The organism is Nitratidesulfovibrio vulgaris str. Hildenborough, assembly GCF_000195755.1.
Taxonomy (GTDB): domain Bacteria; phylum Desulfobacterota; class Desulfovibrionia; order Desulfovibrionales; family Desulfovibrionaceae; genus Nitratidesulfovibrio; species Nitratidesulfovibrio vulgaris.
Genome location: NC_002937.3, coordinates 2,917,236 through 2,972,775 on the forward strand (window position 1 = coordinate 2,917,236; position 55,540 = coordinate 2,972,775).

61 protein-coding genes (2 of these 61 only partly in view) are annotated in these 55,540 nt (G+C 62.6%); 16 read left to right on the forward strand and 45 right to left on the reverse strand.

Annotated elements, in window-relative coordinates:
- The 4 genes from fdnG to DVU_RS13195 all read right to left on the reverse strand — a co-directional run.
- Positions 1-357 carry the beginning of a formate dehydrogenase-N subunit alpha gene (fdnG, locus tag DVU_RS13180; RefSeq protein ID WP_010940078.1) on the reverse strand. The gene continues 2,682 nt to the left of window position 1, outside the view, so only the first 357 of its 3,039 coding nucleotides appear in the window; it begins with the start codon at positions 355-357; its stop codon lies off the left edge, out of view.
- A gap of 792 nt (positions 358-1,149) precedes the next feature.
- Positions 1,150-2,778 carry an efflux transporter outer membrane subunit gene (locus DVU_RS13185; RefSeq protein WP_014524573.1) on the reverse strand — a complete coding sequence of 543 codons (1,629 nt, stop codon included), beginning with the start codon at positions 2,776-2,778 and terminating at the stop codon, positions 1,150-1,152.
- The gene (locus DVU_RS13190; RefSeq protein WP_010940082.1) at positions 2,775-5,987 is read right to left on the reverse strand and encodes an efflux RND transporter permease subunit; all 3,213 of its coding nucleotides are present in this window, start codon (positions 5,985-5,987) and stop codon (positions 2,775-2,777) included. Before DVU_RS13190 ends, DVU_RS13185 begins: the two co-directional genes overlap by 4 nt.
- A gap of 15 nt (positions 5,988-6,002) precedes the next feature.
- Positions 6,003-7,256: an efflux RND transporter periplasmic adaptor subunit gene (locus DVU_RS13195; protein WP_010940083.1), complete on the reverse strand. Its 1,254-nt coding sequence runs from the start codon at positions 7,254-7,256 to the stop codon at positions 6,003-6,005.
- A 456-nt stretch (positions 7,257-7,712) separates the two neighbouring features.
- Between DVU_RS13195 and DVU_RS13200 the strand changes: the two genes are divergently transcribed.
- Entirely contained in the window at positions 7,713-8,321 is a 609-nt protein-coding gene (locus DVU_RS13200; RefSeq protein WP_010940085.1) for a TetR/AcrR family transcriptional regulator, read from the forward strand.
- Between the two features lie 187 nt (positions 8,322-8,508).
- Here DVU_RS13200 and DVU_RS13205 read toward each other — a convergent pair whose 3' ends face one another.
- Positions 8,509-9,345 carry an amidohydrolase family protein gene (locus DVU_RS13205; protein ID WP_010940086.1) on the reverse strand — a complete coding sequence of 279 codons (837 nt, stop codon included), beginning with the start codon at positions 9,343-9,345 and terminating at the stop codon, positions 8,509-8,511.
- 685 nt (positions 9,346-10,030) lie between these two features.
- On the opposite strand from DVU_RS13205, the gene DVU_RS13210 reads away from it, so the two are divergent.
- The 6 genes from DVU_RS13210 to DVU_RS13235 all read left to right on the forward strand — a co-directional run bounded on the left by DVU_RS13210 (position 10,031) and on the right by DVU_RS13235 (position 20,421).
- On the forward strand, positions 10,031-11,041 hold the full coding sequence (locus DVU_RS13210; protein WP_010940088.1) for a TRAP transporter substrate-binding protein: 1,011 nt from the start codon (positions 10,031-10,033) through the stop codon (positions 11,039-11,041).
- 80 nt (positions 11,042-11,121) lie between these two features.
- Positions 11,122-13,026, forward strand: a complete 1,905-nt coding sequence (locus tag DVU_RS13215; RefSeq protein WP_014524574.1) for a TRAP transporter large permease — start codon at positions 11,122-11,124, stop codon at positions 13,024-13,026.
- 105 nt (positions 13,027-13,131) lie between these two features.
- Positions 13,132-15,618, forward strand: a complete 2,487-nt coding sequence (gene hpsG, locus DVU_RS13220) for a (2S)-3-sulfopropanediol dehydratase (protein ID WP_010940090.1) — start codon at positions 13,132-13,134, stop codon at positions 15,616-15,618.
- A gap of 176 nt (positions 15,619-15,794) precedes the next feature.
- Positions 15,795-16,718, forward strand: coding sequence for a (2S)-3-sulfopropanediol dehydratase activating enzyme (hpsH, locus tag DVU_RS13225; RefSeq protein WP_010940091.1), 924 nt, complete (start codon positions 15,795-15,797; stop codon positions 16,716-16,718).
- Positions 16,719-17,157: 439 nt separating this feature from the next.
- Entirely contained in the window at positions 17,158-18,579 is a 1,422-nt protein-coding gene (locus DVU_RS13230; protein ID WP_010940093.1) for a sigma-54 interaction domain-containing protein, read from the forward strand.
- Positions 18,580-19,125: 546 nt separating this feature from the next.
- Positions 19,126-20,421 (forward strand): tyrosine-type recombinase/integrase, encoded by a 1,296-nt coding sequence (locus DVU_RS13235; RefSeq protein WP_041722798.1) that lies wholly within the window; start codon positions 19,126-19,128, stop codon positions 20,419-20,421.
- A 1-nt stretch (position 20,422) separates the two neighbouring features.
- On the opposite strand, the gene DVU_RS13240 is transcribed toward DVU_RS13235, so the two are convergent.
- The 5 genes from DVU_RS13240 to DVU_RS13260 all read right to left on the reverse strand — a co-directional run bounded on the left by DVU_RS13240 (position 20,423) and on the right by DVU_RS13260 (position 22,120).
- Entirely contained in the window at positions 20,423-20,665 is a 243-nt protein-coding gene (locus tag DVU_RS13240) for a hypothetical protein (protein WP_010940095.1), read from the reverse strand.
- Between the two features lie 64 nt (positions 20,666-20,729).
- The gene (locus DVU_RS13245) at positions 20,730-21,095 is read right to left on the reverse strand and encodes a hypothetical protein (protein WP_010940096.1); all 366 of its coding nucleotides are present in this window, start codon (positions 21,093-21,095) and stop codon (positions 20,730-20,732) included.
- Between the two features lie 84 nt (positions 21,096-21,179).
- Positions 21,180-21,392 carry a hypothetical protein gene (locus tag DVU_RS13250; protein WP_014524576.1) on the reverse strand — a complete coding sequence of 71 codons (213 nt, stop codon included), beginning with the start codon at positions 21,390-21,392 and terminating at the stop codon, positions 21,180-21,182.
- Between the two features lie 85 nt (positions 21,393-21,477).
- The gene (locus DVU_RS13255; RefSeq protein WP_010940097.1) at positions 21,478-21,672 is read right to left on the reverse strand and encodes a hypothetical protein; all 195 of its coding nucleotides are present in this window, start codon (positions 21,670-21,672) and stop codon (positions 21,478-21,480) included.
- A complete protein-coding gene (locus tag DVU_RS13260; protein WP_010940098.1) occupies positions 21,659-22,120 on the reverse strand; it encodes a phage regulatory CII family protein in 462 nt (153 codons plus the stop codon). The genes DVU_RS13255 and DVU_RS13260 overlap by 14 nt, the downstream gene beginning before the upstream one ends.
- Positions 22,121-22,277: 157 nt before the next feature.
- On the opposite strand from DVU_RS13260, the gene DVU_RS13265 reads away from it, so the two are divergent.
- Positions 22,278-22,607 carry a hypothetical protein gene (locus DVU_RS13265; protein ID WP_010940099.1) on the forward strand — a complete coding sequence of 110 codons (330 nt, stop codon included), beginning with the start codon at positions 22,278-22,280 and terminating at the stop codon, positions 22,605-22,607.
- Here DVU_RS13265 and DVU_RS13270 read toward each other — a convergent pair.
- Both DVU_RS13270 and DVU_RS13275 read right to left on the reverse strand, forming a co-directional pair.
- Positions 22,597-22,935 (reverse strand): hypothetical protein, encoded by a 339-nt coding sequence (locus DVU_RS13270; RefSeq protein WP_010940100.1) that lies wholly within the window; start codon positions 22,933-22,935, stop codon positions 22,597-22,599. The two genes, DVU_RS13265 and DVU_RS13270, sit on opposite strands and share 11 nt — an antisense overlap.
- Before the next feature lie 69 nt (positions 22,936-23,004).
- Positions 23,005-23,214 (reverse strand): helix-turn-helix domain-containing protein, encoded by a 210-nt coding sequence (locus DVU_RS13275; RefSeq protein ID WP_226987310.1) that lies wholly within the window; start codon positions 23,212-23,214, stop codon positions 23,005-23,007.
- A 180-nt stretch (positions 23,215-23,394) separates the two neighbouring features.
- Here DVU_RS13275 and DVU_RS13280 point away from each other — a divergent pair, with 180 nt between their 5' ends.
- The 4 genes from DVU_RS13280 to DVU_RS13295 all read left to right on the forward strand — a co-directional run bounded on the left by DVU_RS13280 (position 23,395) and on the right by DVU_RS13295 (position 26,940).
- The gene (locus tag DVU_RS13280; protein WP_014524577.1) at positions 23,395-23,820 is read left to right on the forward strand and encodes a helix-turn-helix domain-containing protein; all 426 of its coding nucleotides are present in this window, start codon (positions 23,395-23,397) and stop codon (positions 23,818-23,820) included.
- Between the two features lie 112 nt (positions 23,821-23,932).
- Complete coding sequence (locus DVU_RS13285; RefSeq protein WP_010940103.1) at positions 23,933-25,006, forward strand: type I restriction endonuclease; 1,074 nt, start codon at positions 23,933-23,935, stop codon at positions 25,004-25,006.
- Positions 25,007-25,077: 71 nt separating this feature from the next.
- On the forward strand, positions 25,078-26,415 hold the full coding sequence (locus DVU_RS13290) for an HD domain-containing protein (protein ID WP_010940104.1): 1,338 nt from the start codon (positions 25,078-25,080) through the stop codon (positions 26,413-26,415).
- Positions 26,416-26,940, forward strand: coding sequence for a YwgA family protein (locus DVU_RS13295; RefSeq protein ID WP_010940105.1), 525 nt, complete (start codon positions 26,416-26,418; stop codon positions 26,938-26,940). It begins immediately after the preceding gene.
- 108 nt (positions 26,941-27,048) lie between these two features.
- Here the strand turns inward: DVU_RS13295 and DVU_RS13300 are convergent, their stop codons facing one another.
- Together DVU_RS13300 and DVU_RS13305 are read right to left on the reverse strand one after the other, a co-directional pair.
- Complete coding sequence (locus DVU_RS13300; RefSeq protein ID WP_010940106.1) at positions 27,049-27,750, reverse strand: RipA family octameric membrane protein; 702 nt, start codon at positions 27,748-27,750, stop codon at positions 27,049-27,051.
- Complete coding sequence (locus DVU_RS13305; RefSeq protein WP_010940107.1) at positions 27,750-28,949, reverse strand: type II restriction endonuclease; 1,200 nt, start codon at positions 28,947-28,949, stop codon at positions 27,750-27,752. The genes DVU_RS13300 and DVU_RS13305 overlap by 1 nt, the downstream gene beginning before the upstream one ends.
- Before the next feature lie 139 nt (positions 28,950-29,088).
- Here DVU_RS13305 and dcm point away from each other — a divergent pair, with 139 nt between their 5' ends.
- Genes dcm through DVU_RS13325 form a run of 4 tightly spaced genes read left to right on the forward strand, consistent with a single transcriptional unit; the run spans position 29,089 to position 31,900 of the window.
- Positions 29,089-30,165 (forward strand): DNA (cytosine-5-)-methyltransferase, encoded by a 1,077-nt coding sequence (dcm, locus tag DVU_RS13310; protein WP_010940108.1) that lies wholly within the window; start codon positions 29,089-29,091, stop codon positions 30,163-30,165.
- Between the two features lie 8 nt (positions 30,166-30,173).
- Positions 30,174-30,584, forward strand: coding sequence for a very short patch repair endonuclease (locus tag DVU_RS13315; RefSeq protein WP_010940109.1), 411 nt, complete (start codon positions 30,174-30,176; stop codon positions 30,582-30,584).
- 16 nt (positions 30,585-30,600) lie between these two features.
- The gene (locus DVU_RS13320) at positions 30,601-31,464 is read left to right on the forward strand and encodes a hypothetical protein (RefSeq protein WP_010940110.1); all 864 of its coding nucleotides are present in this window, start codon (positions 30,601-30,603) and stop codon (positions 31,462-31,464) included.
- Positions 31,465-31,471: 7 nt separating this feature from the next.
- Complete coding sequence (locus tag DVU_RS13325) at positions 31,472-31,900, forward strand: HIT family protein (protein ID WP_010940111.1); 429 nt, start codon at positions 31,472-31,474, stop codon at positions 31,898-31,900.
- 305 nt (positions 31,901-32,205) lie between these two features.
- On the opposite strand, the gene DVU_RS13330 is transcribed toward DVU_RS13325, so the two are convergent.
- The 31 genes from DVU_RS13330 to DVU_RS13490 all read right to left on the reverse strand — a co-directional run.
- Positions 32,206-32,487, reverse strand: a complete 282-nt coding sequence (locus tag DVU_RS13330) for a hypothetical protein (protein ID WP_223295111.1) — start codon at positions 32,485-32,487, stop codon at positions 32,206-32,208.
- 59 nt (positions 32,488-32,546) lie between these two features.
- A complete protein-coding gene (locus DVU_RS13335; protein WP_010940114.1) occupies positions 32,547-33,086 on the reverse strand; it encodes a tail assembly protein in 540 nt (179 codons plus the stop codon).
- Between the two features lie 9 nt (positions 33,087-33,095).
- Complete coding sequence (locus DVU_RS13340; RefSeq protein WP_010940115.1) at positions 33,096-33,911, reverse strand: tail protein; 816 nt, start codon at positions 33,909-33,911, stop codon at positions 33,096-33,098.
- Entirely contained in the window at positions 33,904-34,530 is a 627-nt protein-coding gene (locus tag DVU_RS13345; protein ID WP_010940116.1) for a YmfQ family protein, read from the reverse strand. The genes DVU_RS13340 and DVU_RS13345 overlap by 8 nt, the downstream gene beginning before the upstream one ends.
- Positions 34,531-34,538: 8 nt before the next feature.
- Positions 34,539-35,600: a baseplate J/gp47 family protein gene (locus tag DVU_RS13350; protein WP_010940117.1), complete on the reverse strand. Its 1,062-nt coding sequence runs from the start codon at positions 35,598-35,600 to the stop codon at positions 34,539-34,541.
- An 8-nt stretch (positions 35,601-35,608) separates the two neighbouring features.
- The gene (locus tag DVU_RS13355; RefSeq protein WP_010940118.1) at positions 35,609-36,085 is read right to left on the reverse strand and encodes a phage GP46 family protein; all 477 of its coding nucleotides are present in this window, start codon (positions 36,083-36,085) and stop codon (positions 35,609-35,611) included.
- A gap of 1 nt (position 36,086) precedes the next feature.
- Entirely contained in the window at positions 36,087-36,725 is a 639-nt protein-coding gene (locus DVU_RS13360; protein ID WP_010940119.1) for a phage baseplate assembly protein V, read from the reverse strand.
- A 1-nt stretch (position 36,726) separates the two neighbouring features.
- Complete coding sequence (locus DVU_RS13365; protein ID WP_010940120.1) at positions 36,727-37,860, reverse strand: phage baseplate assembly protein; 1,134 nt, start codon at positions 37,858-37,860, stop codon at positions 36,727-36,729.
- Positions 37,861-37,982: 122 nt separating this feature from the next.
- Complete coding sequence (locus tag DVU_RS13370) at positions 37,983-39,182, reverse strand: DNA circularization protein (protein ID WP_010940121.1); 1,200 nt, start codon at positions 39,180-39,182, stop codon at positions 37,983-37,985.
- A gap of 8 nt (positions 39,183-39,190) precedes the next feature.
- Positions 39,191-40,765, reverse strand: coding sequence for a tape measure protein (locus DVU_RS13375; protein ID WP_014524579.1), 1,575 nt, complete (start codon positions 40,763-40,765; stop codon positions 39,191-39,193).
- Between the two features lie 115 nt (positions 40,766-40,880).
- The gene (locus DVU_RS13385; protein ID WP_010940123.1) at positions 40,881-41,141 is read right to left on the reverse strand and encodes a phage tail assembly protein; all 261 of its coding nucleotides are present in this window, start codon (positions 41,139-41,141) and stop codon (positions 40,881-40,883) included.
- A complete protein-coding gene (locus DVU_RS13390) occupies positions 41,141-41,506 on the reverse strand; it encodes a phage tail tube protein (RefSeq protein WP_010937521.1) in 366 nt (121 codons plus the stop codon). Before DVU_RS13390 ends, DVU_RS13385 begins: the two co-directional genes overlap by 1 nt.
- A 49-nt stretch (positions 41,507-41,555) precedes the next feature.
- The gene (locus DVU_RS13395; RefSeq protein ID WP_010940124.1) at positions 41,556-43,019 is read right to left on the reverse strand and encodes a phage tail sheath subtilisin-like domain-containing protein; all 1,464 of its coding nucleotides are present in this window, start codon (positions 43,017-43,019) and stop codon (positions 41,556-41,558) included.
- 3 nt (positions 43,020-43,022) lie between these two features.
- Positions 43,023-43,214, reverse strand: coding sequence for a DUF2635 domain-containing protein (locus DVU_RS13400; RefSeq protein WP_010937519.1), 192 nt, complete (start codon positions 43,212-43,214; stop codon positions 43,023-43,025).
- Complete coding sequence (locus DVU_RS13405) at positions 43,198-43,755, reverse strand: hypothetical protein (protein WP_010940125.1); 558 nt, start codon at positions 43,753-43,755, stop codon at positions 43,198-43,200. The genes DVU_RS13400 and DVU_RS13405 overlap by 17 nt, the downstream gene beginning before the upstream one ends.
- The gene (locus tag DVU_RS13410; RefSeq protein ID WP_010937517.1) at positions 43,752-44,078 is read right to left on the reverse strand and encodes a head-tail joining protein; all 327 of its coding nucleotides are present in this window, start codon (positions 44,076-44,078) and stop codon (positions 43,752-43,754) included. The genes DVU_RS13405 and DVU_RS13410 overlap by 4 nt, the downstream gene beginning before the upstream one ends.
- On the reverse strand, positions 44,075-44,668 hold the full coding sequence (locus DVU_RS13415) for a hypothetical protein (RefSeq protein WP_010937516.1): 594 nt from the start codon (positions 44,666-44,668) through the stop codon (positions 44,075-44,077). The genes DVU_RS13410 and DVU_RS13415 overlap by 4 nt, the downstream gene beginning before the upstream one ends.
- A gap of 2 nt (positions 44,669-44,670) precedes the next feature.
- Complete coding sequence (locus DVU_RS13420) at positions 44,671-44,838, reverse strand: peptidase M16 (protein ID WP_010937515.1); 168 nt, start codon at positions 44,836-44,838, stop codon at positions 44,671-44,673.
- Positions 44,831-45,241: a lipoprotein gene (locus DVU_RS13425; protein WP_010940127.1), complete on the reverse strand. Its 411-nt coding sequence runs from the start codon at positions 45,239-45,241 to the stop codon at positions 44,831-44,833. Before DVU_RS13425 ends, DVU_RS13420 begins: the two co-directional genes overlap by 8 nt.
- Before the next feature lie 17 nt (positions 45,242-45,258).
- Positions 45,259-45,828, reverse strand: a complete 570-nt coding sequence (locus DVU_RS13430) for a glycoside hydrolase family 108 protein (protein WP_014524580.1) — start codon at positions 45,826-45,828, stop codon at positions 45,259-45,261.
- Entirely contained in the window at positions 45,828-46,316 is a 489-nt protein-coding gene (locus tag DVU_RS13435; RefSeq protein WP_010940129.1) for a phage holin family protein, read from the reverse strand. The genes DVU_RS13430 and DVU_RS13435 overlap by 1 nt, the downstream gene beginning before the upstream one ends.
- A 2-nt stretch (positions 46,317-46,318) precedes the next feature.
- On the reverse strand, positions 46,319-46,666 hold the full coding sequence (locus DVU_RS13440; RefSeq protein WP_010940130.1) for a hypothetical protein: 348 nt from the start codon (positions 46,664-46,666) through the stop codon (positions 46,319-46,321).
- A gap of 8 nt (positions 46,667-46,674) precedes the next feature.
- Positions 46,675-47,679: a major capsid protein gene (locus DVU_RS13445; RefSeq protein ID WP_010937510.1), complete on the reverse strand. Its 1,005-nt coding sequence runs from the start codon at positions 47,677-47,679 to the stop codon at positions 46,675-46,677.
- Positions 47,680-47,690: 11 nt separating this feature from the next.
- Positions 47,691-48,074, reverse strand: coding sequence for a head decoration protein (locus tag DVU_RS13450; protein WP_010937509.1), 384 nt, complete (start codon positions 48,072-48,074; stop codon positions 47,691-47,693).
- 9 nt (positions 48,075-48,083) lie between these two features.
- Complete coding sequence (locus DVU_RS13455; RefSeq protein ID WP_010940131.1) at positions 48,084-49,403, reverse strand: S49 family peptidase; 1,320 nt, start codon at positions 49,401-49,403, stop codon at positions 48,084-48,086.
- Positions 49,387-51,087 (reverse strand): phage portal protein, encoded by a 1,701-nt coding sequence (locus DVU_RS13460; RefSeq protein ID WP_010940132.1) that lies wholly within the window; start codon positions 51,085-51,087, stop codon positions 49,387-49,389. Before DVU_RS13460 ends, DVU_RS13455 begins: the two co-directional genes overlap by 17 nt.
- Positions 51,088-51,090: 3 nt before the next feature.
- Entirely contained in the window at positions 51,091-51,339 is a 249-nt protein-coding gene (locus DVU_RS13465) for a hypothetical protein (protein ID WP_223295112.1), read from the reverse strand.
- A gap of 674 nt (positions 51,340-52,013) precedes the next feature.
- Positions 52,014-52,232, reverse strand: coding sequence for a helix-turn-helix transcriptional regulator (locus tag DVU_RS13475; protein ID WP_010940135.1), 219 nt, complete (start codon positions 52,230-52,232; stop codon positions 52,014-52,016).
- Positions 52,229-54,241: a phage terminase large subunit family protein gene (locus DVU_RS13480; protein ID WP_014524581.1), complete on the reverse strand. Its 2,013-nt coding sequence runs from the start codon at positions 54,239-54,241 to the stop codon at positions 52,229-52,231. The genes DVU_RS13475 and DVU_RS13480 overlap by 4 nt, the downstream gene beginning before the upstream one ends.
- Positions 54,207-54,929: a hypothetical protein gene (locus DVU_RS13485; protein ID WP_010940137.1), complete on the reverse strand. Its 723-nt coding sequence runs from the start codon at positions 54,927-54,929 to the stop codon at positions 54,207-54,209. The genes DVU_RS13480 and DVU_RS13485 overlap by 35 nt, the downstream gene beginning before the upstream one ends.
- Positions 54,922-55,540, reverse strand: partial view of a DNA modification methylase gene (locus DVU_RS13490; RefSeq protein ID WP_010940138.1) — the 3' portion only. 740 nt of this gene lie beyond the right edge of the window; only the last 619 of its 1,359 coding nucleotides appear in the window; its start codon lies off the right edge, out of view; the stop codon is at positions 54,922-54,924. Before DVU_RS13490 ends, DVU_RS13485 begins: the two co-directional genes overlap by 8 nt.

Below are 55,540 nucleotides of genomic sequence, written 5' to 3' on the forward strand. Positions count from 1 at the left end.
CCAGTCCTTCTCCACCCACTTGTCGCTGTGCGGCGCACGGTAGAGCGGCTTCGTCAGGCGATGGGGGTTGGTGTACATGGAGAAGAGCGCGGCACCCTTGGCACACAGCGCACCTTCGTTGACCGGGAAATCGGGGTCGCCCTCGGTGGAGACGAGCTTGCCGTTGCGCACGTAGGCGATGACCTGACAGCAGACGGAACAGAAGGGACACACGGTGCCCACTTCCTTCGCGCCTTCGATCTTGAGTTTGACGGCATAAGCCTGCGCGTCTTCAAGATCGAACCCCAGCTGCCCGAGAGAGAGTCCGACGACACTCACCCCGACGAGCTTGAGAAAACTCCGCCGCGTTGTTTTCATGTTCCTCTCCTTGTTGATGCCCTGACGATTCCGTAATGCGTCGAAGGTCGCCTTTCAGCCGCTTCCACGATGTCCGGGGGCCGTTCGCGGCGGAAACGGTCCGTTCCGGGAAGGAACGCCCGCGCATCCGCACGCCGTGACCCTGTCGGCCCATCCGGCCCCGGACTCACCCGGAACCGAGGTCCCCCTGCCGCCCGCTTTTCCCTGCTGAAAGGACACACCGGAAGGCAGGATGGAGACCACCACGCATCATATCTTTGCGGACAGCATAGCAACGGAGGAGGAAATCGCAACAAATATTAATAAAAAACAGTAGGTTAAATAAAACATATAGTCACACTTTGTCACCGGACTACTCTCGGATCATCACCTATAAAGTCATTTATGGTCATCTTCGGTTATCATTGGTCCATCCACACCTCTTCAGACAGACACCACCGCCCCCCTCGCAAGGGGCATATGGATTCAGGTAGGCTGGCCGATGACGCACGTCCCATCGGCGACAGACCTGACAGCGCGGGGACAGGTGCGAAGACATGCGGTATCACGAAGCCCGGTACGGGCACGGACAACCGCCGACCTACCGGGTTCATGGGCGAGAATGCCAAGGGGGGATTCGGCCCCGCCGTGGAAAGGGCTTCATGTGCCGCATGTCCGGGGTGCGACTGTCGAAGGCGGTGTACTGATGTCGGATACGGCGCACGGGTGCCGGAGACGACACAAGCCCCGCATAGCGGGGCTTGTCTTCATGCTGCATGAACACGGCAGACGGTGCCGCGTTCCATTTTCCGTCTACTTCGAAGGGCTGCCGTCTGCACTGGCAACCGCAGAGGCATCCGAAGACACCTGCCCCCCGGCTGTCTCCTGTACAGAAGGCGCGAGAGGCGGCATGGGCTCACCTCTCCAGCCTCCGCCAAGGGCCTTGAACAGCGTCAGGCGGTTGTTCTGCCGTGCAAGATGCATGGCGATGAGGTTCTGCCGCGCCACGGCATACGAGCGTTGGGCGTCGAGTTTGTCCAGATAGCCTGCGATTCCGCTCTCGTAACGCTTTGATGCAAGGCTGTAGCTGGTGGCGGTCGCCTCCACCAGAGATGTCTGCGCGCCGGTCTGCACCGCCAGCGAACGGCCCTGCGCCAGAGTGTCCGACACCTCGCGGAATGCCGTCTGCACCGCCTTCTCGTACTGGGCCACGTAGATGTCCCTGTCCGCCTCGGCGGTCTCCACTCCGGCGCGAATGGCCCCGGCATGGAAGATGGGCAACGTGACCTGCGGCACGAAACTCCACGTGTGTGCCCCGGCCCGGAACAGGTTCTCCATGTCGTTGCTGGCGTTGCCATAGCTTGCCGTCAGCCCGATACGCGGAAAGAACTGCGCCCGTGCTGCCCCGATGTTGGCGTTGGCCGCCTTGAGGGCATGTTCTGCCGCCACGACGTCGGGCCTGCGGGTGAGCACCTCCGAAGGCACCCCTGCGGGCACGTCGGCTAGCGGCACCACATCGGCAAGCCTGCGGGCAGGCACCATGTCGGGCGTCACAGGCGTACCCAGCAACAGTGCCAGCGCGTTCTCGTCCGCAGTCACCTTCGCTTCGGCAGCCGCCACATTGACACGCGCCGTATCCACGGTCGTGCGGGCGCGCGCCACATCAAGCTCACCGGCGATGCCGTGCCCGTACCGGCTTTGCACCACCTCGAACGACGCCTGTTCCGTCTCAAGTATCTCCCGCGCCAAGGCAAGCTGTTCGCGGTCAGCCACCAGCGTCAGATACGCCTGCCCCACCTCTGCCACGAGGGTCAGCTGTACGCTGCGCGCTGCGGCGTCCGTGGACAGGAACCGCTCAAGGGCCTGTTCCTTCAGGCTGCGGACGCGTCCGAACAGGTCAAGCTCATAGGCACTGAACCCCACCCCGACCGTATAGGCATGCGAGACATAGCCTTCGCCCGTGGGAGACAGCGACTGCGCCGTGCGACCCGCATTGCCCGCACCGCTGGCGTCGATATGCGGGAACAGGTCGGCACGCGCGATGGCGTGCTGGGCACGGGCCTTCTCTATCTGGAGGACGGCCACGCGAAGGTCGCGGTTGCTGGACAGTGCCACGTCGACGAGACGCGCCATGGGCGCATCCACGACCACCTGCCGCCAGTCCGGCGTCTGCATCGCGGGCTGCGCACCGGTCGGGGCACCGGAATGTGCAAAGGCACCAGATGACCCGGCTGGTGCAGTCGCGTCGGGTGCCTGTGCCGCAACCTGCGCCACCTGACCTGCGCCCGGTGCCACATCCTGTCCGGCATTCCATGCAGAGGGCATCGCCGGTGCCGGCCGCCGGTACTCCGGGGCCAGCGTACAACCGCCAACGACCGAAAGGGTCAACGCCAATGCCGCAGCGGAGAGTGCGACACCGTTCATGCCTGTCTTACGTCTCATCGTGCCACCTCGCCGGAGGCTTTCGCCTGTCCATCATCCTGCGCCGTCGCAAGGGGGTCGCCCCCATGCGCATCACTCCCGTGTCCACCACCTTCAGGGCCACCACCACGTTTCCGCATGGCGAAGCGGTAGACCATCACGAAGAACACGGGCACGAAGTACACCGCCAGCACTGTGGCCGAGAACATGCCTCCCATGACGCCGGTGCCGATGGCCCTCTGGCTGCCCGACCCCGCCCCGGTGCTGATGGCCATGGGCAGCACGCCCAGCAGGAAGGCCAGCGAGGTCATGAGGATGGGCCGCAGCCGCAGGCGTGCCGCCTCGGCCGTGGCATCCAGCAGGGGCCTGCCCGACTTCACGAGGTGCATGGCGAATTCCACGATGAGGATGGCGTTCTTGGCCGCGAGGCCGATGGTGGTCAGCAGGCCCACCTGAAAGAACACGTCGTTGTTGAGACCGCGCCCGAGTGTGGCCATGAGCGCACCTATGATGCCCAGCGGCACCACGAGGATGACCGCCGTGGGTACCGACCACGACTCGTAGAGGGCTGCAAGGCACAGGAACACCACGAGGATGGAGATGGCATACAGTGCCGGGGCCTGCGAACCGCTCATGCGTTCCTGATAGGAAAGGCCCGTCCACGAGATGCCCACACCGGGCGGAAGCTTCGCCGCCATGTCCTCGACGGCCTGCATGGCCTCACCGGTGCTCTTGCCGGGGGCGGCGGAACCCACCAGTTCGACGGCGGGCAGACCGTTGTAGCGTTCGAGACGCGGCGACCCGTACGTCCAGCTGGCGGTCGAGAACGCCGAGAACGGCACCATGTTGCCCTGCGCGTTACGCACGTGCCAGGCGTTGATGTCTTCGGGCATCATGCGGAAGGGGGCGTCACCCTGCAGGTAGACCTTCTTGACGCGCCCGCGGTCGATGAAGTCGTTGACGTACGCACCGCCAAGGGCCGTGGAGAGCACGCCGTTGACGTCCGCCATGGTCAGCCCGTGCGCGCCCGCCTTGGCGGCGTCCACGTCGATGCGGAATTGCGGCGTATCCTCCATCCCGTTGGGGCGCAGCACGGCGATGGCGGGGTTCTGCGCGGCCATGCCCAGAAGCTGGTTGCGCGCCTGCATGAGCGCCTCATGCCCCACGCCCTCCCTGTCCTGCAGGAAAAGGTTGAAGCCCGATGCGTTGCCGAGTTCCTGCACGGCAGGCGGCGTGAAGGCGTAGACCACCGAGTTGCGGATGCGCGAGAAGGCGCGCATGGCACGCCCGGCCACCGCCGCCGCGCTCATGCCCTCGCCCTTGCGTTCATCCCACGGCTTGAGCTGCACGAAGGCAAGCCCCGCGTTCTGACCGCGTCCGGCAAAGCTGAAGCCCGCCACGGTGAACAGCGAGTTCACCGTCTCCTTCTCATCGACGAGGTAGTGGTGCTCCAGTTTCTTGAGCACTTCGAGGGTCTTCTCCTGTGGTGACCCCGTTGGCAGTTGCACGAGGCTGAAGATGACGCCCTGGTCCTCTTCGGGCAGGAACGAGGTGGGCAGCCGCATGAAGAGGAATGCCGTACCCGCCAGCAGCAGCGCGTAGATGCACATCGTCCGGCCCACGCGACCGGTCACGCCCGTCACCTGCTTGCGGTAGCCCCGGCTGGTGCGGTCGAACATGCGGTTGAACCAGCCGAAGAAGCCACCCTGCGCCTGATGCTCGTGTTTGTGCAGGGGCTTCAGGAAGGTGGCGCACAGGGCCGGGGTGAGCACCAGCGCGACCACCACGGACAGGGTCATGGCAGAGACGATGGTGAGTGAGAACTGACGGTAGATGACACCCGACGAACCCTTGATGAACGCCATGGGGATGAACACCGCCGAAAGCACCAGCGCGATGCCCACCAGTGCCCCGGTGATTTCGCCCATGGACTTGCGGGTGGCCTCGCGAGGGGGCAGCCCCTCCTCGGTCATGATGCGTTCGACGTTCTCGACCACGACGATGGCGTCGTCCACCAGCAGGCCGATGGCGAGCACCACGCCGAACATGGTCAGCATGTTGATGGAGAAGCCGAAGGCAGCAAGCGCCCCGAAGGTGCCGAGAAGCACGACCGGAACGGCGATGGTGGGGATGATGGTGGCACGGATGTTCTGGAGGAACAGGTACATGACGAGGAACACCAGCACGATGGCCTCGGCCAGCGTCTTGACCACCTCTTCGATGCTCACGCGCACGAAGGGGGTGGTGTCGTAAGGGAAGACGCAGCGGATGCCTTCCGGCAGGTTCTTGGCCAGACCTTCCATGGTGGTACGCACACGCTTGACCGTGTCCAGCGCGTTGGCCCCGGTCGCCAGCTTGATGGCGATACCGGTGGAGGGCTTGCCGTTGAAGTGCGAGACGGCGTCGTAGTTCTCGCTGCCAAGTTCTACCCGTGCGACATCGGCAAGGCGCACCGTCGAGCCATCCTGTTCCACGCGCAGCACGATGCGCTCGAACTGCTCGCGCGTCTGCAACAGCGACTGCGAGAGGATGGTGAAGCTCATCCCCTGTCCGGGCACGGCAGGCGTACCGCCTATCTGCCCCACCGATATCTGGGTGTTCTGGGCGGTGATGGCGCTACGCACATCCGCGGGGGTCATCCTGTAGTTCATGAGCTTGTGCGGGTCTAGCCACACGCGCATGGCGTACTGTGCGCCGAAGAGCTGCGTCTCGCCCACGCCGTCCACACGGCTGATGGGGTCGAGCAGGTAGGTGGCGGCATAGTCGCTGAGGTCGCGCCCCGTCAGGGACGGGTCGTCCGACGCCAGCGCGATGATCATCAGAAAGCTCGACGTGCTCTTGTTCACCGTGATGCCCTGCCGCTGCACGGCCTCGGGCAGCATGGGCGTGGCCAGCGCAAGCTTGTTCTGCACCTGCACCTGCGCGATGTCGGGGTCGGTGCTGGCGTCGAAGGTCAGGGTGATGGAGACCTGCCCTGTGGCGTCACTGGTGGACGACATGTAGCGCAGGCTGTCGATGCCCTTCATCTTCTGTTCGATGACCTGCGTGACCGTGTCTTCGACGGTCTTGGCCGAGGCACCGGGATACGAGGCACTGATGTTGACCGATGTGGGCGCTATTTTGGGATACTGCGAGACGGGCAGGCTCAGAATCGACAGGGCCCCCGCCAGCATGATGATGATGGCGATGACCCACGCGAAGACGGGCCTGTCTATGAAGAATCTTGCCATGACGGACGCTCCCGCCTACTGCTTGGCGGCTGGGGCCGCGCCTGTCGTTGCGTTCCCGGCGGAAGCCGCCCCTGCCGGGGCTGCCGGTGCGGGGGCAGGGGCCGTTGCGGAGGCCGCTGCTGATGCCGGTGGTGAACCGGCGTCCACGACACGCACCTTCGCACCGGGGCGAATCTTCTGAAGTCCTTCCACGATGACACGGTCGCCTTCTGCAAGCCCGTCGCCCACCAGCCAGTCCGAACCCACGACACGCTCGACACGGATGGAACGACGTTCGACCGTATTCCCGGCCGAGACGAGCATCACCACCGGATTCCCCTTGGAATCACGGGTGACGGCGGCCTGCGGCACGAGGATGGCGTGCTCGTTCACGCCCTCTTCGAGCACCGCACGCACATACAGCCCCGGCAGCAGGTCGCGCCGGGGGTTGGGGAACAGGGCCCGCAGGGTCACCACACTGGTGCCGGGGTCTACGGTGATGTCCGAAAACTGCAACGCCCCTTCCTGCGCGTAGGTGGTGCCATCCTCGAACAGCAGCTTCACCTTCGCGCCGTCAGCCCCTGCCTTGCGCAACTTGCCGTCGGCAAGTGCACGCCGCAGCCGCAACAGGTCGCCCGTGGACTGGGTGACGTCCACATAGACCGGGTCGGTCTGCTGTACCGTGGCAAGCGGCGTTGCCTGATTGGCGGTGACAAGGGCACCGGGCGTCACCGACGACCTGCCGATGCGACCGGAGACTGGGGCGGTCACGCGGGTGTACTCGAGGTCGATGCGGGCCTTCTGCACTGCGGCCCTAGCAGCTGCCACTTCAGCCTTGGCCTGCCCGTAGGCGGCCTGCGCATCGTCGTTGTCCTGCTTGCTCACGCCGTTCACCTTCACGAGGTCGGCATAGCGTCCGGCCTTGAGACGCGCCGGTTCGAGGGCCGCCTCCGCACGGGCGAGCGATGCCAGCGCGCTGTCATGCGCGGCGCGGTATACGGCGGGGTCGATCTGATACAGGACATCGCCCGCCTTCACGTCAGCCCCTTCGCGGAAAAGGCGTTTCTGGATGATGCCACCCACCTGCGGTCGCACCTCGGAGACGAGCAGGGCCGAAATGCGCCCCGGAAGCTCTGTGGTGAGCGTCACGGGACGGGGCCGCACGACCACCGTGGCGACCTCGGGTTCCGGCGCGGGGCCAGTGGCACGTTGCTCCTGATTGCATCCGGCGAGCACCGCCACCAGCATGACGAGCACGATCAAGAGAGTGTTTCTCGATTTGTCACGCATCTGTTCTGAACCTTTCATGGATTGATTTGTTGCGCCGTCTTCCGGTGGACACCTTCGTGCCACCTCGCATCGACCTACGGATTGCAAGGCATCTGTCCGCCCACACCCGTGCTGAACCCGGCAGCGGCATGGTTCCAGTGGGCATGGCGGGCGTGAACAGTACATGTAGAGACATGCGGCACGGGAAAGTGTGGTGAACTCTCCTCTCCGCTTTCGGCACCACGCAAACATATGCTGCGCTTCCACCACTCCATGCGGTAGGCAGCACAACATCCTTGCGGACAAAAGCACACGATATCGAATAATTATAAAACAAGAACAAAGAATTCAGCTTGCACTGGCGTCCCTTCCCCTGTACTTTATTGACCGTACAGTACGGTTAAGACAAGGGCCTGTCAACGTCCTTCCAAGTCGGGTATGACGGTGACAGACACACCATACGCACAGGAGATGCCCATGGCGCTAGGCCGCCCCCCACGTGATAGAAGGTCGGAAATCATCGAGATAGCAGGCCCCCTGTTCCTAGAGCATGGCTATCAGGGCACGTCCATGTCCCGCATAGCCGCCGCCCTTGGCGGGTCGAAGGGCACTCTCTACGCCTACTTCGACAGCAAGGAAGCCCTCTTCGAAGCCTACATGGAAGACAGGGTCCGCCAGCGCGGGGCCGCCGTGTTCAACCTGCCGCCCCACCCCGCCGACCTGCACGACGTACTGCGCCTGCTGGGCAAGCGGTATCTCGGCCTCATCACCGACGAGGTATCGCTGGCACTGGTACGACTCCTCTACCACGAAGCCCCGCGCTTCCCGGAAATCGGGCGTATCTTCTACGAGACCTGCATCCTGCGCGGGCGACGCCACCTTGCCGAATACCTCAAGCGTGCGGATGAGCACGGCGCACTCCGCATCCCTGATGCCGAGGTCGCTGCCCAGCATTTTCTCGCCCTGTGCCAAGCCACCCTCTCCATGCCCGTGATGCTGTGCATCAAGGACGTCATCACGGAAGAAGAGACTGAACGGGCCGTGGAATCGGCGGTTTCGGTCTTTCTCGCCGCCTACGCCATCTAGGCCCCTCGCATGAGGCCTGACAGTCGCCTTACGCGCGGCGATGCAGCACAGCCCTGTCCATTGGCATCCCCGGCCTCTACATGACGGGGGACCTCAGGACGATAGCCCCTGCAACAGAAAGGGCCGCCCGAAGGCGGCCCTGTGACGCGATGACCTGTGTCAGGTTCAGACTTGATACGACGGCAGGCTACGCTTCGATGCCGAGCACCTTGCACGCGTTCGCGTACATGACCTTGTGCCGGGCCTCGTCGCTGAGCGGCATACGGGCGTAGACTTCAAGGGCGTCGGCCTGTTCGATGAACGGATGCGCGCTGGCGAACACCACCTTGTCCTGAATGATGCCGTTCATGGCCTGAATGTAGGCTTCTGCCATGGGTGCCTGTTCGTACTCCGAGCAGTCCATGTAGACGTTGGCGTTGCGCAGGCAGGCGAAGATGGCTTCGTTCACGAAGGGGTATCCGCCGTGGCTCATGACGATGCGCAACTCCGGGAAGTCGCGGGCGACGATGTCCACATGCCGCGGGTCGGTGTAGTCCATGACGGCCCCGGCCACCTGGGGCGGCGGCGCGGTGGTGATGAACACCGGCACATTGAGGTCGCAGCACGCGGCATAGATGGGGTAGTAGCGGGCATCGTCGGGGCGCAGGTGTGCAAGGTAGGGGTCGATGGAGGCACCGCGCATGCCGAGTTCGTTCACTGCATGACGCAGTTCACGCACGGCGGCCATGCCCTTGTGCGGGTCAAGCCCCCAGAATCCGATGAACCGCTCGGGATAGGCGCGGCAGAACGCCAGCACGCTGCCGTTGTTCGCCGGAGAACCGTACGTGGTCTCGCTGTCGCGCCCGGAGATGACAGAGAGGACGACCCCGCGCTTGTCGAGGTCTTCCACAATCTGTTCAAGGGGCTGGGGCTGACGCTTTTCGAACCCTATGGCCTTGCAGGCCGCCCTGAACATGTTGCTGTTGGCGATACCTGAAATGATTTCGGGCGTATTGGGGCGAAAACGAAAATCGATGACCTTCATGCTGGGCTCCTTGAGGGTTGATGCATAACACCCGCCTCAAGGCAAGAACCATGCCCAGACACGCCGACAGGGGGCAGCAACCCCTCGCCCGAAAGGGCTGCAGGGCTTTCCGGGTCGGCCCATGCCCTGCGTTTCAACCCGGAACGCCGCCCGTCCCTCAACATCTTCGCCCCGCCCTTGCACCAGAATCCCCCCTCGTGCTTTCGCGCACAAGCCACGCGAACGACCTCTCCCGGAATGGGGGCAGAGAAGCCGCATCCGTCCCTTTAGCGCCCGACGGAAGCCACCGCAAAAGCATGCCGCACGCCGCAGTCCGTGGAAAAGTGACCGCCAGCCCTGCCTTCCCGGCACTATGGCCTATCGAGGCCGGACAGAGACGCATGGCTCGCCTTTCGTTTCACGGGCGCATCATGCGTTTCGTTTTTGCATCACGCTTGTGAAAAAAAGTATCTACTTGTTTTATAATAACTATACAAAACAGCGTTCCAAAAATGAAACCATCCGGACTCATTCGCCACACATTCAGGCGGTGGCAGCAGCCGTCAATTCCCCTCCTTCGCGAAGCGTAGCAAGACGCAAAGGCACCTTGTGCACTTTGGCACGTTCCCTGCTCAAGCCGTATCGGCAACCTCACCAAGAACACGACATGAATCATTCGGGACAACATCCAAGACAAGGAAACGACATGAGAAACTTCTTCAAAGCCAACGCCATCGCTGCCATTGCCTGCATCGCGATGCTCGCGGCGGGCTCTTATGCCGAAGCCGCCAAGCGCATCACCATCCGCCTTGCCCACCCCATGGCACCGGGCAACAACGTGACCCTCGGGTACGAGAAGTTCAAGGAGATCGTGGAAGCGAAGAGCAACGGCAAGGTCCGCATCCAGCTTTTCGGCAACTGCATGCTTGGCAGCGACCGCGTGACCATGGAAGCGACCCAGCGCGGCACTCTTGAGATGGCTTCGAGCTCATCCCCGAACATGACCAACTTCTCGAAGGAGATGATGGTCTTCGACCTGCCCTACATCACCAGCCCCGAACATCAGGAAAAGCTCTACAAGGCCCTCGACGAAGGTGCCCTCGGCGAGCGCCTCGACGCGATTGCGGCGGGCATCGGCCTGAAGCCCATCATGTACAGCGAATACGGCTACCGCAACTTCGCCACCACCAAGAAGCCCATCAAGACCGCCGACGACCTCAAGAACCTCAAGGTGCGCACCACCGACTCCCCCATCGAAGTGGCTGTCGCCAGCGCCCTCGGCATGAACCCCACTCCCGTCAGCTGGGGCGAGACCTACACGGCACTGCAGCAGGGCACCGTCGACGGCGAAGGCAACACCTTCGGCCTGCTCAACGACGCCAAGCACACCGAAGTGCTGCGCCATGCCATGGATTCGGCGCACAACTACAGCATGCACCTGCTCATGATCAACAAGGCGTACTTCGACAAGCTGCCCGCCGACGTGCAGCAGATTCTGGTCGACTCCGGCAAGGAAGCCCTCGCCTACCAGCGCGCCATCTCCAACGACCTCGAGAAGAAGGCCGAGCAGGCGTTCGTCGAGCGCGGCATCGTCATCACCAAGCTTGCCCCCGAAGAGCGCGCCAAGATGCGTGAGCTGACCCGCCCGGTGTGGGACAAGTTCAGCAACGACATCCCCGCCGATCTCGTCAAGCTCGTGCAGGAAACCCAGCAATAGCATGCAGACCGGGCCGGCGGCACCGCCGCCGGCCACGGGTACGCAACGCGCGTTCCAGTCTCAGTCATCAAGAGGTCACCATGTCGAATCCCCAGAACATGTCCATCCTGGACGCCCAAGGCGAATGCGGCGGCGCACACATGGCCACCCGCCCCGGCATCCTCGGCTGGCTCGACGCAAACTTCGAGAAGCCCTTCCTTGCGGTGGGCATGCTCGCCATCATCTTCATCATCACCTTCCAGACCCTGTACCGCTACATCGGCGTACACATGCACGAAGGGGCGTCTGCCGCCATCTGGACCGAAGAGATGGCCCGCTTCATCTTCATCTGGATATCCTACCTCGCCCTGCCGGTTGCCATCCGCAACCGGTCGAGCATCCGGGTGGACATCATCTACGACCGCCTGCCCAAGCGTTTTCAGGAAATGTCGTGGGTCGTGGTCGACCTGTGCTTCCTCGTGCTGGCAGGCACCGTGCTGTGGCAGTCGCTCGACCTCATCAAGATGCAGATCGAGTTTCCGCAGACGACCCCTGCCCTCCAGATTTCCTACTACATCCCCTATCTGGTGCTGCCCGTGAGCTTCGGTCTCATGGCGCTCCGCCTCGTCGAAGACCTTTTCGCACAGGCCCGCGTCTGCGGCCTCAAGGACACCCTGCTCGCGCTGGCCGCCTGTGCGGCCCTCGCCGCCCCCGTAATGCTGGCCGAAGACCTCGAGCCTCTGCCCGTCCTCTTCGGTTACTTCGCCATCTTCCTCGCCGTGGGCGTGCCCATCGCCATCGGCCTCGGCCTTGCAGCACTGGCGACCATCATCGCCGCCGGGACCCTGCCCATCGAATACATCGCGCAGGTGGCCTTCACCTCCATCGACAGCTTCCCCATCATGGCCATCCCCTTCTTCATCGCTGCCGGGGTGTTCATGGGCGCGGGCGGTCTCTCGCGCAGGCTTCTCACTCTTGCCGACGAGATGCTGGGTTCGCTGCATGGCGGCATGGCCCTCGCCACCATCGGCACCTGCATGTTCTTCGCCGCCATCAGCGGGTCCGGCCCCGCCACCGTCGCTGCCATCGGGTCGCTCACCATCCCCGCCATGGTCGAGCGCGGCTACGACAAGTACTTCTCCGCCGCAGTGGTGGCAGCCGCCGGTGCCATCGGCGTCATGATTCCCCCCAGCAACCCCTTCGTGGTCTACGGCGTCTCGGCGCAGGTCTCCATCGGGAAGCTCTTTCTGGGCGGCATCGTGCCCGGAGTGCTCACCGGTCTGGCCCTCATGGTCTACAGCTACTGGTACTCCAAGAAGCGCGGCTGGAAGGGCGAAGTGCGCGTGCGCAACCTCAGGACCTTCACCAGGGCCCTGTGGGACGCCAAGTGGGCCCTCATGGTTCCGGTCATCGTCCTCGGCGGCATCTACGGCGGCATCATGACCCCCACCGAAGCCGCAGCGCTGGCCGCCTTCTACGGACTGTTCGTGGGCTGCTTCATCCACCGCGAACTCAACTGCGGCAGCCTCTACGACTGCATCGTCGAAGCAGCAGGCACCTCGGCCGTCGTCATCGTGCTCATGGCCATGGCCACCATCTTCGGCAACATCATGACCATCGAAGAGGTGCCCACCGCCATCGCCACCGCGATGCTCAACCTCACCGAGAACAAGATAGCCATCCTGATGCTCATCAACGTGCTGCTCATCGTCATCGGCACGTTCATGGAAGCACTGGCGGCCATCGTCATCCTCACCCCCATCCTGCTGCCCATCGTGCTGAAGGTGGGTGTCGACCCCGTGCACTTCGGCGTCATCATGGTGGTCAACCTCGCCATCGGCTTCGTGCCCCCGCCCGTGGGCGTGAACCTCTTCGTCGCCAGCGGCGTGGCCCACGCCAAGATAGAGCACCTCTCCAAGGTGGTCATGCCGCTCATCGCCATCATGATAGGCGTGCTGCTGCTCATCACCTACGTTCCGGCCCTCCCGATGTTCCTCGCGGAGTAGCGGGACAGACAAGACGTGAAACAGGCACCGGGTGCACAGGCATACCGCACCCGGTCGCCCCGGCATACCCAGTACATCCTCACAAGCCTCTCAAGGAGAAGACACATGCAATGCTGCAACCAGCTTTCGCCCCATGAACAGCGCCTTCAGGACAAGATCGAAGGCAAGGTCGACCGCTACCGTGCAACCCACGAGCGCGTGTTCACCATCCTTGAAAGCTTCGACAACACCCGCCCCCGCATCGACGTGGAGCGCGCCAAGTACTTCACCGAATCCATGAAGGCCACCGAAGGCCAGCCCCTGCCCCTGCGCTGGGCCAAGGCGCTGATGCACATCGCCGAGAACATGACCGTGTACATCGACGACCATCAGCTCATCTGCGGTCGCGCCGGGTATCAGGGCCGTTACGGCGTGCTGTACCCCGAACTCGACGGCGACTTCCTCGGCACGGCCATCGAAGACCTGCCCAACCGCGCCGAATCGCCCTTCGCCATCACCCCTGAAGACGCCCGCGTGGTCGTCGAGGAGATTGCCCCCTTCTGGAAGGGCAAGACCTACCATGAGGCGCTGAACCTCGCGCTGCCCGCAGACGTCCACAAGCTCACCTACGACGACCCGCAGGGCCTCATGTCCCGCTTCATCGTCAACGAGACCTCGTCGTTCCGCTCCTCCATCCAGTGGGTGCACGACTACGAGAAGGTGCTCAAGCGCGGCTTCCGCAGCATCAAGGAAGAAGCCCTCGAGAAGATCGCCGCTCTTGACCCCATGAGCCCGTGCGACAACGTGGAGAAGCGCCCCTTCCTCGAAGCCATCGTCATCGTGTGCGACGCCATCATCCTGTGGGCCAAGCGCCACGCCAAGCTCGCCGCAGAACTCGCCGCCAAGGAAACCGATCCCACCCGCAAGCGTGAGCTTGAGACCATGGCCGAAATCTGCGCCTGGGTTCCCGAGAACCCGGCCCGCACCTTCCACGAGGCCGTGCAGGCCCAGTGGTTCACCCAGGTGTTCTCGCGCATCGAACAGAAGACCGGCACCATCGTGTCCAACGGTCGCATGGACCAGTACTTCTGGCCCTTCTACGAAAAGGACCTCGCCGAAGGCCGCATCACCGAAGACAGCGCCCTCGAACTGCTCGAGTGCATGTGGGTGGGCATGGCCCAGTACGTCGACCTGTACATCTCCCCCACCGGCGGTGCCTTCAACGAAGGCTACGCCCACTGGGAGGCCGTCACCATCGGCGGGCAGACCCCCGAAGGACGCGACGCCACCAACGACCTGACCTACCTCTTCCTGAAGTCCAAGCGCGAATTCCCGCTGCACTACCCCGACCTTGCGGCACGCATCCACTCGCGCTCGCCCGAACGCTACCTGTGGGAAGTTGCCGAGACCATCAAGGACGGTTCCGGCTTCCCCAAGCTGATCAACGACGAAGAGGTCGTGCCCCTGTACGTCTCCAAGGGAGCGACCTTCGCCGAGGCCCTCGACTACGCCGTCTCCGGCTGCACCGAGGCACGTATGCCCAACCGCGACACCTACACCAGCGGCGGCGCGTACATCAACTTCGCGGCAGCGCTCGAGATGGTGCTCTACAACGGCAAGATGCTGAAGTACGGCGACACCGACCTCGGCGCCCACACCGGCGACCCGTGCGAATTCAAGACATGGGAAGAGTTCTGGAACGCCTACGTCACCCAGCACCACCTGTTCCTCAAGACCGCCTTCGTGCAGCAGCACATCATCAACAACCTGCGCGCACGCCACTTCGCCCAGCCCATGGGTTCGTCGCTGCACGACCTGTGCATGAAGCACTGCCTCGACCTGCACACCCCGCAGATTCCCGAGGGCATCAACCTCGGCTACTTCGAGTACATGGGCTTCGGCACGGTGGTCGACTCCCTGTCCGCCATCAAGAAGCTGGTGTTCGAAGACAAGAAGCTGACCATGGGTGAACTCATCGAAGCCCTGAAGTGCAACTTCGAAGGCAAGGAAGACATCCAGCAGCTGCTGAAGAGCGCGCCCTGCTACGGCAACAACGACGACTACGCCGACAGCATCGCCCGCGACATCGACGCCCTGTCCGTCAAGTACGGCAGACGCTACTCGCCCGAACTCGGCATGCACAACGACGTGCGCTACGTGCCGTTCACCTCGCACGTGCCCTTCGGCCGCGTCGTCTCCGCGACGCCCAACGGTCGCAAGGCATGGTCGGCCCTGTCGGACGGTTCGTCGGCCTCGCATGGTGCCGACGTGAACGGCCCCACCGCCATCCTCCAGTCCAACTTCAACTCCAAGAACTACGGCATGCGCGACCGCGCCGCCCGTATGCTGAACATCAAGTTCACGCCCAAGTGCGTGGAAGGCGAAGAAGGCTCGCAGAAGCTGGTGTCCTTCATCCGCACCTTCTGCGACCTCAAGCTGTGGCACGTGCAGTTCAACGTCATCAACAAGGAGACCCTGCTCGCCGCCCAGCGCGACCCCGAGAAGTACCGCAACCTCATCGTCCGCATCGCGGGCTACAGCGCCTACTTCGTGGACCTGTCGCCCGACCTGCAGAACGACCTCATCGCCCGCACCGGCCACGACGTGATGTAACGGCGCGGGGCCTCGCGCCCCGCCGCCTTCGCGATCCCATGCCGCCCGCCTCCCCACCGGGGGCGGGCGGCCCGGACGCGGTCATGCACGGAAGTCGACCGGCGCCGCCACCGACGCGGAACAGTCCACCATCCAGCACCATCAGGCCCCGGGGCACCGGGTACAACGGACATGACATGAGCTCCATCGCCGACAGAAAGACCACAGGGATCACGTTCAACATCCAGAAATACTCCGTCCATGATGGCCCCGGCATCCGCACGGTGGTGTTCCTCAAGGGATGTCCCCTGAAATGCCGCTGGTGCAGCAACCCCGAATCGCAGCGCAAGTCCGTTGAACTGGCCTACAACACGGGACGCTGTCTCACTCTCGCCAAGTGCGTCCGTTGCGTGGAAATCTGTACGGCCGGAGCCATCTCCCGCGCGGAGGACGACACCATCAGCATCGACCGCGCGCTGTGCAACGACTGTGAGCAGCTGTGCTCCGGCGCCTGCCCCTCCAACGCCCTCATCACCTACGGTGCCCACAAGACCGTGGACGAGGTGCTTCGCGCCGTCGAACAGGACAGCCTCTTCTACGCCCGTTCCGGTGGCGGCATGACCATCTCCGGCGGCGAACCCTTCGCCCAGCCCGCCTTCACGCTGGCACTGCTGCGCGAGGCACGCCGTCGCCGTGTGCATACCGCCGTCGAGACATGCGGCTACGCCTCGTGGGACGACATGGCAGCCGCGCTGCCCTTCCTCAACTACGTCCTCTACGACATCAAGAATCTCGACGACGCCCGGCACAAGGAAGCCACCGGCGTCTCCAACCAGCGCATCGTCGAGAACCTGCGCGCCCTGCGCGCCGAATTTCCGGGAATCCCCGTCCTCGTCCGCACACCGGTCATTCCCGGCTTCAACGACAACGAGGCCGACATCGCCGCCATTGCCGCGCTCACCCGCGAACTTGGTGTGTCATACCAGCTGTTGCCCTACCACCGTCTCGGTACCCAGAAGTACCATTTCCTCGACAGGGAGGCGCCCATGGGTGAGGTGACCCTCGATGCGGAGACCATGCGCAGGCTGGAGGCGGTCGTGGCGCAGACGGCGGACAGCTGAATCTGCCCACAGCCCGGCCAACCCTGAATATCGACATAAGGCACACCGATGACCCCTCTCTGGCCAGTCACAGGCGCCACCCGACGACCAACTGATCAAGCAGACAAGAAAACGTGCCGGAGAAGCTCTCCGGCACGTTTATCTTTTAAAATCAGAATATTAATACAAACGCAGCGCCACTTCAAATCCACATTGCGCCACATTCATTTACATTATATGTTACAACAAGCGTATATTAAAGAATCGCCTTCAACGTCCTGCGTGAAACGCGTCGCCCCCCTCTCTGCCGCACGTCGAGACCCCAGAACAACACGGTTGAAGAAGATGTTGTGCAGGCTCATCCTGCCGAACTGCATCAGTGCAGGCATCGGCAAGATGGACATGACACTTCGCATCACGCCATGACGTATCACATGACTGCACAGTATCAAGGCATCAGATGAAAAAGATCATTGAACATATTGAAAGTATTTTTGATATTCTTAGCGACGGCATCTATATCACCCAACGCGACGGCACGACCCTGCTGGTCAACCGCATGTACGAGCAGCTGACCGGCCTCTCTTTCAAGGACCTCAGGGGGCGCAACGTTCACGACCTCGTCGCCGACGGCATCTTCGACACCATCCTGAACCCCGAAGTGGTGCGGACCAAGCGTCCGGCCGTTTCCGTGCAGCACGTCCGGCAGAGCAAGAAGATCATCCTGCGTGGCTACCCGGTCTTCGACGAACATGGCGAAGTCTGCCTCGTGGTCACGTTCGCCCGTGACATCACCATGATCACGCAATTCCGAGAGCAGATTGCCCAGCAGAAGCAGCTCATCGAGACCTTCAACGACCGTATCGAATGCATGCTGCATGAGCAGGTGCGCAACAGCCAGCCCGTCTTCGAAAGCGAAGTCATGCAGCAGGTGCTCGACCTCTTGCAGCGGGTGGCTGCCACGGATGCCAACATCCTCATTCTGGGCGAGACGGGCGTGGGCAAGGACGTGTTCGCGAGGCTAGCCCACGAATACAGCCCGCGCAGCAGCAAGATGTTCCTCAAGGTGGACTGTGGCAGCATCGCCGAGAACCTCATCGAATCAGAGTTGTTCGGCTACGTTCCCGGTGCGTTCTCCGGAGCCAGTTCCAAAGGCAAGGCGGGCTATTTCGAAATCGCCGACGGCGGTACCGTCTTCCTCGATGAAATCGGTGAACTGCCGCTGCCCATGCAAGCCAAGCTGCTGCGTGTGCTACAGGACAGGGAGGTCATGCGCGTAGGCTCGTCACAGGCACGCAAGGTGGATGTGCGCATCATCGCCGCCACCAACCGCGACCTCGCCGAAGACGCCAAGGCGGGCAAATTCCGCAGCGACCTCTACTATCGCCTCAATGTCGCCGTACTGGACCTGCCGCCGCTACGTGAACGGCAACAGGACATCATCCCCCTCGTTGAGCGGTTTCTCGATCGCTTCAATGCCAAGTACCGCCGCAACATGACCCTGCCCAAGGGCACACGGCAGGCACTCCAGAACTACAAGTGGCCCGGTAACGTGCGCGAGATGCAGAACCTCATCCAGAGCCTCGTGGTGACGTGCGAGGGGCATTCCATCAAGCCGGAGCACCTCCCTCCGCACATACAGAAGGCCGCGCGCAATCGCACGGCATACACGCCTCCCGCGCCCGATGACGCCCGACCGCTGAAGGAGATCATGGCAGACATCGAGCGCGAAATCCTCGAAGAGGCCGTGCGTACGCACGGTTCGGTGTGCAAGGTGGCACGCATGTACAAGATCAGCCGCACCACACTCTTCCGCAAGCTGCGCGGCTCATCGCTCGCCGGGGTCTCGGGGGATGAGGAGCAGGAGAACACCGGACAGTAATGGACTGCGAAAACAGCAGGAGTACTGTCTCCCCCCTCTCAGGAGCACGACTTCACCCCTTCTCCTGTTTCACAAGCGCTGTGGAACACAAAGGCCACAGCCCATGCCGTGAAACGCAGCCCGGGTAAGCCTCCACCCAACGATTCCTGAAGGGTGCAGCCACACGAGCACGGACGCGCGACGCCATACAGGCATTGCACTGCTGTCCCCTTCCACACACGTCGAGAATACCACGTTCTCGACTTGCGTGACGCATTGTCTCATGATGCGCCATCGCAGCGGTGCCTGACACCTACGCAAGCCCATTGCCAACTGATAACATCCCCAGAACAAGAATCCCCCACGTCCGGATACGTGAGGGATTCTTGTTCTGGCGCGCCCGGGAGGATTCGAACCCCCGGCCAAGAGCTTAGAAGAAGTCTGCTCAAGAACTCTCCGGATTCCTATCTTTCTGAAAACAAGAGTGTTATGAGCGTGTTCAGTACAAAGCCGTTCGACTGGGAATCCTGCGAACCTCCGCGCAAATGGCAACCAAATGGTAACCGCATGAGTGACCGCAGCTGGCACACAATCCCCGGCAGGAAGGGGCTGCTCTACAGGGAGCATGCTACCCGCAAGTTCTCTCGCAGGGCCGACCGCTTCTGGGCAATCAGGCATATGGTTGACGGCAAGCGTATCGTCGAGATGCTTGGCTGGACATCTGAAGGCTGGACTGCCGACATGGCCGCCACCCTGCTTGCCGAACTTGAGCGCAACGTCAAGCAGGGCCTGCGCCCCCAGACCCTGAAGGAGAAGCGCCAGATGGCAGCCGAGGCTCAGGCTGCGGCTGCTCAACAGGCACAGCTTGATGCCTTGAAGGACATCACCTTCGGCGAACTGGCCGAGCGATACGCAGCGTGGGCCAAGTCTACCCGCATCAGCGGGCACAAGATGCAGCGACTGCTTGAGCTGCACGTCCTGCCACGCCTGCACTCCATGCCTGCGGCCTCGATCACGCCGCAGCACCTCAACGAGCTTCGCTCTGAACTGGAGCAGACCACCCCGTTGCGTGGTCGCGGCAAGGCCGAGGGCCGCGGACTCAGCGCCCAGACCGTACTGCACTGCCTGAAGGCTGTGCGCGAAGTGTACAACTACGCCCGCGAGACGCCCCACCCCGACTTCCCCGAGCGCATGCTCTACTCCGGCAAGAACCCTGCCGTGCTGAGCCGGCGCGGGCATGGCGTGCGTCTGCCCCGCAGTGACGCCCGACGCCTCCGCATCCTCAATGATGCCGAGATAAGCGCCCTGCTCTCCTACCGTGGCCAGAACGTCGTCGAGACCTCCGAACTGCACGACATGATCCTGATATCGCTCGACACCGGCATGCGCGCCGGTGAACTGGTGCGGCTGCGGACGGAGGACATCGACGTCGACCATGGCACCATCCGCATATACAGCGGCTCGGACGCGGGCATCACCAAGGGTGGACGTACCCGCATCGTGCATGCAGGCCACCTCTTCGCGGAGAGCATCACCATGCTGCGCCGGCGCGTGGGCTCCCCCGGGCTGCTCTTTCCGGGACGAGGCGGCGCGGTACGCAACACGACGGCCGTGAGCCGTGCGATGGCGCACATCTGCGCCACGCTTGGCCTCAATGCCGACGTGACGGACGACCGCAACCGCATCGTATGGCACACCCTGCGGCACACCTACGCCACGCGCATGCTGGAGGCCGGAATCGACATCTACACCCTCAAAGAGCTTCTGGGACACTCCAGCGTGGCCGTCACCGAACGCTACCTGCATCTGTGCGACCGGGCCAAACGCAATGCAGCGCTGGCCCGGCTCACACGAGGCGAGTGATCTACAACTCGGGGACGACAATGTGCCGCACTCCCTTGCTTTCGAGGTAGGAGACGAAGGCTTCGCGCGGGTAGTAGATCTGCTCGCCGATGACCAGACGCTCTCGCGGCCCGCGCCCGAGTTTGTCGTCGTTCGCCAGCGTCTTGGGCGACAGCCCCCCGCCGGTGAACCACTTCGAGGCCTTGCGGGCTATCAGGGGCGGCAACTGGGGCACAAGGTTATCCAGCACAGTCTTATCGTTCATGGTCATTTCCTCCCGACGTTAAGGTTATCTCACAGGGCGGCCTGTAACTTCGCCAACAGCCCCGTCACAGGGCGCTCTCAGGTCGTCGCGGCATAGACCCCTGGCCACACTGCGCCTCTTCGCTCAACTCCCCGCGCAGCTTCCTCACGCAATGCGACTTGGCCTTCAGCCGTAGTGCATCGGCCTCAACCCGGGTGCGGGTGATGGTCAGCCCCCGGTCGAGATGGTCCAGAGCCTCTTCCCGGGTACGCCTCCAGCCGCCCGGCGCGGTCTGCGCCTGACTCTCTTCACGCGAGCCTGCCCGCACCAGAAAACGCTTGTCGTCGGCAAGCACGACCACGCCACTGGTGATCACAAGCCCCTCGCCCTGACGGGGAAAGAACGCCCTGAACAGGACCTCTCCCTGCCGATACGGATCATTCTGCGTCATGACTTCCTCCTGATTGACCATGCGATGACGAAGCATCCCGCCGCCAGCACCGCGCAGATGCCACACGGAACCACAAGCCAGGGGTCAGAAAGGTGCGGCATGGGGCACCTCCTCCACCGGGGCAGACAGCCCGAGCGCCGCCCGGTGCCTGTCGCGGACCCGCTTCAGGGCAAGCCGGGCCGGAAGCAACGCGGCCCTGTCCGCCTGCGTCACCCCGCGCGTCTCAAAGAGGTCATCGAGCGTACGCAACGCCAGATGGGCCTTTTCCGCGAGTACTGCCGATGGATGTATGGGCATGGCCTTGTCCTTGGCTGAGGTTCCGTCATCCTGAAGCCGGGCGGGAGCGCGATGACCGTCATCGCACCCGCGACCGGCCCCGGGATCACTGCCGCCGCACCGCCGGCTCTTTGCCGACTTCTGGCGTACCGATGCGGATGTACTGCCCGTGGAAGCACAGCCGCTTGCCCGCGGCGCGCTGCGTGACCCACGCGAGGTTGGCCTCTGCTGGCCCTGTCTCGCTGGCAAGGGCCACTGCCACCAGCATCAGTTCGACGGGGTTCGGCTCACGCACGGACATCGTCAGACTCCGCCTTCTTGATGAGCGTCATGATGGACTGGAGCGCCTCGTAGCCTTCGGCCCGGATGCGCTTGCTCTCTTCCGCCGTGATTCTGCCATCGGCGAGGCTGTCGCCCACGGCGGCCATCAGCTCGCCGAACTGGCGCACGGCTTCGATGGCGTCACGCTCTGTGGTGGAGTGCCCCCTGCCCGACCGTGGCAGCCTGATGCACACGCACCCCATGGCCCCGCACAGGAAGTCGAGCGCACGACGCGACCCGGTGGCTTGCATGAGCGGAATGAGCTGCAACAACCCGAACTTGTGGCCCGGTATGGAGCCGTTCAGCTCGTTCATCAGCGTTGAATAGCCCTTGCCCATGAGCGCGGCGATCTGCTCCGCCTTGTGCCCGGAGGGGGCGCGCTTCACGTCTTCCTGCAACACTTCGAGGATGGAATCATGGCCTGACATGAGAGAGATGCCCCGCTGTTCTCATTTACTGGTGTGAAGAGATGGGCCAGCAGTGAGCCTGAAGGTCCCTGTATATGAATATACTTGCGCAAGTTCGGGGTTCGCATGATATCTGGTATGGAACGTGAAATGACTACAGTCTGAAAGGAGAATGCGAATGCGCATTGCATGTGTGCTCAAAAAGCTACAAGACATCGCCGCTGAAGCTTGCAGAAGCGAAGCTAACGCCCTTGCCCTGTACGCCACTGTGGACAGTCTCCTTGCATGGCTCGAACACCAGCACAGAACACTTGGACTGCGCGGCACATTTGGCGAGCGATACGCGAGCATTCGCGTCAGCATGGAATACCTCGCTGGACTGCGCGGACCACTGAGCCGTAGCAGGGACGAAATCGCCACTACGATCCGGCAAGACGCACGAGTTCTAGAGATGACCACGCTATTCGGGCAGCGCCCCGACCTGATGGACGTGGACCTCATCGAGTAGCGCATGTGAAGCACCCCTTGTCTGCTCCGGCACGTATCTTCTCGGCACCGGAAAGAATGCACAGGGCAGTGCCCACGGCGATGGCCGCGTTGTCTTTCCATGCGTGGAGGTCTGCCTCTGGATTACGCAGCCGCCCACACAGCAGCGGCAGTGCCAGTTCCAGGATGTCCTCTGCGGGATAGGGTCCATCCGCTGCCAACTCCCCCACTTGGAACAGGTGGGCATACGCAAGCGAGGCCGCGAAATCGCCCAGACCAAGAGCAGGATGCGCGAGAAGGATGCTGGCCAAGGTCACGGCTTCTTGGGCTGAAGGAGTGTACGAGTGCATCAAAGCCCCCTGAGGCTAGACGTTGTGCTGCACATGGCGACGCTCGAGAACAACAGAACAGCGCCGCTGCTATTCCGGCTGCGATTGCTGCACGCGGGGCTTGGGCCCTGTCTTGAGGTCGCAAGGCGTAGGAAGAAGCTCGACAGGCACACCAAGGCCCAGCAACGCCGCATGACGCCGCGTTGGCATGGTCGACTGATGGCACAGCTTGGAAACGGCATTGGGGGTTACATCAAGCTCACGCGCCAGCGCAGTGAAGGTAATCCCCTTGCGCTGCATCCAGATTCGAAGACGCTCTTGTCGTGAAAGATGAGTTAGGTTAGTTGGAATAGACGATTGCATGATTGCGGCCTCCTGATTCGTTGCTGACAGGCTATGTCGCCGTTTGTTTGCTACGTATCGTGCGTTAAGTTCGTCTATAAAGCAAGAAAGCGTCATTTGGCAACAAGGAAACGTCACTTGAATCAAACTTTCGACACCGTCGTTTTCACTGCGCGCCTGAAATCTCTTGAGAGTGCGCTCGGAAGCACACGCAAAGTGATTGCCGAACGACTGGATATCCGCCCGCAAACATTGAAGAGTTATATTGACGGTGCGGCTCTTCCTAACGCCAAGGTTCTTGCTTCGATCATCAGTGAATTTTCCGTGAACCCCTACTGGCTCCTGCTCGGCTCTGGCGAAATGTTCGCTAACGAGACCGCTAGAGCTGTGAGCACCGAGCAAGACCCGGTGTTGAGACGCCTCGAAGGTGTCGAAACCATGCTTGTTCGTCACGGCGCATCACCAGAGGAAATTCGCGACGCCCTACGCATGGCGCTCCGCACATTGACTGCCGCCGGTGCCGATGATGAGGTGTCAGAAAAGCCCGAAGCCGCAGTCAGTTAAACGTCGATTGCGAATCCTTCGGGGCGGTGGAAAGAAAGTGCCCCCTGTCCGGGGGCATTTGTTTTTGGTCAGGAAGAAGTGAACACTCGCCATTAGAACAGGGAGAAAGAATATGGACTTTCGCGAGCGCATCTACACCTTGGCGGCCCGGATCGCAGAACTGCGCGCCCACACCATCACGGAAGAGGCAACCAAGAACGCCCTTATTCTCCCCTTCCTGCAAGCCCTTGGCTATGACACCTTCGACCCGCGCGTGGTCATCCCCGAGTTCACCGCAGATGTGGGAACGAAGAAGGGTGAGCGAGTGGACTACGCCGTCATCCGCGACGGTCAGCCGGTCATGCTGATAGAAGCCAAGTGCTGCGGTGCTCCGCTCGACGCTGGCAAAGCAAGCCAACTGCTCCGATACTTCCACACGACACATAGTGCTCGCATCGGCATCCTCACCGACGGCGTCGTGTACCAGTTCTTCTCAGACCTCGACCAGCCCAACGTCATGGACCAGAAGCCGTTCATGACCTTCGACTTCGCCGCCATCGAGGACGCCCTCATCCCTGAGCTGAAGAAGCTAGCCAACGATCGCTTCGACATCGAGGCGACCCTCTCCGCCGCGCAAGATTTGAAGCACATCCGCCAGTTGAAGAAGAAGGTCGCGGACGAATTCGCGACCCCTTCCGACGACCTCGTCCGTTACTTCGCCAAGGATGTGCACCACGGACAGTTCAGGGCCAACGTCGTTGAAGACTATCGTGAGAAGCTCAAGCTCGCCTTCCAGCACCACATCAACGACATCATCAATGAACGGCTCCAGACCGCAATGCAGGGCAACGCTTACCCCGAACCCTTCGAGAAGCCGGAAGAAGAACAGGCCAAGCCCGTGGAGAAGGTCGTAGAGACGACTCAGGAAGAATGGGAAGCCTTCTACGCCATCAAGTCCATCCTGCGTGATGTGATTGCGCCTGAACGCATCTTCATGCGTGACGCCCAGAGCTACTGCGCCATCCTTCTGGATGACAACAACCGTAAGCCCATCTGCAGACTGCACTTCAACGGCAAACAAAAGTACATCGGTCTATTCGACGAGAATAAGAAAGAGACTCGTCACCCAGTGGATGGCGTTGATGGATTGTATGCCTTTACAGAGGGATTACGAGAAGGGGCTGGGCGACACGATGACACTATTTGACATCGGGCTACAAGAGAGGCTCATGTCGCCTATTCTCTAAACAACTAATTGTATCAAAAGAGGGAAATGGTGTGGTCAAAACTGTTAATTGGCGAGACTTACTTGAGCCTCAGACAAAAATACGAGACCCACTTTACGGCTATATTTGGGTTACCGACGATGAACTTCAGATCATTGATACCCCCATTTTTCAGCGTCTTCGCCGAGTAAACCAACTTGCACTGACAAAATATGTATATCCAACGGCTGAGCATTCACGCTTTGTGCATTCCCTCGGAGCAATGCATTGTGCGACACAAATCTTTACAGGAATCTTAAATAATACACATTCGTATCATGGCATACGAGCTATAGATTCAGCTAATATGCTTAGACGATTACGGTATGCTGCACTTTTACATGACATTGGCCATATCGCATTTTCGCATGCAGCAGAGAAGCTTATTCTTAACCCTTTGCAACATGAACATCTAGGGCAATTCATCATTGCCAATTATTCTCCTATATCTTCTATTCTCGGAGAGCACATCAAACCTGTCATAAGCATTTTGGCTGACAGCGTTACCCAAGACAACAGGCTGCTCCATCAAATCATATCGGGCCATCTTGATGCAGACAGAGCAGACTATCTCATGCGCGATTCGCATGCCTGCGGAGTCAAATACGGAGAATATGATTTTGAGCGCTACATGCAGGCATTCGGGGCTATAAACGAATCCAATGAGCTAAAACTGTTTGTCCACGAGCGCGACATATTCGTTATCGAATCATTTCTCGTAGCTAGACATCACTATAACATGCAAGTTCCTTACCATAGGACACGAATGGGGTACGACATTATTCTTGGTCGATTCCTTAAAGAATTTCTACCCAAGTGCGATGATGCCAAATTAGGCCTAACGGTTGAGGAAGGAGCATACACAAAGGTTGACCTTCAAAAATTTGAATTTTTTGATGACTACTCCGTTTTCAACCACATCAAGCACGAGGCTCGTACGGGCAATCTCTGGGCAAACATGCTACTCCGCCAAGGACACCTATGCCCTGTCTACGACACGACAGACTCTGTTGATCGGGGAGGAAAAGTTTTCAAAAAAATTATTCGCCGGCTTAAAGCGAAAAACTTCGTCGAAGATGATGACTTTTTCCAATGCCGCAAAGAGATCACGGCATCGAAGCTAATATCTACGGATGAAAAGGAAAATTCACTCGCTGACACAAGCCGAGAGACCATTTATGTGCGCACCAAGAGTGGAAAGCTCGTTGACATTGTCAAGCACTCGAATATTGTGCGCGCCCTACGCCCGGTGACAATCTACAGGATTTATACTAGTCAGAAACGTAAGTCCGAAGCTGAAGCGGTAATAGCCGATGTCTGCCGCAAGACTCAGGTCGACAGGAGGGGATAAATGGCTGACCAAAATGAAGCAATCGTTTGCGAAATGCTACGAGCGATGCAAGCGAAAGGTGTAGAATTAACCAAGATAAACCTCCAGAAGACAGCTTTTTTCCTCAAATCTTGGGGCGTATCACACGGCTTGCGCTTTAAACCTTACACATACGGCCCCTATTCGAAAGACTTAGCCAAGCTACTAGACGACTTGACATTCTGGGACAGCCTCAAACTTGACACTAAAACCACCTACAGCATCGTGGATCTACCTGAGCATCAACTCAGCGAGCAAGATGCAACACGAATCAGAAATTGTGTTGACGCTCTCTATGACAACATAGCAGGGTCACGAAATCCTGATTTCAATGAAATGGAAGTACTAGGAACTGTCCTCTACTGCCGCAACGCTCTTCTCGTTGCAGGTGAGGAGCCGACCGAGCCTGAGGTTATTAATCAGTTCAAGGCGTGGAAGGGGCAGGCCTATACCGACGAGCGCATTGCTGACGCCCTCAGACGAATAGAAAACAACATTCCTCAGTAAAACGAAGACTTTTACTTAACATTATGAAAACGGCATCCCATCACACCGGGGTGCCGTTTTCATTCTTGACGGTCAGACAAATAGAAAAGTCAAAAAGCCATCAGGAAATCATGTCGCGTTCCCGCCCCCCCCTTTCCGACCCCGCACATGGTATGCATAGCCTTCGTCCCCTTGAAATTTTTCAAGAAACTCATATTTATATTTGCAACGTTCTAATGCTACGTACCCCCCCACAATGATGGCGAAGCCAGGAATGAGAAAGATGAGTTTATCAAAAGGAAAAGCAATATTTTTACAGTCCTGAGGATCCGACAGAACACTAAATGATATACATAAATATGAAACAAGCCAAACAGCAGCAACCACTAAGCTCACCACCTGATTGATTTTGGATACAGAGTAGGGGGCACATTCAAGATGTCCCTTCGCATCATCCTGCCTGATTACTACCTGATACAACTTGCCATGCACATCGCCTTCCACAAGATCTACATGGGCCTCCCAGTTTTCTTGCCAGAATTTGCTTCCCTGCGAGCTACGAAACCAAGCCCAAGAAAGAACAAACCCAAGCCCACACACCAACAGCTTGAACCAGTCTGGATGCGGATATTTAGGATTCATGCTAGCGATAAGAGCTGCCCCAATTGTTGCAGTGAATCCCCAGAAATATATAGCTCGCTTCCAGTATAACTCTATTTCGAACTCTCGAGTTGCCCACGATCTTTCAAGCAACTTCTTTTTTAGCTCACGGTCAGAATCATCGTTCTCTTCAAGGCAACAGTCCTTCTTTATCACATCTAAATACTTCATTAGCTACTCCACAAATTGGCTTGAGCCATTCCTACGAACTCTCCAAGAGAAATCAGCTCTTCACGCTGTGCATCCTGAAACGAAGACTGAATCCCTCGCGGGATAACAAGCTGTACCGCGTGATCGACCATTTCAGTCGTCTGTTGCACACTTATTCCGGGTTCAAGTGTCAGAAGATGCTTGCGGCTTACGCGGGCGGCTTCAGCCAGCACCTGCCTCCAGCGATCCTTGCAGGTTGATTTGACAGCCAGCATGCGAAGCTGGTCCTGTGGAAAATTCGTCTGGTGATACTCGCTACACCCAGGAAAAATGAAGTCGGGCTTTGAATTGTTCTCGGTGCGGCACTCCCGCGTGTAGGGTACGCCCCAGTCCTTGAGCACCTGCTCGACATGATTCTCCAGCGCCTTACCCGCCCTGGCCTTTCGTCGATTGAGCACGCTCAGGGCATACCCCGTAAAAGCGTCCACATCCTCGCCAAACCCTTCTCTTAGCCGTTGGGCAACCAGATGCCGTTCAAACATCCGGAACAGTCTCTCCTCCTGTTCGAACCACGCCACGAGAGCACCATCCGGATCATCTAGCGAACTGACATGAGGGAGTGAGTCGCGGGCATACGTTGAAAATACGGCTGTAGGGGGAAAAGCAGAACCAAAGGTAGACAGCAGGTGTTCCAGTTGACCATCATCACCGGCAGCCGCAATTTCCACTCCCAATTCTTCAAGGATGTAGCTTCCGGCAAAACCGATGTCCTGCTCAAGCAACTCAGGCGAAGCAACCGCGTAGCCGCCATCTGCAGCGGGAGAAAGACCAAACAGCCAAGATAGCTGGCTTTCACCCGTGGTCCCCGCTGCTCCGATGATCACCAGCATGGAGCCATCCTCGCGTAGTCCGAAGACAATCATGTCTCCCTCGCGGGCCTCGGTCATGACTTCACAGGGTGGGAAGTACAGGCGATATTCCGTCCGTGTAGCATGGCGTTCCCTTGCATCATACCACGTAAGGGAGCCATCACAGGCGAGAGGCGACTCGTCGTCACCCAGAAGGATGAAGCGGGCAGCCAGGGTTCTCCGGTCATCCCCCAGCATATTGCGAAGCGCAGCCACACCATTGAACTCATGCTGGTTCGATCGGGCAGGTTCGGCTTCCACGGCCCGCAAACGCTTGGCGGCCACGCAAAGAAACAGATCTGACAAACGCATACCGTAACCATCAGTTGTTAAAGACTTATCTTACACTCGCTATTGGGTTACGATACAAACCTGAATCATGCAACTACAGAGATCGCCTCCCATCTGAGTGCTTTTCTTGTTGCGAGCTATGCCGTAAGAGCCTTCCCATATGACTTCCCAACTGTCTTTTTCCTTCATCGACCTGTTTGCTGGCATTGGCGGCATAAGGCTAGGCTTCGAAGCTGCAGGGGGCCGTTGTGTCATGTCGGCCGAATACGACAAGTATGCCCAGAAAACCTATCGGGCCTTCTTTGGTGAATCGCCCGATTTCTCAGAAATCATGTCTGTTTCGCCTCCTGGCGATATCACTAAGCTACCTCCGCACCTTGTACCAGATCACGACGTGCTTACCGGCGGCTTTCCCTGTCAGCCGTTCTCTCTGGCAGGCGTATCAAAGAAGCAGTCACTAGGCCGACCTCACGGCTTCGACGACCCCACGCAGGGAACCCTCTTCTTCAACGTGAAGGAGATCATCAAGAGCAAGCGGCCCAAGGCCTTCATGCTTGAGAACGTCAAGAATCTGTGTAGCCACGATTCCGGGCGAACGTTCCGTGTCATCCGGGAGTCTCTTGAGGGACTCGGCTACAGGATGCACTACCGTGTCATTGATGCCCGTGACTGGATTCCCCAGCATCGGGAACGTATCTTCATGGTCGGCTTTCGCCTGCCGGAGGCTTGCCCTGCTGGCGCGCAGAAATGGGATGTGAAGGATTTCGACTTTGGGAAGGTCTCCAGGCGGGGGTCCCAGAAAGACCTTGAAAGCGTGATCGAGCCGGACGTGCCTGAAAAATACACACTGGGACCGGGAACGTGGAATACCCTGGTGAGGCACAAAGCTAATCACGCGGCCAAGGGCCAGGGCTTTGGCTACGGCATGATCACCCCCCCCTTCGCAGGACAGACGACTCGCACTCTCTCTGCCCGTTACCATAAGGACGGGGCAGAGATTCTTGTTGCCCAGCCGGACAGGCCGCGGCCTAGACGCCTGACCCCCCTGGAGTGTTGTAGACTGATGGGTTTTCCGAAGGAGTGCCAGCGCTGGTTTGACAGAAGGGATGAGGCGCATCCGCAGCCAGTCTCTGACTGTCAGGCCTACAGACAGTTCGGGAATTCGGTCGCCGTTCCAGTTGTGAAGGCCATTGCCCGGGCAATGGCAGAAGCCTTGAAGCGCAACGGTGCCATCTGACAATCACCATGGCGGACATCGTTGACAGCGCAACGCGCAGCCGGATGATGTCCGGCATAAAGGGGCGCAACACAAAACCGGAAAGACTTGTCCGGTCGTATCTTCATGCAGCGGGGTTTCGCTTCAGACTCCATCGCAAGGATCTCCCCGGCTGCCCGGACATCGTACTCCCACGCTACAGGGCTATCATTTTTGTTCACGGATGCTTCTGGCATCGCCATGAAGGCTGCAATCTTGCTTCCTTCCCGGCAACAAGAGTCGACTTCTGGGAAAGCAAATTTGCCGCCAATGTGGAGAGAGACCGCAGAAATGAAACAGCTCTTGCCGAGGCTGGCTGGCGGGTCATCATTATCTGGGAATGCCAGATCAGGGCAGGAGAACTCTCCTGGCTGCCAGACGCAATCACGGGACAGGGATAACCGGCAGGGAGGAGCCATGCTTAAAATCGTGGGCTATCACAAGCGGACATGGCCTTTCGGCCCCGCAACCCTCCAGGAGGCAGCTGCCCACTTTGATGTCAAAGGTCTTTCGGTAGCAGGCTCTTACAGCCTTCATACAGAATATGCTGCAGGTTGTCGGCAATTCAGGAACACGGCCCTGAATGCCTTGGGTGCCATCACGGCAGCACACCAGCGAGGTATCCCGCAACTCTGGAAAAGCAAGGAGTGGGCAAACCAGTTCGCAGCCTTTGTGATTGAGTTGACCCAAGAAGCCATGCCTCCCGAAGTGATCGAGATCCACCCCCCCTTCAATGATTACTGCCCTTCATTCAGTGACCTTATCTTGCGTTACAAAGCGTTTGAGTCTGAAATTGCAAGAGTGTATCCCTCCAGCCTGATCGTAATCGAGAATCGTCATGGCACGCGCTACACCGGTGGCAAATTTCTTGTTAGCCGCCGTGAAGATTTGCTGGCGCTGACAGACCTGCTTGACGCAACAGACCTTTCGCTCAATCTTTGCCTTGATGTCCCGCAGCTCTTCTCCGCCCATTTCGGCCCTGCCCCACGGACCGAAGACGACATCGACAGGGTACTCACCCCTCTCATGGAGTGCCGCCACCGCATCACCTCGGTTCACATGTGGGGCAAGAAACGGAACAAGCGAGGGGGCATGCAGGCCCACTATGGCACGCTGGATACATGGCTCGGCCCAGAGCTGAAACGGCACTTGCTGCGACGCCTGCACGAACTTCTGGACGATGACAGGACTCGCTATTTCGTGCCTGAGGTCAACGGCAGCCAGAGCGATATGGACGCCCTAGCAAAGGACATGATCGAAGCCGGCTTCACCTTCTGCTGACCACACCATGGACATGAAAGACCACTCGAAGGAATGCATCTTCTGCGCCCTGCAGCACTCCCCGCACATGGTGCGCGAGAACGCCACCTGCTACGCCATCCGCGACAAGTATGCAGTGACAGAGGGGCATCTACTCATCATCCCCAAGCGCCACACCGAAGACTACTTCAGCCTGACGCAGGCCGAAAAACGCGACGCCGACGCCCTGTTGCGCGAACTGCGCGATGAACTGGCCAGTGCCGATGCCTCGATCAGCGGCTTCAATGTCGGTGTGAACTGTGGCGAGGATGCCGGACAGACGATCTTTCACGCCCACATACATCTCATTCCCAGACGCAAAGGCGACACGCCCGACCCACGCGGTGGCGTGCGGGGCGTCATCCCCCACCGCATGGCCTACCCATCACCACCACTCACAAAAAACACTGTCATTTAAGGGAAGTGACAAAGATATGCATAGGCTCCATATCTAAAGGGAGGAAAACATGGCAGCAGCTAGCACCTGACGCCATGCCCACTAGACATGGAGGCAGCATGCATTTCACCAAAGGCGACATGGTGTTTTTGTGGCAAATTGTATCCGCTTTCGTCATGTGGCGCTTGTCGCGTTTTTAGCGCGCTCGCCAGCAGAGGCTCAACGGAAACCGACGGCTACTTCAGGCACGGTTCGGCGGATCCCCCCAACGACCAGCGCAGCCAGAAAAGACATAGAGTGCTACTATGCAGCAGTTGGTACTGCCCTTACCCCGCCGGCCGCACATACCGGCCCTGCCGCACCTCTATGTTGCCGTGGGCCAGCAACGCACGCACGCTACGCGGCTGCTGGCCCTTGCGGACGTCCAGTTGCAGGATGAGCAGCCTGCGCCACATCTCGGCGATGTACTCGCACTTGCGGCGCTCTCCGGGTACGACACGCCGCCAGTAGCGCAGATAGATGTAGGGCGTTCCGTCGGGCTTGCGGTGCAGGCACGGCGTACAGCCAAGGCTGAAGAGCCTCTTGTGGGGGTCGAACGGTTCACGCATGAAGGCATCATAGCGCGGAACGTCGCCCCCCAGTAGAGGCCATAGCAACGATGGTACGCCTACACCGGATAGCTCACCACCACGGACATGACCGCTTCCACCGTCTGTGCAGCTTCGACCTGTGCTTCAAGTTCAGCCCGGCGCGCGGCCAGCTTCTGCCGGGCGTAGTCCAGCCCGGTGGGGTCGGTGGTAGCCAGCAGCGCCGCCTCAACGGCCACCACGGTGGGCGTGGGGTCGGAGATGGCGACCACTCCCGCGAGGGCGGCATCATGCCCGACGGCGATCTCCGCCCGCTTGGCGGCCTTGGTGTCGGCCAGCGGCACTTCAGGGGCGGTATCGCTCCATCCGGCAGGCAGCGGCCCAAGGTCGCGCACCGTGTGGGGCTGTCCTTCGACGTAACCCGCCTTGCCCCGGTGATCTTCGATGTGTTCCCAAATGTCCCCCGCAAGGTTCAGCACACGGGCGAACCCTTCGCGCTGTGCCGGAGGTTGTAGCGTCGTGGCATCGGCAGGCAGGGCCACCCACTCGTTCGGGGGCGTCCAGTCGATGGTCTTCAGATATTCGCGGGTACGGGCATCATAGGTGTGAATCGTAGGCATGGGGTGCTCCTAGACGAGGATGAGGTACATAACGGCAACGTTGCGGGGCCGCGTTTCAATACCGCCTGTAGGCATGGTCAGCTGGTTCTCACCCGTGATGCCGGAATACGCCCACGCTGTTGACCCTGCGGTTCCGACCCGCGACGCCCGCAGGTCGTGCTGATGCGACTCGATCATGTGCCCCTGTGCGCTTCCCAACACACGCCCGGTATCAACGCCGCGTCCATGGTCCCACCCGCGCGCAAACTCGGCTCGGCGGTCTTGCAGCCGGATATAGGCACCTGCCGCGTCACGAACACCATCCGCCGTGCATCTGAACCATGCAGGAGTTGTGGCATTACTGCCTGCTCCTGCCCATTTTCGCAGCAGACGGGGAAAGGTTGCCAGCGACACGACGCTTCCGTTCAGTTCAAGCCCAAGAGGCTTGCCATCGGTCAACGTTGGGATGGCTGCGGCTTCCCACTCGATAATGGCTCCGCCCAACATGTCGCGCATGACTGCAACCAGCTGCTTCGGCGTCACATAGCGTTCGCCGTCCGTTCCGGCCTGCGCTTCGGCATCAGTGGCGCGTTCCACAAGCCCCGCCTGTTCCGTGGTGGCCAGCGGTGCGGCCCGGTCGGTGATCATCTTGGTGATGGCGGCCTTCAGCTGGTCGTGCTTCGCCTTGTCCAGCGTGAGGCCCGCGCCTTCGACGACGCCCGAAAGCTCTTCCTGCACCGCGTTGGCCCAGTCGTCGGTGACGATGGTTGGCGGAATGCCTGCCGTGGGGTCGCCATCGGTGAAACGGTTGTCTTGCGTGGCACCGGGGCCGTCGATTCTATGCATGGGTCGCTCCTTGCTGGGCGCTGGCTGCGCCGTAGGTGAAGATCACATGGGTGTGCGCGGGCTTCAGCCGCCTGATGACGCACTCGAGCCGCTCATGCCCCCAGCGGCGCAGGGGTTCGCCTGCCGCACCGGCACCCACGGCGAAGCCCCGCACCGGAACGGAGGGAGCACCGATGGTGAAGGTATGCACCCACGCCCCATTGGAGAGAGGCTGGCCAACGGCGGAATGCCCCACCCTGAAAGGCCGGTACTCCCGCACGGTGCAGACGCCCCCGGCCAGCAGTGTCGCCAGTTCCGCATAGTAGTCCGGGGTCTGCCCGCCACGGGCGGAGAGACGGAGCACCACGTTCTCGCGGCGTTCGGCGATGGTCTCGCCCGGTTGCGAGCATCCGTCAGGCAGGCCGCAGACACGTTCCCACTCCGGCAGCAGGACCAGTGCCTGCGCCGGGTCCATCTCCGCAAGCAGGCGGTGGCCCGTGGCATCCACGCGGGCGGGTTCCATGGCCAGCGCCCGCGCAAGGGCCGTGAGCACGGCCTCGGGGTCACGCGGCCATGCCGGGCCCTGGGGCAACAGCTGCAAGAGTTGCGCGGCGTAGTCGTCTTCTGTGTAGGGTCGCATGCAAGCTCCTAGGCCGTGGCGAAGGTGATGTCGCCCAGTACCGGCATCTGGTGGCTGGCGGGCACGACGTCCGCCGTGGGGGACTGGAGGACGTGGTCCTCCTCACCGGGAGAGACGGAGACGGCCTCGCGCAGGTGCGACACCCTGATGACCGCACCGGGCGAGGATTCGCGGGCGAACAGGTCGCGCAGTTCGGCCCGCACCGCCGCACGCACGGCCTCGCTATCGGGCACGAGACGCACGGTGATGGGCACGGTCAGCACCTGCGGTGCGAACACCGTCACCTCGCAGGTGACCGGGCGCACGCCTTCAAGGTGCGCCTGCACCTTGGCCAGCAACGTGCTATCCGGGATGGGGCCTGAAGCCAGGCCATCGGCGACCACTGCCACCCCCACCGTGCCCGCGCCCATTCGCCCCGGGTAGACCCACGCGCGGGTAATGCCGGGCACCTCGAGTGCCCACGCCACATAGTCGGCAGCGGCCCCGCCGTGGGGCGGTTCCTGAATGCGCCGCAGCAGTCTGGCGCGAAGGCTCGCATCGTCTTCGGCATCCAGCCCGCCGGAGATGCCGTGGCCCGTCACCTGCGCCACGGGCTGCAACCCGGCCACGGGCGAGGTCAGCATGAGCGACTGCCCGGCGGCGACGTTGCCCCCCTGCCCTGCCACAAGCGCGGCCACGCTGGCCGTGACCGTCGCGCCGGCGGCGTGGCTGTCGGCCTGCACCCGGTAGAGCGTTCCGTCATCACGGCGCAGTTCCTGCCCGGCAGGCAGCACGGCCCCGGGCTGACCTTGCAGGGTCACGGTTCCCGCTGCGGCCACGGCGGGCTTGCGGCCGATGCCCCATATCCGCGCAAGGCGCGCCAGATATTCGGCCTCTGCCGTATCCGGAAAGGGCTGCTGCGCCAGCCAGTCGAGATAGCCATAGAGCATGTGCGCCTGCCCTGCTGTAACCCGGGCCAGCACCCCGGCCACGGAACGCCGGAGGGGTTGTTCGCCGTCGAGCAGCCGCGCCGAGAGGTCGGACTCGGCACGCTCAACCAGCGCAGGCAGACTTGGACGATCAAAGGGCATGGTGCCTCCTATGCAAGGTCGAACCGGTTCGTGTCCGGACGGTAGCCGAACGTCTGTTGCCACCCGCCAGCCCCGCGCGGCAGCCGCATCTGCACCGTGATGTGCAGATGCCCCGGCCCGGCCACGCTGGCGAACACCTCAAGGGACTCCACCCGCCCCTCGTCCACGAGCCATTGCAGTGCCTCGAGCGCATAGTCACGCGCCCGGGCGACCACTTCGGGGAGTTGCTTCTCGCGGCGCAGCAGCCACAGGCGCGAGCCGATGCGGTCCTTGCCGCTGGGCAGGGTGGCGTCGGCCCACCAGCCCCGGCGGTCGGCCTCGCCTGCGGGCAGTTCGTCGCCCCCGTCTGCAAGGCGGTCGCTGAAGAGGCTGACCACCACGGCAGAGAGCAGACCGTCATCGATGGCAAGGTCCTTGGCCCCGGCTAGGTCGGTCAGGGCGAGGTCGGCACCAAGGCTGCCGAACGCCAGCAACAGGTCTGCCACATCAGCCTCCGATGGGCGGCAGGGTCGCCGCGCCGTTGGTCTCCGGGTGGGTATGCGCGCGGAGTGACACGGCCCCGGCCTTGGCGTCGGCATCGGTGGTGAGGTCGCCCGTGGTATGGAGCGCGCCCTCGAAGCGGGCCGAGGCCGCGCCACCGCCAGCCCCCCGCGCAGTGAAGGCCGGAGTGGAGAAGGTAACGCCCTCTGAAGCCGTGACGCCGAAACGCTTCGTGGTCATGGTCACATCCTCTTGCGCCTCCACCTCGAGGTGCAGCGTCGACACCTTGATGCGCCGGTCGCGCATGAGGTGGATGACGTCGCCCTCGTCGGTGTAGAGGGCCACCTCGCCGGGCTTGAGGCTCACGAGACGGTAACGCCGGTCGTCCACGGCGATGGCCACACCGTGCCCGCGGTCGGCACCGAGAAAGATCACGGCGGCCTCGGCCCCCGGGTGGGGATGCGAGGTGAGTCCGTAGTTCTGGAAACGCTCCACCCCGTCGGCCAGTTCGCCGTCGAGAAGGCCCAGTTGCAGGGCCTGCATCCTGACCCCGTCGGACACGAGCCTGACCACGGCACGGGCGGCCATGCCGCAGAGCTTGCGCTTGAAGGGGTCGAGCATCCTGTTGAAGGTGTTGCGGTCCATCCTATTCTCCGTTGAGGATGCGGGTCTTCTCCGCTTCAGACAGTTCGCGCGCCCCTTGCAGCAGGTCGGCGGACTTGCCGTCCTTGTCCTTCTTGAGCTTCTTCTCGAACTCCTGCGCGAAGGCCAGCGGGCTGCGAAGGGTGAGCGCGGTGGTGGTGCCACCGGACGAGAGCCGGTGCACGACCTTGCCGATCATGAGGTCCTGCTCGATACGCAGCCACGGCAGAACCACGCGGCACATGGCATTGAGCGGCCATAGCGAGCCGTCGCCCTGCCGCCACCCCTGCACCGTGACGTTGACGGATACGGAACGCCCGGCGCGCACGCTGGCCTCCCATTCCGCCCGGCGGCGGGCGGTGGCAGCATCCTTGGGCGTCTCCCCGGAGATGACGTGCGGGCGGTAGCGACCGATGACGGGATCACTGGCTGTCGCCACCACCGAGGCAGCCCCGGCAGCGTCCACCGTGTCGGAACCGCGCTGCTGGGCCAGCACGCGGTACTCGCTGAAGCGGTCGCGGGCGTCGAACTCGACCTCGGCCGAGAGCACGTTCTGCCCCTGCACCAGTGCCGTCGTAGCCCGTCCTTCTCCGATGGCCACGAGCACGATCTCGCCGCCAGCACCGGGCATGGCCATAAGCTCTCGCTGGCGCAGGCCCCGCTCAAGGCATTCCCACGCCGTCTCGCCCGGCTCTATCTTGTGTACGGCAAGGGGTGCGCCCTCTGCGCCCTCACATCGCACGCGCACCCCGAAGGGTGCGGCCAACGCTGTGGCCAGCCTCGAGCAGGTGATCTGCCGCCATTCGCCGGGGGTATGCAGGGCTGCACAGTCCACAAGGTCGGCGCTGGCGTCGCGTCCGGACACGCGAATGGCATGCTGCGTTGCGGCAAGGCTCGGCTTGACCGCATCGATGTGGCCCCTGATGAGTTCATCACTGCCCGCGCGGATGGAGCAACGCATGCCGGGTGCCAGCGGCAGGGCCGTCATGCCCTCGACCCAGCGGTCTGCAAGCGACAGGTCGAAGGAACCTGCCACGGCATCCACAGCGCGGGTTATGGTCACCTCTTCCCAGCCGAGCCATTGCACGCCGTCGATGTCGAGGGCGATGCGCTCGGCCCTGTCGGTCTGGTCACGCACGACGGAGAACCTCCTTACCCGCTTCGATGTCGGGCATGATGCCGCGCGGCATAGCCTCGCGGCCCGCCATCTGCGCTATCTGCTCGCTACCGCTCGCGACTGCGTCGCCCAAGGAAATGACGTTACGCACGGCGCAACACCTCCAGTTCTTCAGCGGGCAGGAAGCCGGGGTGCCGCACCGCGTTACGCCGCAGCAGGTCGTGCTCGGCATCGAGGGCGGCCACGTGCTCCACCCTGTGGGCCACCACCAGCGAGGGCAGCACCACAGGCGGCCTTACGGTGATGACCTCCGGCGCGGAACCGCCGCTTTCGGACAGGGCACGCACCGTGGCGGTACGCAGGTCGGTGAACGAGGTATGCACGGCATCATCGCGGCTATCGTCCAGTACCCCGTCGATGGCGTCGCACACGTCGGCCCGCAGTGTGGCAGCCTCGCGCCGCGACTCCGGGGCGGAGAGCGCAGCCGACCGTGCCGCCTCGGCCACGGCGGCCTGTCGCTGATAGGCGGCGATGGCCATGCGGTTCTCGGCCTGCACTGTACGCACGCGCCCGGCCCCGGCGGGCATGGTCACCTGTGGTGTCGCCCCCGCAACGGAGAGCATCTCGCGCGAGCGCTGCCCATGCCCTGAAGCGGGAATGCCTGCACTGTCGCCGAAGAGGGGCAACAGCAGGCTGGAAGGCGAAAGGGCCGCGAAGCCCGAGAGGGAAAGCCCGGAAAGGGCTGCTACATGTCCGGCCAGTCCCGAAGGGTCGCCGTAGACGGAACGGTACGAGGCGACATCATCCGCCACCGAACGCATGGCCATGAGCGCGTCGGACAACACACCTGCGGGCATGCCGTCACGCAACAGGTCGCGGTCGAGACGCCTGCCTGCCACGGCCAGCGCATTGTCGGCCCGGTAGTCCGCCCGGCGGGATGAACTGACAGACCCGGCGGGGGTGGCAGCCTCGCCCGCCTCGGCGAAGGACAGGCTGAAGGCGGCCATGCCACCATCGGCCCGCGACTCGCGCAGACGGCAGCCGGTGCATACGACGGCGACCTCACCCGTCCACGGCACGACCAGTCGGCCCGGCCCTGCCTTCTCGCAGGCATCGAGCAGGGCGTCGCGCCCGGGCATGTAGTCCGGGCCGAGCACATACGCCTCTACCGAGATGGTGCGCGCCTTGCGCCCGAGGTCTTCCACATAGGGGATGTCGCGCCCGGGGAACTCGTGCAGGGCGGTGCGCCTGCCGGTCTCCATGTCGCGGGCGTCGACGTAGAAGGGTACGCCCCGAAAGCTGGCCTCGCGCAGGTTCCTGCGCCATGCGGGTGTGTTCTGCATGGTCGCTCCTAGTTACGGGCAGACTCGCCAGTGTAGACGGTGTCGATATCCACAGGTGCCCCGCTCTGGCTCATGCGGGTGCCCGCCGGCGCGACCACCTCGAGCCTGACGTTCGACTCCGAGCGTTCGGTGTGGGTGCTGCGCATCTCCTGCCGGTGCTGCGCCACGGAGGCCGCGCCGAGCTTGGGCCGTGGCGTCGCCTCGTCCTCGCCACCACCGAAGAGGGACGAGAGGGGGCGAGGCTCCGGAGCGTCATCCTCCGGGGTTCCAGCCGGGTCGCCGCTCTCTGCGAAGACGCCCCGCTGCATCCACTCCGGGATGCTGTCGCGCACCCACGCCACGATCTTGTCCCACTTGAGCCACAGGGCCGTGATGCCAGCCACCAGAAGCCCGATGCCACCAACCACCCAGCCGAAGGGCGTCGCCATCATCACCAGCCCGAGTTGCGCGAACACCCCCACAAGGCCCACCAGCGGGCCAAGCAGTCCGCTGAAGGCGGCGGCCAGCACCATGCCGAGGTTGTCCCAGCCGCCCACGAGGTCGGCCACCCACGCCAGCTTGTCGCCGAACCGCTGGATGCCCTCCCACACCTTGGGCAGCGCGTTCCATGCCGCATCGAAGAAACGGGTCAGCTTCTCGCCGATGTCCTTGGCCCATGCCTGCAAGCTGCCGTCGCCGGCCATCTCGTCGATCTTGGCCAGCACGCCCTCGAGCTTGCCCTTCATCCAGTCGAACACGCCGTTGGACATGACCATGTTGGTGAACCTGCTCCACGAGTCTGAGAGGTTCGACACCATGCCGCCGAAGGTCTTCGATTGCGCCTCCATGCCGCCGCCGTACTTCTCGGCCCATATCTTGGTGAGCGTCGCCTGAATGGCGGCCCGGTCATTGGCCTTGGCCATGAGCGAAGCCTGTTTGCCCGAGGCGTCGGTGTAGCTGTAGACGATCTTCTCACCCGTCTTTCTGGCGACGATGCCGAACTCCTTGAGCCGTTCGTTCTCGCCCGTCACGGCGTCGGCGATGGCCTCCACCGCCTGTTCGAGCGGCTTGCCCATGGATGACGCCGTGTCCCCCAAGGTACGCAGCAGGCCCTTGGTGGGGTCGAGACCGTAGCTGCGGAGTTTGACGAACGAGTCCGTGACCTCGGCCAGTTCGTAGGGGGTCTTGGCGGCGAAGTCGGATATCCAGCCCATCTCCTTCTTGGCCTTGCCCGTGTCGCCCTGATTGAGCGTGGTGAGGATGGTCTCGAACCGTTCGAACTGGCTGGCCGTGTCCACGAACTGCGTCTTGAAGGCGTAGCCAAGGCCGAGTGCAGCGGCACTGCCCGTCGCAGCCAGCGCCGCGAACGAACCGGCGAGTTGCTGCACCCGGCCATGCATCTCGTTACCGAACCTGCCGAACCGCTCCATGCCGGTCAGCCGGCTGAACCGTGAGCGTTCCGCCTCGAGGTTGCCGAACGCATGCGTGACCCCCGACACCTTCTGCTGCAGCCGTTCCATACGGTCGTTCAGACTGCGGAACGGGGCCGAGAATCTGTCGACGGCTCCGATGACGAAGGTAAGGGCTGTTTCGCGGGTGCTCACATGCTTTCCTTGGGCAAGTCGTTGATCCGGTCGAGCCAGAAACGGAGGTCATCCACGTCCATGTCCAGCAGGTCGCCGGGCGGAAAGTGGAAGGTGTAGGCGATGAGCCCGACGGCTACTGTCCAGTCCTCGGGCCAGTTGGCAAAAAATCGGTGACGACACCGAGCACGGTGGCGAGGTCATCGCCGCTCAACTCTTCCATGACGCTGGGCGGCTGGCCGCACATCCTGCCACCGATGGTGAGCAGGTGGTCGTAGCACAGCGCGAGGGGCAGCCCCTTCATGTGCCTGCCCTTGAGCGGGCCTTGGAACACCAGTTCGGTGATGGTCTCGCTGCCGTTCTGCAGAGGGGTCTTGAGGGTCATGCGACGTTCCATCAGCGCACCTCCTCGGCCTGCTTGCCTTCGAAGCGCACGGCTATCTCCGCCTCGCCGGTCTTCACCGTGCCCTCGCCCGCGTACCACGCATCGCGCAGCACGATGGTCTTGCCGTTGTGCAACTCGAGCGTGACGGTGACGCCGTCGAGCGACGTGAGCTTCTTGAGGTCGAGCGTGATGCTGTCGGTGATGGCCCCCTCGACGAAGGCCACCTGCACGGACGACTTGTAGCCATGCACCGCATCGGCCCCGACGATGGCCTCTCGCTTGTCGGTGCCGAGGTTGTACGAGAACTCGCCTTTGGCCTCCTGAAGGACGCCGTCGACCTTGAGGTAGATGCGTCCGGCGCGGGCATTGCCTGCCATGGTCTGCTCCTTGTAGGCGGGGCTTCAGGCCATGCCGAAGCCCCTTTGGTTACAAAATGAAGGAGAGCTTCACGCCACCAACGCAGAACTGGTTGACCAGATCGGGCGGCAGCATCCAGTCCAGCCGGTTGCGGTCACGCTGGTTGCGCTCGCAGATGACCTGCTGGGCGAAGACGTCCACGTTCTCCACAAGGCCCATCTCCTCCCACATCCGGGCACGGGCGATGGCCTCGGCCTTGCCGACCTTGGGCGTGATCACGGGCTGCCCTGCCCCGAAGCGGGCGTTGTCATCCGCCAGCTTGTGGCGCGGGTACTTGCGCAGGATGTAGTTGCGGAAGTCGTACCGCAGGTAGCCCAGCGTGAGCACGGTGTTGAGGTCGAGGTAGCTGGGGTCTTCCGCCCCGTTGGGGCTGGTCTTGTAGGTGGTGATGAGGCGCTGCACCCGCACCGCGCCCCCGGCATCCACGTAGAAGGTGGAGATGCCGTCGAACAGCAGCAGGTTGTTCTCGCGCTGCGTGAACCTGTCCTTCTGCGCCGGCGGGAGCACGCCCTTGAGTTCCAGCGTCTGGAAGGGGCGCGCGGGGTCGATGTTGCCGTAGTAGGCAGCCACGGCAGCGGTCGAGGCGGCCACCTCCCACGCGGGGGTGGGCACGCCGTGGCAGTGCATGACGGTGAGGTGCTGGCTGTTGCGCCCGTCACCGAGGGTGCCGAGTTCTGCATGGGTCCCGGTGGCGGCAGAGATGGCCACGCCCTCGATCATGCGCAGCGCGCCCCAGCGGTCCATCAGTTCCCTTTCGATGGCGGTCAGGCTTGCGGCATCGGTCCACGGCCAGACCAGCACGTTCCAGTGGGCATCACCAAGGGCGGCGATGAGCGGCGCGACATCGGGGCTGGCCGTACCGCCTGCAAGGGCGGTGATGGCCACCATGAGTCCGGCGGGCGTGGATTCGCCATTGTAGTTCAGGCGCACGTCGATGCCGTTGCCTGCAAGCCCCTTGTGGCGAGAGGTCAGGGTCACATCACCCGCCGTGGCGCTGGCACTGCACGGGCAGTCGGGCACGGTGTTGATGGCGGCGGCAAGGGCCGTGGCCACGGCAGCGGCCTGCTGGCCCGAGGTGACACCGCAGAGGATGCGACGCCCCCCGATGTACAGGGCCAGCGTTCCACCTTCAGTGGCGGCCCCGGTGAGGGCCACCTTGCCGGTGGCAACCTGCCCGGCGGGGGCATCCTCCACGGCGATGGCGTACATCTCGGTGGTGGGGTCGGCTGCCAGATAGGTGGCGCAGGACTGCGCCAGCATGGAACCGGCACCGAACAGTGCCACGGCCTGCTGTGCCGAGGTCACGCGCACCGGCACCAGCGGGGCCTGCGCGCCCGCAGCCAGCTTCTGCCCGCAGACCAGTGTGCGGTAGGGCATGAGCGCAGGCCCCGACACGGCATTGCTGTCGTCTATCTCCACATAGACGAACGGCACACGCATGGCGTTGGGTACTTCGTTGAATCCTATGGTCATGGCCTAGTCTCCCTTTCTGGGCTTGGAAGGTCCGGCGGTGACGGGCACCACGTCTCCCGCTTGCAGCCGGCGCAGCCAGTGCGAATCGGTCGGCACCTCTGCGCCTTCGGCAGGCAGGGGCTGCATGGTCGCGGGGTCGCGCACCACAAGCCCGGTGCGCGGTCTGATGTGCAGGGTCTCAGGGATGTGGGGCATGGGGAGCCTCCTGTGGCAGGGTCAGGGTGTCTTGAGCGTCGATAGTGCCGTCCGGGGTGCCAGCAGGTGAAACGAGGTCCCAGCTGACGCCCCCGGTGGCGAAGACGTCCAGCGGCGCATCCGCGAGGGACCGCTCGTAGGTCACGGTGCAGTCGATACGGGCGCACCCCATGAGACGCTCCCCCGATGCGGCGAGGGATATCTCCACGGCGTCCAGTTCGCTGTCATCCACGAGGTCGCCGAAGGTCGGGTCGTCCAGGAGGGCAAGCTCGATCCTGTCGGCACGATCGTAGAGGATGGCGTCGAGTTCACGGGTGGCTTCCGCCACGACCTCGACGGCGAGGGTCAGCGAACGCTCGTAGCGCCGGGGCGAGGTGTCCTTGTGGTCGGCCTTCTCCTTGAGCGCATAGACGCCCACGGCGGGCAGGTCGGCAGACTGGATGTGGCGCACGCGCGAAGCATGCACTGCCTTGACCGCATCCCCCAGCGCCGAACGCAGCAAGGCGGCGACATGGTCGACGATGGCCTTGCGCGTGGTCATGCAGACTCCTTGTGCAGGCGTATGCGCCACATGCCGGGGTGCAGGGGTTCGCAGTCCGCCACGGTGAACCACTGGTCGCAGAAGCAGACCCGGTCGTCCTCCGCACGGGGCTTGCCGGGCAGTCCATCGCGAAGCACCACGATGCTGGGCTTGCTGCTGCTCACCTGCAGGTAGTCGCCAGCCTCCACCAGTTCGGCCCCTTCGAACCAGATGCCGTTGGTGGCCACCTGCTCGCCGCTGGCAAAGGCGATGGTCACAGGCTCCGTGAAGCCGGAAGCGAAGATGCGGCGTTGATCCAGACGGGCGCGGTCTGCGAGTCTCATGCCTTCACCTTGTCCAGAATGCGGTTTGCCTCGACCAGAACACGCTTGGAGAAGATCTCCTCCGCACGCACCTGCTGACGGAACCGCGTCTCCGGCCTGCCGAGAACGGATAGGAAAGAAGGACCATAGAGGCGCACGATCGGGTAGCTCGCCTTCTGGGTGCGCCCGTAGACCTCTCCCTTGGCGATGAATGCCCCCAGTAGCGGGCGATCCTTCTTGCCGCCTGTCGTCGAGATGAGCTTCCGGCCCGCACCTTGGCGGATCTTCACCGTGACGCCCTTCTTCGTCGGCTTCGCCCCCCAGCGGATGAGGGGGATGGACATGCGTCCCCGCGCATAGAGAACGGCGATCTTCGTACCGGGTCGAGCGTGCCTCACCCACATGGTGGCATCCACATCCTTCTTGGGAGCGGCATACTCCTCGCGGATGGCCTTGCTCGTCTCCGTCCGCATGGCGTAGATGGCCCGGTTCAGCGAGTGCACGACCACCCGTTCTATGCCGTTCGGGAGCCGCTCCACCTTACGGTAGAGTTCTCCCAGCACATGCTTGGCGTGGAAAGTGTCCAGACGGGCAAGCCTCTTGTCAGCCATGATCAGCGCTCCGGCCTGTCGTAGCTGTCCGGGTCGGGCACGAGGTCGGCCAACTGGCGAATCTTCTCCACGGTGACCTCACCCTTGCAGCGTTCGACGGCGTCCAGCACCGCAGGCACGCCATGCGTGAGGGCCAGCCGCAGCACGGTGACGAGCACTTCCTTAGACATGGCCTTCCTCCTTCACCGGGGCAGGCTGCCCCGTCTTCAGGTCGTGTATGCCGACGCCCATGCCGCGGGCGCAGTCGAGCAACTCGGACAGGCGGCCCGTCATGGCCACCAGCATCCGCGTGACCCTGTCGCGCTGCGTGTCGCCGGGGCTGGCCACATACTCCTCGAGGGCTATCCTCGCCGACTGGAAGGCCCCCCGGTAGATGCGGGCCACGGCCTTGGCCTTGGCATACTGCGCATCGTCGAGAGTGCCCCCGGCGTGGGCGTCTGCGAGGGCGGACATGGTGGCGTCGTAGGTCTCGCCCGCGATGACCAGCGTGTTGTAGGCGTTGTTCTCGAAGTCGCTGCACGCGGCGAGCAGCAGCACGGAGAGCACGAGGAACAGGGTGCGGAATCTTTTCATGGGACCTCCTGCCTGTGTCAGCCCACGAGGCCGGCAAGGTCGGTTGCGCGGCTCACCCAGCCGCGAAGGTACTTGGCGCGCCTAGGCGATGCCGCAAGGTCCACATAGAAACGGATGCGACCAAGACACATGGCGGTGGCAAGACGCGGCTCGCCATACGGAAGACGGCAGAGCGACATGACGGCAGAGAAGGTCTTGCCGCCGAAGATGCCGTCCACGGCCACGGGCTGGCCCATGCCGCAAAGGGCCTCTTGCAGGATGCGGACGGCCCGGGTCAGGCCGCAGTTCACGCCCGCATCGAACTGGCAGATGGCAATGCCCTGCGGCAGCGACTGCAAGCCCGGCCGCAGCCAGAAGTGACGGTGATACAAGGCCGTGGCCTGTTCGGGGGTGAGGCCCCGGATGTCGTCCGCGTCCACATCGCCATCACCGTCGACATCACCCTCAAGCTGCCCGAGAGAGCGAAGCCAGCGCAGGCTTATGCCGTGGTTGGTCACGCCCCCCGGATCGTCGGCATCATCGGAGAGGCCGCCCTCGCGCGGGAGCGTGAACTCCATGGCACGCATGAATGCTACGTCGTAGGTCATCACTTCGTTCCTGAAGCCGCCCGGCCTGCGGGCGGACAGATGGTTTCGCGGTAGTCGCGCAGCCGGGTGGAGAGCCACTCCGGAATGGGCACACCGAAGAACTTGAGGTGGTCGAGGCAGCTCATGGCCTCGTTGACGCAAAGGTAGAAGACGAAGAACGCCCCCATGGGCACATGGAACAGCGTCCACGCCTTGCCGAGCGCGCCGTCCACGGTGGCCACCACGAACACGGCGGCGAAGTAGAAGAGGAACTTCCACGCGCCGGCGCGCATCTTGGCCCCGCTGATACGCCTGATGCGACAGGCGCGGACAAAGCCCAGCACGTAGTCGAGCACCAGCAGAATGGCGAGGAAGGGCAACACGTTGGCCACCCCTCCCAGCATTCCGGCCACCCACGCGAACACGGCAGCAAGAGCGGACTTGAACACAGAGTTCTCCGTCAGTTCACGGCACTGGATGCCGCACCACAGGGCTAGCTGGTCGAACATCGTCAGGCCTCGGGGGTGTCTCCGGCGGCTTCATCGCCACCGCACCCCGCCCCGGAATCGGCACCCGCGTCAGCCCCTCCGGAATCGGTCCCCGATTCAGGCGAAGTGTCCTTACGGGCCTTGCCATCAAGCAGGCTGCCAAGCTGGGCCTGCGGCGAGGTTGCCGGGTCTTCGAGCGTATCCACCGGCTTCAGGATGCGGTCTGCCGGTTCGGCGGCACCCTGTTCCAGCAACTCGTCGGCAAGGTCGGGGGGCAGTGCCACGACATCGCCCGGGGCGTAGTCCTTGCGGCCTCCCTTGGAACCGTGGGTCACAGCGCACAGCAGACGCACTTTCACGCTCTTGGCCATGATCCCTCCTAGGCCACCACGGCGGTGACGATGGATGCAGGCTCATAGGTGACGGGCAGCGGGTCGGTCTCGCCCAGCAGCCACAGTACGGAGGGGTCGCGCTCGGTCCACATCTTGGAGAAGAACTCGGCCTGCACCCCGCCGGGGCCTGCATCGAGGTCCTCGATGAGGCCGAACTCGAGCACGGCACGGGCCTTGGAGGAGAAGAGCGCCACCTTGTTGGCGGGCCATATCTCGCGGGCGGTGTCGGTGGCGTCGAAGAAGCTGCCGCCGTAGGTGTAGACCTGAAGCCCGCCGTAGTAGCCCTTGAAGTCCGCCGCGAAGTCGGGGGCGAGAAGCCCGCCCTCGACACGGCGCAGGTCGAGCCGTTCCTTGACCTTGGCGTGCGAGAGGAAGGCGTTGCAGGCCGTGGTGCCGAGAATGAGCACGTCAGGCGCGTAGCCCGTGGCGTCCTTGGTCTTCTTCGTCCACGCCTCGAGGTCGGCGTTGGGGTCGCTGCCCGTATCCGACCATTTTGCGGTGCCGGTGAGCGTGACCTTGTGCTCGGCGGGCATACCGAAGTCGTAGGCCAGACCAAGTTCGGGGATGGTCAGGGCACCCTGCAGCACATCGGCGCAGGCCTTCTCCACGGTAAGGTCGAGGCGACGCCGCAGGTCTTGCAGTTCCACGGCAAGGTTCTTCTGCGCGGCCTGCTCCAGACTCTGGCCTCCGGCCACATAGGGTGCCATGCCGGAAGGCCGGGCGAGGATCTTCTCGGGGTCGAGCTGCTTCTTGGGCCGCAGCTTGGGGAACTGCAGAAAGGAGGTCGAACGGCGCGTGTTCTCGAGGATGGTCCCGCCCTTCACGGCGGAGGTGTACGGCACGACCTTGTTCTTGAAGCGGTCCGCGTCGAACTGGAGGATCTTCGCGGGGTTGGAGATGCGCTCGCGGAAGAGGATCTTCTGCAGCAGCCCGGGCTGGCCGGGCATGACCTGTACGGCCTCGGTCAGGTAGCGAAAGTCGAAGTAGTCCATGAAGGTTCTCCCTAGGCGGGCTGGTTGAGGGTCACGAAGATGCCCGCATCACGAAGCGCGGCGATGGCTGCGGCCTTCTGCGGTGCCGTGATGCCCTGCGGCCACACCAGCCCGCGGTCGAGCGCTTCGCAGTGGGTGTAGGCCACCGCCACGAGATCGCCCGAAGCGGGCACGCTGCAATCTTCAGCGAGAATGTGCGTGGGGGTCTGGCTGCCGTCGGACGCGCCGGGGGCGAGTTCCTTGAGCTTGCCCGACGCCGTGACGACGGCGAGCACGGTACCGGCCATGAGGTCACGCGCCGCGCCCGATGATGCGATGGTGACGGATTCCATCAGCGGCGGATGCGCGCCAAGGAACGGGACGAACGTCTTCTCGTAGGTGGTCACGCCATTCATGGACGGCTCCTATCGGGTCAGCAGCCCGGCCATGCGCTGGCCGAACTGTGCAGGGGTTTCCGCACCGGGGTTGCCGGGAACGCCGGAAAGCGGCGCGGCGTGGGCACCGACGATGCCAGCGAGGATGCGCTCCTCATGGCTGGCGCTCGGTTCCTCATGCCGGGGCCGGGCTTCAGTCGTGGCCTGCGCTGCGGGCTTGGGCAGCAGCGACGCCACGGCTTCGATCTGCGACGCGGAAAGGTTCTGCTCGAGCAGTGCCTGCACGCGGCTTGCAGCCTCGTCGCCCGCCACGGCCCTGACCGCAGCAAGGCACGCCTGCTGCTTGTCGCCGAGGCCCGTCGTGGCCTTCTCTTCGAACTGGGTACGAGCGGCAGCCACGGCCTTCTCTGCGGCCTCGCGCTCGATGGACGCCAGCAGTTCGGGGTGCTGGCTGGCAAGGTTCGCCCTGTCCATGGTCATCTCCTTGGCAAGGGTTGCTATGGCCGCTTCGCGGTCGGCCACGATGGCGGTAACGAGGCCCTGTGGCGCTTCGGAGGCGACAAAAACCTTGCCGTCCGCCCACGTCGTCAGGTTCGCGGCGTCGAGTCCCATGCTCGCGCTCACCCCGTCGGTGAAATGTCTGTAGAGAGCGGTCAGCCGTTCCTGCAGGTAGGCACGCTCGTTGTCGGCAAGGGGGGTGTCGGGGTTGCCCACGGCCTTCCACTGGCCCGCCGTCAGATAGGCGTAGGAAAGGCCGGCCTTCTCGTTCCACTTGGACCAGTTCTCGTAGACCGAGATCACGCCGATGCTGCCCACGGTGGCCGTGGCAGGTGCCAGCACCCGCCCCGTTGCCGAGCCGATCATGTAGGCGGCGCTGGCCATGAGGCCGTTGGCATACGCAGCCATGGGCTTCGTGCCCTTGGCGCGTTCGGCACCGATGTAGTCGGCAAGCTCCTTCATGCCCGCCACGGTCCCGCCCGGGCTGGCCACATCCAGCAGGATGGCGCGCACGCCCCTGTCGGCAAGGGCCGAGGCAATGGCCGGGCGAATCTGGTCGAGCATGCCGGTGGTGTATCCGTAGCCCCAAGACCAGCTTCGGCGGGGCGTGAGCATGCCCATGACCGGGATGACGGCGACGCCATCACACAGTTCATAAGGGCGCTCTTCGCCTCCGGACACGCCGAAGGTGGCCGCCCTCTCCTCGCCGTGCGGGGGGGATGCATCGGCAGGGAGAGGACGACCGGGGTCACCGGAGGCGTCGGCATGGCGAAAGGCCGAGAAGAAATGTCCAAGGGCTTCGGGCATGGCGGCCCACATGCGCTCGGCAAAAAGGTCATGCAGTTGCGGCATCGTCGCCCTCCTCGGCATCGTCGTGGTTGGTGTCTCCGTCGCCTTCGTCGTCGGACGGGAAGGCATCGTCTTCCGCCGGTGCGCCCGCCACGGAACTGGCGGCGTCGAGACGTGCGGCAAGACGTGGCGCAAGGCGCTGCATGAGGCGGTCCTCGTAGCCACGGGCCGCCCAGACGTCCTCCACGGCAAGCCCCCGTTCACCGAGAATCTCGCCGTAAGTGGAAAGGCCGCTTTCGATGAGCGAGATGTTGGCCTTGGCTTCCTTGACGGGGTCGATGTAGCCGCGCCCCGGCCCTATCCACATGGAGGCGGTCCAGAGGGGCAACGCCTCGTAGAAGCCGGGGGCGGACGTGGGCAGGGAGATGAGGCCGCGCAGGTACGCCTCTTCGATGACCATGCGGTAGATGGGCTGGCAGTAAGAACGCGCCTGCCACTGACGCCACAGCATGTAGACGCGCCACGCCTCGAGCAGGGCCGCGCGGGCGCTGGAGTAGTTGGTCTTGGAGAAGTCTTTCAGCAGGGCCTCGTAGGGTATGCCCGCCGATGCGCCCATGGCCCGCACCACGAAGTTGACGAAGCCCGTCCAGTTGGCACCGGGGCGGTCGCTGGAGAGCGGCTTCACGTCGTCGCCGGGGTTGCCATAGAGCACCTGCCCGGGGGCGTAACTCTGGTGGTAGACGCGCTCTTGCCCGCCCTGCCCTCCGGGTCCCTGCTGGAACTGCCCGAGGTAGTCCTCGACACCCTGCGTACCGTCGGCCACCTTGATGAACAGCGGAAAGCTCGCCGCCACAATCTGCCCGATAAGCTCGTATTCGAGGCTGTCGGCCAAGTGCCTGAACAGCTTGAGCGCCGGTGAGAGGATAGGCTCGCCCCGGTACTGCTCCTCGCTGGTGCGGCGAAAGCAGTGGAACGCCCCCGGACGGTGGAACAGCCTGTGCGGAATACGCCTGAAGCTGTCGCTGCCAAGTGCCCCCCAGCCAAGCCGACCGCTCCAGAGGTCCGGCGCAGGTTCCGCTACCCACAGGGCGCAGGGCCTGCCAAGTCGGTCGAGTTCCACACCGTCACGCATATTGTGCATGGCGCGCTTGTCGGACGGGGTGCAGAGCCTCTCCGGATGCACGGGCTGCATGCGAAGACCGAGAAAGCCCCCCTCCTTCGTCGCATCCACCATGACCGGAATGTGCAGCATCTCGCCGTGGACGAGCGTTGACCGCAGCCCCATGAACTGAAGGTCTGCGAAGTGCTGCCCTTCAAGACCGGCAGACTCGCACCACAGTCTGAAGATGGACTCCATCCTGTCGCCGATGTCGCGCGCCTGCTCTTCGTCAAGGCCCAGCAACGCCGCCGGAATGGTGGACTGCGGAAACAGACCGTTGGCCCCCACCGCATTGAGTGTGATGGTGTCCACCATGGAACGCCCGGCCCAGTCGTTGGCGACAAGGTCCTCACTCCGGGTGGATGCGGTGGTGCGCTCCTGCCCGCCCGCCACAAGGCTGGGTCGCCAAGGCCGATAGTTGGACAGCGTGCCCCTGAAGGCCCCGGCGTCGCGCGAGACAGGCTGCACGACGCCGGGAACCAGCGGGGAGGAGGCACGACCGACAACCGAAGGACCGAATGAGGCACGAGTGCCCTGACAGGCAGAACGCCTGAACGGGCGGCGGGCATGTGGACGAAGGGCGGGCATCCGCTACCCCCGTGCGATGACGGGCCGCACGGTGAGCGGCCCGGGGCGACGTGGACGCCCTGACTGCGCGGCAAGCAGCAACTGCCGTTCGCGCTGCAGGTACGCCAGTTGTTCGCGGATTTCAGGCAGCGAATGATGGCGGACGCTTTGCCCGCTAATCGTGTATTCGCGGCCCGAGGCGACAGCCAGCAAGGCTGCCTTCCAGTCCGCTATCAGCGCGTCGAGTTCTTCAAGGGTCCAGATGGTAGACATGCCGGCAACGTAGTACGCTGCCGGCATGTTGTCGTGGAGCTAGTGGGGCTTATGGAGCTAGTGGAGAAAGAGTTGAGAAAACGCTGTTTTTTTCTCATCACTCGTCGGCGGTTCTGGCCCATTTCTGCGGACGGAAAGGGTGTCCATGATTACCGACTCCCCCTTTGTTGCGAAAGGGCGTCGGCATTACCGACACCCCTTCGGTGCTAGATGGTGTCGGCATTACCGACTCCATCGGCGTAATAGGCAGAGCCTATAGCACTCTCACATCTTCCACCGGCACGAGCCTCATGCCTCCCCCAACCCTGGCCACCCCCACAAACCAGTGACCGGAAGCATCACGGAGGGGGCCTTCGGTCAGCACAAAGGTGACATCACGCAATGCAAGCCCCGCAAAGCTACGCCCGTTAGGAACCGACACCCGCATTCCCCGCGACAGAGGAGGCAGCGAGTCGGGAGTAAACTCTTGCCCGGTCAACGCCGTTGCCAACATTGTCGCGATTTCAGCTATGGAGTGATAGGCATGCACGCCGGAACGTCCGTCTGCCCATCGCCCATTGATACGAAGCCTGAAGCACCCCGAAGGTTCTCCCCACTCGGACGCATCATAGAGTTCGACCTTCTGCCGCCTTGCCCCGTTTTTTAGGCAAAAAGACGAGTATGGCTTACGCCTTTCAGACATGATTTTGCCTCAATTCCCGTTCATCTTGCCGCCGCGCCAAATAGTTCAGGCAATCTTGCTCCAGCACACGAACGCCCCGAACAACACCATGCCTGTAAGACGGTATTTCTCCCGAGTTCACGAGGTTGTAGAAGTGACTCTGGCTGCACCCAAGCAGCGTGCATGCCTGCCTCCAGTTGAGCTTGCGGCCCAAATCGTTCCCGCTATTCATCGCGCACCTCCCCACCAGCTTGGGCGGACTCCCCCTGTGGGCGAGACCGGCACTTGCGGTGTCTCCTTCTTCATCTTCGGTTCCTGCTGCGGCTGCTTCCAGTTGCGCACGCCAAGGGCGAAGGCCCCGGCAAGGGCAAGCACCTCGCAGTCCCAATAATGGTTATCCCGTCCTGAAGGGCAGACCCACGCCTGCTTCTGTTCATCGTAGTATTCTGCAACCATCTCCCGCGCGTATTCCAGCGGCGTGTCGTGGTGCAGGTGAAAGGCACCGGGGTCTTCCGGCGCAATGGACAGCTTCGCCGCAAGGTCGTTCTTGAAGAACGTCGTATCCACCTTGAGCAGACGCAGACCGCCCGGAATGCGGCGCTGCGTGCCCGGATAGTACTCCAGGGGCGAATAGGTCAGGGGTGCAGCCTGATGCTGCTTGCCCTGCGTGGGAAAGATGCGGCCCTTGTTGGCGGCGCAGAAGGCGTAGACCTCTTTCGTCCGGTGGCCCATGGAGTCTTGCAGGGCAAGGCGAACCCGGTATTCGTTCCCGTGCCCGTCGCGGTAGGCACTGCCCCAGAGAATCTCGGCCAGTGCCGGAAAGGTCGGCGCGGTACCGCACTGGATGAGCCAGCTTTCATCCTCCTGCCCCCAGCCGAAGGCGCGGATGACATAGCGGAAGTAGCCCCGGTGCTCGTCACTGCCCTGCGTGTCGATACCTGCCACCAGTGCGGCGATGCGCGGCGTACCGTCTTCGGCAAGCGGCCCCGGCACCATGCCGCGCGGCCTGTCGTCGCACAGGGCAAGAATGCGGTCCTCGTCGCGGTCCATGCGATAGACCCGCCACGGTTCCGCCTTGAAGTTGTTGCAGAAGTCCTTCAGGTCCTCCTGATTCTTCGAGGCGTTCCACCGCAGGAAGGACGCCGCCACCTTGGACAGCGACACGAAATACGAGAGCCATGCAGGCAGATGAAAACCGACGTTCGCGGGCCGGTGCGTGTCGAGGTGGGCCTTCAGTTCAAGCCCTGTCGAGCGTTCACGCCACAGGCCAAGGCGCACGGCCCGGTCGCGGTCGCCGTCGTGCCATACGCTACCGCAATGCTCGCATACATACTCGGCAAGCTGGCGCGAAAGCACGTCCTCCGGGTCGCGGACGTCCTCGGGCCAGCGGATTCTGTCAAAGGTCATCAGCTGTTCCATGGCGCAATGCGGGCAGCGCACATGAAAGTCGAACACGGCCTGCGCCTCGCGCGTCATGTATTGCCAGATGCCTGTCGATTCCACCGTGGGGGTGGATATCTTCCAGATACGCGCCTTATGCCGCCACGTGATGGTGCGCTTCTCGGCAAGGGCTTCGGCGGAGGCCTCGTTCCGGCTGCCCTGGTACTTGTCCAGTTCATCCAGCACGAGATAGCGGATGGGCTTGTTGCCAAGCCGTGCGGCAGACCCCGACCATGCGAGGAAGATGGGCATATGCCGCAAGTTGATGCGCAGGCTTGAGCGGTCGTCGGCCGAGCCTGTCAGATAGGTGGCGAGGCGCGGACTGCCCTCTATCATGGGCTGGATGCGGTCCTTGGCGTTCTCGCGGGCGGTGAGTTCATCGGGGTAGACGTACATGACCGGCCCCGGGGAACGGTCGATGGCGTAACCGATGCAATTGTGGATGGCCTCGGTGATGCCCGACTGCGGGCACTTGCAGATGCCTATCTTCCGCACCGCCTCGTGAAAGCTGGCGTCCATGATGCCCGCGCTGTAGGGCGTGATGGAGTTGTGCCAACGCCCGGGAATGGTGGAGTACGCCACCACGCGGTGACGCTCGGCCCACTGGCTTACCGGCATGGGTGCGCGCCGGCGCATGACGGCACGCTCGGCCATGGAGAAGTTGAAGCGGTACACGCCGGGCCGCCCTGTCTGGCGTTCGTGCAGGCGTGAACCGATTTCGCGCGCAGTGCCCGCAGGCAGGCGAACCACAACGCGCAGGCAGTCGTCATTCTTCGGCTTCGGCAACAGGGTCGGAGTCATCAAACACAACCTCGTAGGTCATAGGACGCGCATACTCGTTGAGTGCCGCGTCCAGTTGGCGTTCAAAGAACGACAGAAGGTCGGGGGCTTTCTTCGGATTGCCCTCGGCGGTGTGGATGAGGTCGAGCAGGCTCGTCTCGAACATGGTTCGCAGACCCGTTGCCAGCACCCCGGCACGGGCCGCCAGTTCGACCTCCACGTCATCGCGCAGGATGTACTTGCCGGCGCGCACCTCGTTCTTGAACCGTTCGGCCTTGGCCTGTTCCTCAAGCTTCTCGGCCTCTGCCTTGGCCTTGCGCGAGGCGTATTCCTGCGCCTCTGCCGTTTCCTTCTCGGGCAGGGCGTGGGTGGGCAGGCTGGCCGCGTAACGGTCCACGTCACGCTTGCGGTACGTCCCATCCGGCTGTGCCTTCAGAAGCCCCCTTCCCTTGTCCTGATACAATTTGCTCTGGCTGATCTTTCGCCCCTGCTCCTGCAGATGTGCCAGCACATCCTTGAGCGAGCCGAAGCTCTGCTTTGTGTGCATCACTTGCTCCAGCATCTTTGTGACCCGCTCAAGGAGCCGCAGGTGCTCCGCCGACGGATCATCATTCACCAGACGCTTGGCGGCCTCTTTGGCTTTGAGCAGCAAGGGCAGATCGGTCTCCGCACTCTTGTCCACGAGAGACAGCAAATCATGCTCATGCATGAGCCACCTCCCTCGCCAGCTGCACATCGGCAAATGACGCGCCGCCTTCCAGTACCGCTGTCTTGCCTGTGACTTCCTCCCAGCGCCGGACGATCACGTCCGCAAAACGGGGATCAAGCTCCATCGTATTGCAGCGCCTTCCCATGCGCTCGCAGGCGATGAGTGTCGTTCCGGAACCGCCGCAGGGGTCGAGCACCAGCCCGCCGCGAGGAGAGCTGTTGGCCACCATGCGTTCCACGAGTGCCACGGGCTTCATCGTGGGATGCAACTCGGAGCGTGCGGGCTTTGCCACCGCAAGAATCGAGGTGGAGACCTCCTCCACCGTCACATCCTGCCCCCGGATGAGCAGCACAGCGTCTCCCGTAGCCACCTGCCACACGCCCTCGCCAGCAGGCAGGACCGTCTGCCCAGCGAAGTGCTCCAGCAGCGTGGTGTGCTTGCGGTTGCCGTACCAGCGGTGCTTGCCCGTCGGCTTCCACCCGTAGAGGATGGGTTCGTGCTGCCAGTGATAGTCGCCTCGCCCAAGTACGAGTTGATGCTTCCGCCAGATGAGGCATGACGCGAGCTTGTAGCCGGCGTGGGCAAAGGCCTTGCGAAACGCCGTACCGCCT

Bases quoted from the DNA above. Each gene is read 5' to 3' on its own strand.
- DVU_RS13185 (WP_014524573.1), bottom strand. From the start codon at position 2,778: ATGAGACGTAAGACAGGCATGAACGGTGTCGCACTCTCCGCTGCGGCA.
- hpsG (WP_010940090.1), top strand. From the start codon at position 13,132: ATGCAATGCTGCAACCAGCTTTCGCCCCATGAACAGCGCCTTCAGGAC.
- DVU_RS13275 (WP_226987310.1), bottom strand. From the start codon at position 23,214: ATGCAGCGCAAGGGGATTACCTTCACTGCGCTGGCGCGTGAGCTTGAT.
- DVU_RS13305 (WP_010940107.1), bottom strand. From the start codon at position 28,949: ATGCGTTTGTCAGATCTGTTTCTTTGCGTGGCCGCCAAGCGTTTGCGG.
- DVU_RS13400 (WP_010937519.1), bottom strand. From the start codon at position 43,214: ATGCCCCACATCCCTGAGACCCTGCACATCAGACCGCGCACCGGGCTT.
- DVU_RS13440 (WP_010940130.1), bottom strand. From the start codon at position 46,666: ATGGCCAAGAGCGTGAAAGTGCGTCTGCTGTGCGCTGTGACCCACGGT.
- DVU_RS13200 (WP_010940085.1), top strand. From the start codon at position 7,713: ATGGCGCTAGGCCGCCCCCCACGTGATAGAAGGTCGGAAATCATCGAG.
- DVU_RS13345 (WP_010940116.1), bottom strand. From the start codon at position 34,530: ATGCGACCCTACACAGAAGACGACTACGCCGCGCAACTCTTGCAGCTG.
- DVU_RS13485 (WP_010940137.1), bottom strand. From the start codon at position 54,929: ATGCATGAGCATGATTTGCTGTCTCTCGTGGACAAGAGTGCGGAGACC.
- DVU_RS13210 (WP_010940088.1), top strand. From the start codon at position 10,031: ATGAGAAACTTCTTCAAAGCCAACGCCATCGCTGCCATTGCCTGCATC.
- DVU_RS13475 (WP_010940135.1), bottom strand. From the start codon at position 52,232: ATGAATAGCGGGAACGATTTGGGCCGCAAGCTCAACTGGAGGCAGGCA.
- DVU_RS13295 (WP_010940105.1), top strand. From the start codon at position 26,416: ATGGCTGACCAAAATGAAGCAATCGTTTGCGAAATGCTACGAGCGATG.
- DVU_RS13270 (WP_010940100.1), bottom strand. From the start codon at position 22,935: ATGCACTCGTACACTCCTTCAGCCCAAGAAGCCGTGACCTTGGCCAGC.
- DVU_RS13265 (WP_010940099.1), top strand. From the start codon at position 22,278: ATGCGCATTGCATGTGTGCTCAAAAAGCTACAAGACATCGCCGCTGAA.
- DVU_RS13430 (WP_014524580.1), bottom strand. From the start codon at position 45,828: ATGACCTACGACGTAGCATTCATGCGTGCCATGGAGTTCACGCTCCCG.
- DVU_RS13215 (WP_014524574.1), top strand. From the start codon at position 11,122: ATGTCGAATCCCCAGAACATGTCCATCCTGGACGCCCAAGGCGAATGC.
- DVU_RS13445 (WP_010937510.1), bottom strand. From the start codon at position 47,679: ATGGACTACTTCGACTTTCGCTACCTGACCGAGGCCGTACAGGTCATG.
- DVU_RS13420 (WP_010937515.1), bottom strand. From the start codon at position 44,838: ATGTCTAAGGAAGTGCTCGTCACCGTGCTGCGGCTGGCCCTCACGCAT.
- DVU_RS13315 (WP_010940109.1), top strand. From the start codon at position 30,174: ATGGCGGACATCGTTGACAGCGCAACGCGCAGCCGGATGATGTCCGGC.
- DVU_RS13255 (WP_010940097.1), bottom strand. From the start codon at position 21,672: ATGTCCGTGCGTGAGCCGAACCCCGTCGAACTGATGCTGGTGGCAGTG.
- DVU_RS13370 (WP_010940121.1), bottom strand. From the start codon at position 39,182: ATGCAGAACACACCCGCATGGCGCAGGAACCTGCGCGAGGCCAGCTTT.
- DVU_RS13335 (WP_010940114.1), bottom strand. From the start codon at position 33,086: ATGCCTACGATTCACACCTATGATGCCCGTACCCGCGAATATCTGAAG.
- DVU_RS13260 (WP_010940098.1), bottom strand. From the start codon at position 22,120: ATGTCAGGCCATGATTCCATCCTCGAAGTGTTGCAGGAAGACGTGAAG.
- DVU_RS13410 (WP_010937517.1), bottom strand. From the start codon at position 44,078: ATGAGACTCGCAGACCGCGCCCGTCTGGATCAACGCCGCATCTTCGCT.
- DVU_RS13230 (WP_010940093.1), top strand. From the start codon at position 17,158: ATGAAAAAGATCATTGAACATATTGAAAGTATTTTTGATATTCTTAGC.
- DVU_RS13195 (WP_010940083.1), bottom strand. From the start codon at position 7,256: ATGCGTGACAAATCGAGAAACACTCTCTTGATCGTGCTCGTCATGCTG.
- DVU_RS13405 (WP_010940125.1), bottom strand. From the start codon at position 43,755: ATGACCACGCGCAAGGCCATCGTCGACCATGTCGCCGCCTTGCTGCGT.
- DVU_RS13325 (WP_010940111.1), top strand. From the start codon at position 31,472: ATGGACATGAAAGACCACTCGAAGGAATGCATCTTCTGCGCCCTGCAG.
- DVU_RS13455 (WP_010940131.1), bottom strand. From the start codon at position 49,403: ATGCCGCAACTGCATGACCTTTTTGCCGAGCGCATGTGGGCCGCCATG.
- DVU_RS13240 (WP_010940095.1), bottom strand. From the start codon at position 20,665: ATGAACGATAAGACTGTGCTGGATAACCTTGTGCCCCAGTTGCCGCCC.
- DVU_RS13330 (WP_223295111.1), bottom strand. From the start codon at position 32,487: ATGCGTGAACCGTTCGACCCCCACAAGAGGCTCTTCAGCCTTGGCTGT.
- DVU_RS13460 (WP_010940132.1), bottom strand. From the start codon at position 51,087: ATGCCCGCCCTTCGTCCACATGCCCGCCGCCCGTTCAGGCGTTCTGCC.
- DVU_RS13360 (WP_010940119.1), bottom strand. From the start codon at position 36,725: ATGGACCGCAACACCTTCAACAGGATGCTCGACCCCTTCAAGCGCAAG.
- DVU_RS13465 (WP_223295112.1), bottom strand. From the start codon at position 51,339: ATGTCTACCATCTGGACCCTTGAAGAACTCGACGCGCTGATAGCGGAC.
- DVU_RS13425 (WP_010940127.1), bottom strand. From the start codon at position 45,241: ATGAAAAGATTCCGCACCCTGTTCCTCGTGCTCTCCGTGCTGCTGCTC.
- DVU_RS13395 (WP_010940124.1), bottom strand. From the start codon at position 43,019: ATGACCATAGGATTCAACGAAGTACCCAACGCCATGCGTGTGCCGTTC.
- DVU_RS13300 (WP_010940106.1), bottom strand. From the start codon at position 27,750: ATGAAGTATTTAGATGTGATAAAGAAGGACTGTTGCCTTGAAGAGAAC.
- DVU_RS13285 (WP_010940103.1), top strand. From the start codon at position 23,933: ATGGACTTTCGCGAGCGCATCTACACCTTGGCGGCCCGGATCGCAGAA.
- DVU_RS13390 (WP_010937521.1), bottom strand. From the start codon at position 41,506: ATGGCAGGCAATGCCCGCGCCGGACGCATCTACCTCAAGGTCGACGGC.
- DVU_RS13205 (WP_010940086.1), bottom strand. From the start codon at position 9,345: ATGAAGGTCATCGATTTTCGTTTTCGCCCCAATACGCCCGAAATCATT.
- hpsH (WP_010940091.1), top strand. From the start codon at position 15,795: ATGAGCTCCATCGCCGACAGAAAGACCACAGGGATCACGTTCAACATC.
- DVU_RS13245 (WP_010940096.1), bottom strand. From the start codon at position 21,095: ATGACGCAGAATGATCCGTATCGGCAGGGAGAGGTCCTGTTCAGGGCG.
- dcm (WP_010940108.1), top strand. From the start codon at position 29,089: ATGACTTCCCAACTGTCTTTTTCCTTCATCGACCTGTTTGCTGGCATT.
- DVU_RS13450 (WP_010937509.1), bottom strand. From the start codon at position 48,074: ATGAATGGCGTGACCACCTACGAGAAGACGTTCGTCCCGTTCCTTGGC.
- DVU_RS13320 (WP_010940110.1), top strand. From the start codon at position 30,601: ATGCTTAAAATCGTGGGCTATCACAAGCGGACATGGCCTTTCGGCCCC.
- DVU_RS13480 (WP_014524581.1), bottom strand. From the start codon at position 54,241: ATGACTCCGACCCTGTTGCCGAAGCCGAAGAATGACGACTGCCTGCGC.
- DVU_RS13340 (WP_010940115.1), bottom strand. From the start codon at position 33,911: ATGCATAGAATCGACGGCCCCGGTGCCACGCAAGACAACCGTTTCACC.
- DVU_RS13350 (WP_010940117.1), bottom strand. From the start codon at position 35,600: ATGCCCTTTGATCGTCCAAGTCTGCCTGCGCTGGTTGAGCGTGCCGAG.
- DVU_RS13190 (WP_010940082.1), bottom strand. From the start codon at position 5,987: ATGGCAAGATTCTTCATAGACAGGCCCGTCTTCGCGTGGGTCATCGCC.
- DVU_RS13235 (WP_041722798.1), top strand. From the start codon at position 19,126: ATGAGTGACCGCAGCTGGCACACAATCCCCGGCAGGAAGGGGCTGCTC.
- DVU_RS13435 (WP_010940129.1), bottom strand. From the start codon at position 46,316: ATGTTCGACCAGCTAGCCCTGTGGTGCGGCATCCAGTGCCGTGAACTG.
- DVU_RS13415 (WP_010937516.1), bottom strand. From the start codon at position 44,668: ATGGCTGACAAGAGGCTTGCCCGTCTGGACACTTTCCACGCCAAGCAT.
- DVU_RS13250 (WP_014524576.1), bottom strand. From the start codon at position 21,392: ATGCCCATACATCCATCGGCAGTACTCGCGGAAAAGGCCCATCTGGCG.
- DVU_RS13385 (WP_010940123.1), bottom strand. From the start codon at position 41,141: ATGGAACGTCGCATGACCCTCAAGACCCCTCTGCAGAACGGCAGCGAG.